The sequence below is a fragment of the Rhodococcus sp. GA1 genome (genome assembly GCF_024321955.1).
GTDB classification, from domain to species: Bacteria; Actinomycetota; Actinomycetes; order Mycobacteriales; family Mycobacteriaceae; genus Rhodococcus; species Rhodococcus pyridinivorans.
In genome coordinates, this window is record NZ_CP097186.1 from 1,323,503 (window position 1) to 1,381,173 (window position 57,671).

General features: G+C 68.5%; 52 protein-coding genes, 2 tRNA genes, 2 pseudogenes and 1 riboswitch (2 of these 57 running past the window's edge). Of the genes and pseudogenes, 21 read left to right on the forward strand and 35 right to left on the reverse strand.

The genetic code is table 11. The annotated features are described in order from the left end of the window. Together glyA and M3330_RS06060 are read right to left on the reverse strand one after the other, a co-directional pair. A protein-coding gene (gene glyA / locus M3330_RS06055) for a serine hydroxymethyltransferase (RefSeq protein WP_071934514.1) crosses the window boundary here: on the reverse strand, positions 1-661 show its 5' portion. 635 nt of this gene lie to the left of the window's left edge; 661 of the gene's 1,296 nt are visible here — the first part of the coding sequence; the start codon lies at positions 659-661; the stop codon falls past the left edge of the window. Positions 662-756: 95 nt separating this feature from the next. Beyond that, entirely contained in the window at positions 757-1,947 is a 1,191-nt protein-coding gene (locus M3330_RS06060; protein WP_016691281.1) for a hypothetical protein, read from the reverse strand. 151 nt (positions 1,948-2,098) lie between these two features. On the opposite strand from M3330_RS06060, the gene coaA reads away from it, so the two are divergent. Next, positions 2,099-3,031 (forward strand): type I pantothenate kinase, encoded by a 933-nt coding sequence (gene coaA / locus M3330_RS06065; protein WP_016691280.1) that lies wholly within the window; start codon positions 2,099-2,101, stop codon positions 3,029-3,031. Between the two features lie 74 nt (positions 3,032-3,105). Here the strand turns inward: coaA and M3330_RS06070 are convergent, their stop codons facing one another. Continuing rightward, a complete protein-coding gene (locus M3330_RS06070; RefSeq protein WP_006553884.1) occupies positions 3,106-3,873 on the reverse strand; it encodes an isoprenyl transferase in 768 nt (255 codons plus the stop codon). A gap of 157 nt (positions 3,874-4,030) precedes the next feature. On the opposite strand from M3330_RS06070, the gene M3330_RS06075 reads away from it, so the two are divergent. Both M3330_RS06075 and M3330_RS06080 read left to right on the forward strand, forming a co-directional pair. Further along, positions 4,031-4,699: a hemolysin III family protein gene (locus M3330_RS06075; RefSeq protein ID WP_024103272.1), complete on the forward strand. Its 669-nt coding sequence runs from the start codon at positions 4,031-4,033 to the stop codon at positions 4,697-4,699. A gap of 74 nt (positions 4,700-4,773) precedes the next feature. Beyond that, positions 4,774-5,691 (forward strand): mechanosensitive ion channel family protein, encoded by a 918-nt coding sequence (locus tag M3330_RS06080; protein ID WP_033097237.1) that lies wholly within the window; start codon positions 4,774-4,776, stop codon positions 5,689-5,691. A gap of 64 nt (positions 5,692-5,755) precedes the next feature. Here the strand turns inward: M3330_RS06080 and M3330_RS06085 are convergent, their stop codons facing one another. The 3 genes from M3330_RS06085 to mca are packed head-to-tail and all read right to left on the reverse strand — an operon-like array spanning position 5,756 to position 8,989. Then, positions 5,756-7,750 (reverse strand): thioredoxin domain-containing protein, encoded by a 1,995-nt coding sequence (locus tag M3330_RS06085; RefSeq protein WP_071934513.1) that lies wholly within the window; start codon positions 7,748-7,750, stop codon positions 5,756-5,758. Between the two features lie 43 nt (positions 7,751-7,793). Next, on the reverse strand, positions 7,794-8,114 hold the full coding sequence (locus M3330_RS06090; RefSeq protein WP_006553881.1) for a hypothetical protein: 321 nt from the start codon (positions 8,112-8,114) through the stop codon (positions 7,794-7,796). Further along, positions 8,111-8,989, reverse strand: a complete 879-nt coding sequence (mca, locus tag M3330_RS06095; RefSeq protein WP_006553880.1) for a mycothiol conjugate amidase Mca — start codon at positions 8,987-8,989, stop codon at positions 8,111-8,113. The genes M3330_RS06090 and mca overlap by 4 nt, the downstream gene beginning before the upstream one ends. A 162-nt stretch (positions 8,990-9,151) precedes the next feature. Between mca and M3330_RS06100 the strand changes: the two genes are divergently transcribed. Continuing rightward, complete coding sequence (locus M3330_RS06100) at positions 9,152-9,580, forward strand: DUF4307 domain-containing protein (RefSeq protein WP_039584586.1); 429 nt, start codon at positions 9,152-9,154, stop codon at positions 9,578-9,580. 247 nt (positions 9,581-9,827) lie between these two features. Next, complete coding sequence (gene greA, locus M3330_RS06105) at positions 9,828-10,322, forward strand: transcription elongation factor GreA (protein ID WP_033097234.1); 495 nt, start codon at positions 9,828-9,830, stop codon at positions 10,320-10,322. A gap of 92 nt (positions 10,323-10,414) precedes the next feature. Here greA and M3330_RS06110 read toward each other — a convergent pair whose 3' ends face one another. The 7 genes from M3330_RS06110 to M3330_RS06140 form a co-directional block, all read right to left on the reverse strand. After that, the gene (locus M3330_RS06110; RefSeq protein ID WP_006553877.1) at positions 10,415-11,776 is read right to left on the reverse strand and encodes a bifunctional lytic transglycosylase/C40 family peptidase; all 1,362 of its coding nucleotides are present in this window, start codon (positions 11,774-11,776) and stop codon (positions 10,415-10,417) included. Positions 11,777-11,925: 149 nt separating this feature from the next. Continuing rightward, the gene (locus M3330_RS06115) at positions 11,926-13,836 is read right to left on the reverse strand and encodes an SEC-C domain-containing protein (RefSeq protein ID WP_255027636.1); all 1,911 of its coding nucleotides are present in this window, start codon (positions 13,834-13,836) and stop codon (positions 11,926-11,928) included. Between the two features lie 141 nt (positions 13,837-13,977). Continuing rightward, entirely contained in the window at positions 13,978-15,129 is a 1,152-nt protein-coding gene (locus M3330_RS06120; protein ID WP_255027638.1) for a cystathionine gamma-synthase, read from the reverse strand. Between the two features lie 13 nt (positions 15,130-15,142). After that, complete coding sequence (locus tag M3330_RS06125; protein WP_006553874.1) at positions 15,143-16,528, reverse strand: cystathionine beta-synthase; 1,386 nt, start codon at positions 16,526-16,528, stop codon at positions 15,143-15,145. Between the two features lie 119 nt (positions 16,529-16,647). Beyond that, complete coding sequence (locus M3330_RS06130; protein WP_071934511.1) at positions 16,648-17,490, reverse strand: Bax inhibitor-1/YccA family protein; 843 nt, start codon at positions 17,488-17,490, stop codon at positions 16,648-16,650. Positions 17,491-17,586: 96 nt separating this feature from the next. Continuing rightward, a complete protein-coding gene (locus M3330_RS06135) occupies positions 17,587-18,729 on the reverse strand; it encodes a class I SAM-dependent methyltransferase (RefSeq protein ID WP_071934510.1) in 1,143 nt (380 codons plus the stop codon). 7 nt (positions 18,730-18,736) lie between these two features. After that, positions 18,737-19,093 (reverse strand): hypothetical protein, encoded by a 357-nt coding sequence (locus tag M3330_RS06140; protein ID WP_006553871.1) that lies wholly within the window; start codon positions 19,091-19,093, stop codon positions 18,737-18,739. 159 nt (positions 19,094-19,252) lie between these two features. Here M3330_RS06140 and M3330_RS06145 point away from each other — a divergent pair, with 159 nt between their 5' ends. Further along, on the forward strand, positions 19,253-22,753 hold the full coding sequence (locus M3330_RS06145; RefSeq protein ID WP_255027646.1) for a serine/threonine-protein kinase: 3,501 nt from the start codon (positions 19,253-19,255) through the stop codon (positions 22,751-22,753). Between the two features lie 57 nt (positions 22,754-22,810). Beyond that, the gene (locus M3330_RS06150) at positions 22,811-23,830 is read left to right on the forward strand and encodes a magnesium transporter CorA family protein (RefSeq protein WP_037216292.1); all 1,020 of its coding nucleotides are present in this window, start codon (positions 22,811-22,813) and stop codon (positions 23,828-23,830) included. 29 nt (positions 23,831-23,859) lie between these two features. On the opposite strand, the gene M3330_RS06155 is transcribed toward M3330_RS06150, so the two are convergent. Further along, a complete protein-coding gene (locus M3330_RS06155) occupies positions 23,860-24,036 on the reverse strand; it encodes a hypothetical protein (RefSeq protein ID WP_162836410.1) in 177 nt (58 codons plus the stop codon). A gap of 119 nt (positions 24,037-24,155) precedes the next feature. On the opposite strand from M3330_RS06155, the gene M3330_RS06160 reads away from it, so the two are divergent. After that, a complete protein-coding gene (locus M3330_RS06160; RefSeq protein WP_019288742.1) occupies positions 24,156-24,353 on the forward strand; it encodes a CsbD family protein in 198 nt (65 codons plus the stop codon). Positions 24,354-24,491: 138 nt separating this feature from the next. Here the strand turns inward: M3330_RS06160 and M3330_RS06165 are convergent, their stop codons facing one another. Then, positions 24,492-24,689, reverse strand: a complete 198-nt coding sequence (locus M3330_RS06165) for a hypothetical protein (protein ID WP_006553868.1) — start codon at positions 24,687-24,689, stop codon at positions 24,492-24,494. Positions 24,690-24,909: 220 nt separating this feature from the next. Here M3330_RS06165 and M3330_RS06170 point away from each other — a divergent pair, with 220 nt between their 5' ends. Further along, complete coding sequence (locus M3330_RS06170) at positions 24,910-25,056, forward strand: hypothetical protein (RefSeq protein WP_162836409.1); 147 nt, start codon at positions 24,910-24,912, stop codon at positions 25,054-25,056. 6 nt (positions 25,057-25,062) lie between these two features. Here the strand turns inward: M3330_RS06170 and M3330_RS06175 are convergent, their stop codons facing one another. After that, positions 25,063-26,775, reverse strand: coding sequence for a hypothetical protein (locus M3330_RS06175; protein ID WP_255027659.1), 1,713 nt, complete (start codon positions 26,773-26,775; stop codon positions 25,063-25,065). A gap of 318 nt (positions 26,776-27,093) precedes the next feature. Beyond that, positions 27,094-27,190: riboswitch (TPP riboswitch) on the forward strand. A 36-nt stretch (positions 27,191-27,226) separates the two neighbouring features. Between M3330_RS06175 and M3330_RS06180 the strand changes: the two genes are divergently transcribed. From M3330_RS06180 to M3330_RS06190, 3 genes are read left to right on the forward strand one after another with little or no spacing between them, the layout of a single operon-like run. Next, complete coding sequence (locus tag M3330_RS06180; protein WP_255028846.1) at positions 27,227-28,240, forward strand: ABC transporter substrate-binding protein; 1,014 nt, start codon at positions 27,227-27,229, stop codon at positions 28,238-28,240. Then, positions 28,218-29,003 (forward strand): ABC transporter permease, encoded by a 786-nt coding sequence (locus M3330_RS06185; protein ID WP_019288745.1) that lies wholly within the window; start codon positions 28,218-28,220, stop codon positions 29,001-29,003. Before M3330_RS06180 ends, M3330_RS06185 begins: the two co-directional genes overlap by 23 nt. Then, positions 29,000-29,770: an ABC transporter ATP-binding protein gene (locus M3330_RS06190; protein ID WP_006553864.1), complete on the forward strand. Its 771-nt coding sequence runs from the start codon at positions 29,000-29,002 to the stop codon at positions 29,768-29,770. Before M3330_RS06185 ends, M3330_RS06190 begins: the two co-directional genes overlap by 4 nt. 120 nt (positions 29,771-29,890) lie before the next feature. On the opposite strand, the gene M3330_RS06195 is transcribed toward M3330_RS06190, so the two are convergent. Then, positions 29,891-29,964 (reverse strand) — tRNA-Leu (locus tag M3330_RS06195). A 347-nt stretch (positions 29,965-30,311) separates the two neighbouring features. Between M3330_RS06195 and M3330_RS06200 the strand changes: the two genes are divergently transcribed. After that, positions 30,312-31,565, forward strand: coding sequence for a lipase family protein (locus M3330_RS06200; protein ID WP_255027660.1), 1,254 nt, complete (start codon positions 30,312-30,314; stop codon positions 31,563-31,565). A gap of 14 nt (positions 31,566-31,579) precedes the next feature. Then, positions 31,580-32,044: a hypothetical protein gene (locus M3330_RS06205; protein WP_039584604.1), complete on the forward strand. Its 465-nt coding sequence runs from the start codon at positions 31,580-31,582 to the stop codon at positions 32,042-32,044. Between the two features lie 122 nt (positions 32,045-32,166). Here the strand turns inward: M3330_RS06205 and M3330_RS06210 are convergent. The 7 genes and pseudogenes from M3330_RS06210 to M3330_RS06240 all read right to left on the reverse strand — a co-directional run. Next, positions 32,167-32,283 (reverse strand): annotated as a pseudogene (locus M3330_RS06210) (cold shock domain-containing protein); the annotation flags it as partial. Positions 32,284-32,295: 12 nt separating this feature from the next. Further along, on the reverse strand, positions 32,296-33,240 hold the full coding sequence (locus M3330_RS06215; RefSeq protein WP_006553861.1) for a Ppx/GppA phosphatase family protein: 945 nt from the start codon (positions 33,238-33,240) through the stop codon (positions 32,296-32,298). Further along, the gene (locus M3330_RS06220) at positions 33,237-33,764 is read right to left on the reverse strand and encodes a DUF501 domain-containing protein (protein ID WP_006553860.1); all 528 of its coding nucleotides are present in this window, start codon (positions 33,762-33,764) and stop codon (positions 33,237-33,239) included. The genes M3330_RS06215 and M3330_RS06220 overlap by 4 nt, the downstream gene beginning before the upstream one ends. Further along, the gene (locus tag M3330_RS06225; protein WP_071934506.1) at positions 33,761-34,468 is read right to left on the reverse strand and encodes a septum formation initiator family protein; all 708 of its coding nucleotides are present in this window, start codon (positions 34,466-34,468) and stop codon (positions 33,761-33,763) included. Before M3330_RS06225 ends, M3330_RS06220 begins: the two co-directional genes overlap by 4 nt. Before the next feature lie 8 nt (positions 34,469-34,476). Beyond that, complete coding sequence (gene eno, locus M3330_RS06230; RefSeq protein WP_006553858.1) at positions 34,477-35,763, reverse strand: phosphopyruvate hydratase; 1,287 nt, start codon at positions 35,761-35,763, stop codon at positions 34,477-34,479. A gap of 116 nt (positions 35,764-35,879) precedes the next feature. Then, positions 35,880-36,602: a lytic transglycosylase domain-containing protein gene (locus tag M3330_RS06235; RefSeq protein WP_369683119.1), complete on the reverse strand. Its 723-nt coding sequence runs from the start codon at positions 36,600-36,602 to the stop codon at positions 35,880-35,882. Positions 36,603-36,860: 258 nt separating this feature from the next. Next, positions 36,861-37,349, reverse strand: a pseudogene (locus M3330_RS06240) (sugar transferase); the annotation flags it as partial. Positions 37,350-38,131: 782 nt separating this feature from the next. On the opposite strand from M3330_RS06240, the gene M3330_RS06245 reads away from it, so the two are divergent. Then, the gene (locus M3330_RS06245; RefSeq protein ID WP_232238153.1) at positions 38,132-38,497 is read left to right on the forward strand and encodes a hypothetical protein; all 366 of its coding nucleotides are present in this window, start codon (positions 38,132-38,134) and stop codon (positions 38,495-38,497) included. Between the two features lie 7 nt (positions 38,498-38,504). Here the strand turns inward: M3330_RS06245 and M3330_RS06250 are convergent, their stop codons facing one another. The 6 genes from M3330_RS06250 to M3330_RS06275 form a co-directional block, all read right to left on the reverse strand. Next, positions 38,505-39,227: a MazG family protein gene (locus M3330_RS06250; protein ID WP_006553854.1), complete on the reverse strand. Its 723-nt coding sequence runs from the start codon at positions 39,225-39,227 to the stop codon at positions 38,505-38,507. Then, a complete protein-coding gene (gene mfd / locus M3330_RS06255) occupies positions 39,224-42,877 on the reverse strand; it encodes a transcription-repair coupling factor (RefSeq protein WP_039584578.1) in 3,654 nt (1,217 codons plus the stop codon). The genes M3330_RS06250 and mfd overlap by 4 nt, the downstream gene beginning before the upstream one ends. Positions 42,878-43,067: 190 nt before the next feature. Then, positions 43,068-43,646, reverse strand: coding sequence for a PIN domain-containing protein (locus tag M3330_RS06260; protein ID WP_039584602.1), 579 nt, complete (start codon positions 43,644-43,646; stop codon positions 43,068-43,070). Positions 43,647-43,712: 66 nt separating this feature from the next. Continuing rightward, positions 43,713-44,042 (reverse strand): helix-turn-helix domain-containing protein, encoded by a 330-nt coding sequence (locus tag M3330_RS06265; RefSeq protein WP_255027661.1) that lies wholly within the window; start codon positions 44,040-44,042, stop codon positions 43,713-43,715. Continuing rightward, positions 44,039-44,656, reverse strand: a complete 618-nt coding sequence (locus M3330_RS06270) for a ScbR family autoregulator-binding transcription factor (protein WP_006553850.1) — start codon at positions 44,654-44,656, stop codon at positions 44,039-44,041. The genes M3330_RS06265 and M3330_RS06270 overlap by 4 nt, the downstream gene beginning before the upstream one ends. A 108-nt stretch (positions 44,657-44,764) precedes the next feature. Further along, entirely contained in the window at positions 44,765-45,370 is a 606-nt protein-coding gene (locus M3330_RS06275) for a TetR/AcrR family transcriptional regulator (protein ID WP_024103232.1), read from the reverse strand. Positions 45,371-45,562: 192 nt separating this feature from the next. On the opposite strand from M3330_RS06275, the gene M3330_RS06280 reads away from it, so the two are divergent. From M3330_RS06280 to M3330_RS06305, 6 genes are all read left to right on the forward strand, one after another. After that, a tRNA-Gln gene (locus M3330_RS06280) sits at positions 45,563-45,634 on the forward strand. Positions 45,635-45,713: 79 nt separating this feature from the next. After that, on the forward strand, positions 45,714-47,189 hold the full coding sequence (gene glmU / locus M3330_RS06285; RefSeq protein ID WP_033098261.1) for a bifunctional UDP-N-acetylglucosamine diphosphorylase/glucosamine-1-phosphate N-acetyltransferase GlmU: 1,476 nt from the start codon (positions 45,714-45,716) through the stop codon (positions 47,187-47,189). A 29-nt stretch (positions 47,190-47,218) separates the two neighbouring features. Beyond that, a complete protein-coding gene (locus tag M3330_RS06290) occupies positions 47,219-48,163 on the forward strand; it encodes a ribose-phosphate diphosphokinase (RefSeq protein WP_050993446.1) in 945 nt (314 codons plus the stop codon). Positions 48,164-48,196: 33 nt separating this feature from the next. After that, positions 48,197-48,826, forward strand: coding sequence for a DUF2461 domain-containing protein (locus M3330_RS06295; protein WP_255027662.1), 630 nt, complete (start codon positions 48,197-48,199; stop codon positions 48,824-48,826). Positions 48,827-48,983: 157 nt separating this feature from the next. After that, positions 48,984-49,661 carry a hypothetical protein gene (locus tag M3330_RS06300; protein WP_006553845.1) on the forward strand — a complete coding sequence of 226 codons (678 nt, stop codon included), beginning with the start codon at positions 48,984-48,986 and terminating at the stop codon, positions 49,659-49,661. Positions 49,662-49,881: 220 nt separating this feature from the next. Then, entirely contained in the window at positions 49,882-52,470 is a 2,589-nt protein-coding gene (locus M3330_RS06305; protein WP_255027663.1) for a LuxR C-terminal-related transcriptional regulator, read from the forward strand. On the opposite strand, the gene M3330_RS06310 is transcribed toward M3330_RS06305, so the two are convergent. The 5 genes from M3330_RS06310 to egtA all read right to left on the reverse strand — a co-directional run. Then, positions 52,439-53,665 carry an MFS transporter gene (locus M3330_RS06310; protein WP_033098257.1) on the reverse strand — a complete coding sequence of 409 codons (1,227 nt, stop codon included), beginning with the start codon at positions 53,663-53,665 and terminating at the stop codon, positions 52,439-52,441. The genes M3330_RS06305 and M3330_RS06310 overlap by 32 nt on opposite strands. A gap of 64 nt (positions 53,666-53,729) precedes the next feature. After that, entirely contained in the window at positions 53,730-54,686 is a 957-nt protein-coding gene (gene egtD, locus M3330_RS06315) for an L-histidine N(alpha)-methyltransferase (RefSeq protein ID WP_033098256.1), read from the reverse strand. Then, the gene (gene egtC / locus M3330_RS06320; protein ID WP_006553841.1) at positions 54,683-55,432 is read right to left on the reverse strand and encodes an ergothioneine biosynthesis protein EgtC; all 750 of its coding nucleotides are present in this window, start codon (positions 55,430-55,432) and stop codon (positions 54,683-54,685) included. The genes egtD and egtC overlap by 4 nt, the downstream gene beginning before the upstream one ends. Next, a complete protein-coding gene (gene egtB, locus M3330_RS06325; RefSeq protein ID WP_039584572.1) occupies positions 55,425-56,717 on the reverse strand; it encodes an ergothioneine biosynthesis protein EgtB in 1,293 nt (430 codons plus the stop codon). Before egtB ends, egtC begins: the two co-directional genes overlap by 8 nt. Further along, a protein-coding gene (gene egtA / locus M3330_RS06330; protein ID WP_183079160.1) for an ergothioneine biosynthesis glutamate--cysteine ligase EgtA crosses the window boundary here: on the reverse strand, positions 56,714-57,671 show its 3' portion. It continues 272 nt past the right edge of the window; 958 of the gene's 1,230 nt are visible here — the last part of the coding sequence; its start codon lies beyond the right edge, outside the window — the gene reads right to left on this strand; the stop codon is at positions 56,714-56,716. Before egtA ends, egtB begins: the two co-directional genes overlap by 4 nt.

Consider the following 57,671-nt stretch of genomic DNA (forward strand, 5'->3'; position numbering starts at 1 on the left):
GGTGCAGACCCGCGGCGACCAGACCGGCGAAGTGCGCCATGTCGACCCACAGGTAGGCACCGACCTCGTCGGCGATGGAGCGGAAGGCGGCGAAGTCCTCGTGACGCGGGTAGGCGGACCAGCCGGCGACGATGACCTTCGGCTTCTCGCGCAGGGCGATGTCGCGGACCTCGTCCATGTCGATGCGGTGGTCGTCCTTGCTGACCCCGTAGGACGCGACGTCGTACAGCTTGCCGGAGAAGTTGAGCTTCATGCCGTGCGTGAGGTGGCCGCCGTGCGCGAGGTCGAGACCGAGCAGCTTCTCGCCGGGCGTCATCAGCGCCATGAGCACCGCCGCGTTCGCCTGCGCACCCGAGTGCGGCTGGACGTTCGCGAAATCGGCGCCGAAGAGCTCCTTGGCGCGGTTACGGGCGAGGTCCTCGACGACGTCGACGTTCTCGCAGCCGCCGTAGTAGCGACGGCCGGGGTAACCCTCGGCGTACTTGTTGGTCAGGACGCTGCCCTGGGCCTGGAGGACGGCGCGCGGCACGAAGTTCTCCGACGCGATCATCTCGAGCGTGTCGCGCTGACGCGACAGCTCGCCGGCCATGGCCTCGGCGACCTCGGGATCGAGGTCGTTCAGTGCGGCAGTGTTCACGTCGGCGCCGGGCGCAGCGGTCATCGAGGTTTCTCCAAGCAGAGGGCGTCAGGGATACGACCTCCAGTCTACGAAGGCCGTCCACCGCTGCGGAAGCCGGTCCCCGAGCAACCTGCGGTTCACCGCAGGCTGCTGGGCACCAGGGGTTCGTCGAGCAGGCGCCGGAAACGGTCGGCGCGCTCGGCTCCGGCCGGAACCTGCTCGAGCCAGCCGCCGAGGAGCCGGTAGCCCTCGACGTAGGTGCTGATGTAGGCACGCCACAACGGCGACGACAGAAAGCGCAGCGACTGCCGGGCACGTTCGGGGCTCGACAGCGACCAGCGCTGCAGGAATTCGACGACCTCGTCGTGGCTGCGCCCGCGGTCGTGGAGCAGCAGCGCGGCGTCCTGCCGCACCGACAGCAACTGCTCGGACGCCTCGGACAGTTGTTCGGCGAGTTCGCCGTCGAACCGGAGCCCGAGATCGGCGTAGATCTCCTGCGCCCACGTCCCCCAGCCCGGGCCGACGATCGCGTCGAGTGCGAGATCGGCGAGCCCTTCGGCCATGAGGCACTGCGGGGTGTTGACGAGGAACAGCGTCTGCTCGGCCTGACCGCCGGCGACGAGACCGGCCTCCTTGCGGCAGTGCTCGGTGTGGTGACCGGGATACGCCTCGTGCGCGATCAGCCGGGGCAGGTGCGCCATCGTCTGTTCGAGATCGGAGTTGATCGCGACCCGCGACCGGTAGTCGCCGAGGTAGTAGTTGAAGCCCGACCACGGCTTGTCGCCGACGACCTCGTACTCGACACGCTCGGTGTCGGGCAGCGGGTGGACCGCCCGCACCTTCTCCCGCAGAGCGCTCGAGAACGCCTCGACGCATTCGGCGAGACGATCGGCGGGGATCACCTCGGACTTGCGGTGGGCCTGCATCCGTTCGGTGAGCGATCCGGTGCCGGGCAGCAAAGCGTCGAGGCGACGGTGCGCGTCGCGGTAGGCGTCCTCGTCGCCGGGCTCGATGCGGACGTCGAAGTACGCCTCGACCTCGTCGACGAAACCGATCTCCTCCCCCGCGAACTTGCGGGCCGAGCAGTCGAGGGCGCGCAGATGCACGTCGAGGAAACGGGTGCGCTCGTCGGACAGTCCCGCACCGGGCAGTTCGTCCCGCAGCCGTCGCGCGGTGTGTGATAGATCACGGGGATCGGGAGTCGGGGCGTTCTCGACCTTCCGCCGCAGCGCGGGATCGCCCGTGTAGGCGTCGACGAACCCTTCCTCGAGCCGGTCGAAAGCCAGGCCCAGCAGCAGATATTCGTTCACGAAGTCGTCGGCTCCCATACCGGCCGAGCCTAGTCGCTCGTCGGCGAGCCGACACAGGAGAACCCGCCGGAGTGGGGACCCCGGGGAGGCATCCGCCTGTGTCAGCGAGCACAATCCGTTACATGGACATGCAACGCCGCATCCGCCGCGCCACCGGGAAGCCGTGCCGATGGCTCGTCTGAACGAACCGAGCCCGTATGTCGAGTTCGACCGCAAGCAGTGGCGGACGCTGCGGAAGTCGACTCCCCTCGTCCTCACCGAGGACGAACTCATCGGGCTTCGGGGCCTGGGCGAGCAGATCGACCTCGCGGAGGTCGCGGAGGTGTACCTCCCCCTCGCCCGGTTGATCCACCTGCAGGTCGCAGCGAAGCAGCGGTTGTTCGCCGCGACCGCGACCTTCCTCGGGGAGAAGCATCCCGACCAGCAGGTGCCGTTCGTGATCGGTGTGGCCGGTTCGGTGGCGGTCGGCAAGTCCACCACGGCACGTGTGCTGCAGGCGTTGCTGGCACGCTGGGATCACCACCCGCGGGTGGATCTCGTGACCACCGACGGGTTCCTCTACTCCACCAAGGAACTGGTGCGGCGCAACATCATGCACCGCAAGGGTTTTCCCGAGAGCTACGACCGGCGCAAACTGCTGCGGTTCGTCACCGAGGTCAAGTCGGGAGCGAAAGAGGTTGCGGCGCCGATCTACTCCCACATCTCGTACGACATCATCCCGGGTCAGTACCACATCGTGCGGCAGCCGGACATCCTCATCATCGAGGGCCTGAACGTGCTGCAGACCGGTCCGCGGTTGATGGTCTCCGACCTGTTCGACTTCTCGATCTACGTCGACGCGCGTATCGAGGACATCGAGAAGTGGTACGTGGAACGCTTTCTCGCGCTGCGTAAGACGTCCTTCGCGGATCCCGAGGCGCACTTCCACCACTACGCGAACCTGTCGGACCGGGACGCGATGAGTGCCGCGAAGGAGATCTGGCACTCGATCAACCTGCCGAACCTGGTGGAGAACATCCTGCCCACGCGACCGCGCGCGACCCTGGTCCTGCGCAAGGACTCGGATCACGCCATCAACCGGCTCCGGTTGCGCAAGCTCTGACGCGCCCCGCCGCTCGGCCCTGTTCCAGGCGCCGAACCGGCGGGCGCCGTCAGGCGCCGAACCGGCGGGTGCCGTCAGGCGCCGAACCGGCGGTGCCGGGCGGCGTAGTCGCGCAGCGCGCGCAGGAAGTCGACCCGGCGGAACTCGGGCCAGTACGCCTCGGTGAACCAGATCTCCGAGTAGGCGGACTGCCAGAGCAGGAATCCGGACAGTCGCTGCTCGCCGGAGGTACGGATCACGAGGTCCGGATCGGGTTGACCGGACGTGTAGAGGTGGCTGTCGACACCGTCGACCGTCACGGACTCGACGAGCTCTTCGCCACGCAACCCCTGCGCGTAGCGCACCCGCAGGAGCGACTGCACCGCGTCGACGATCTCCTGGCGACCGCCGTACCCGACGGCGACGTTGACGTGCGTGCCCGTCCGGCCCGCGGTGCCGGCCGCGGCCTCGTGCAGCCGCTTGGCGTGGTCGGCCGGGAGCAGGTCGGTGGTGCCGACGATCTTCACGCCCCAGTTCTGGCCGGGCGCGGAGATCTCCTCCACCACGTCGGAGATGATCTCGAGCAGAGCATCGAGCTCCTCCGGGTCGCGCCGGAGGTTCTCGGTGGACAGCAGGTAGATCGTCGCCGTCTCGATACCGGCCGCGTCGCACCAGCTCAGCAGCTCGGCGATCTTCTTGGCACCTTCGCGGTGGCCGTGACTGACGTCGGTGAAGCCGTTCTCGCGCGCCCAACGCCGATTGCCGTCGCACATGACCGCGACGTGTCGCGGATGCCGTGCTCCGTCGAGTTCCTTCAGCAGCCTGCGCTCGTAGAGCCGGTACAGCAGTCCGCGGACGCTCACCCCGTCATCACCACGCGAGTCACATTACGCCCAGGCGTACGGACGGTCGCGTCGGTGGTCACAGAGTCTCCCGGAGCGCCCTCACGGGCTGTAACGTGACGACGGAACAAACCTACGGTTGCGTAGGTTACTGATCGGTACCGAGAGGAGCGCACGCATGACGGCATTCGGCCTCGAGGAACTACCCGTCAAACCGCGGATGCGCGGATGGATCCACGCCTGGGCCTTCGGTGTGGCCGTCATCGCCGGCGTCGCCCTCGTCTCGGCCGCCGCCTTCCTCGCCGACCGCCCGGACGCCGTACTCCCCGCGACCATCTACAGCCTCACCGTGTGCGGTGTGTTCGGCGTCAGCGCGCTCTACCACCGCCTGAACTGGGGGCCCCGGTCCCGCGTGTGGATGAAGCGCGCCGACCATTCGATGATCTTCGTGTTCATCGCCGGCAGCTACACCCCGTTCGCGACACTCGCCCTGCCCCCGGAGTCCGGGCGACCGCTGCTGATCGTCGTGTGGGCGGGCGCGCTGGCGGGCGTGGCCCTGAAGATGCTGTGGCCTACGGCGCCGCGCTGGGTCGGTGTGCCGCTGTATCTGCTGCTCGGATGGGCCATCGTGCCCGTTGCCGGACAGCTGGTCGCCGAGGTCGGTCTCGCTCCCATGCTGCTCCTGCTGGTCGGAGGGCTGTTCTACAGCGGAGGAGCGATCCTCTACGCGACCCGCTGGCCCGATCCGTGGCCCGCGACGTTCGGGCACCACGAGTTCTTTCACGCGGCCACGGTCATCGCGGCACTGTGTCACGCGATAGCGGTGTGGCTCGTGATTCTCGGTTGAAACCTCACCGACCGCTTCGTGCAACTTCTCACACCACCTGAAGCCTCCGGCACCCGTTTGTAAACTCGCGGGGGATGTCTATTCCGTTGCTCGCCTTCGAACTGACCGAGACCAACAGGGACTGGCTGATCCACCGGCCGCTCGCGATCGTGAGTTACATCGTCGTCGCGATCGTGCTCCGCTTCGTCCTCCACCGACTGATCGACCGCATGACGAAGCCGCGTGAGAAATCCGGCAAGCCCCGCCGATCGTTCCTCGCACCGCTGCAGGAACGCGCCGAACGCGCCATCGGTGATCCCTACGCGCGCGAACGCCGGATCCAGCGTGCCCAGACGATCGGCTCGGTATTCAAGTCCGGTGTGTCGGTCGTCGTGCTCGTCTGGGTGGTGCTGCAGACGCTCGACACGCTCGGCTTCAACGTCGCGCCGTTCATCGCCTCGGCCGGTATCGCCGGTGTTGCTCTTGGTTTCGGTGCGCAGAACCTCGTGCGGGACTTCATCTCGGGCATGTTCATGCTGCTCGAGGACCAGTACGGTGTGGGCGACGTGGTGGACCTCGGCGACGCGGTGGGCACCGTCGAGTCGGTCGGCCTGCGCGTGACGACCGTCCGCGACATCGACGGCACCCTGTGGTTCTGCCGCAACGGCGAGATCCTGCGCGTCGGCAACATGAGCCAGGGCCACGCGGTCTCCGTGATCGACGTACCCATCGCACCGACCTCCAATGTCGACCGCGCCTGCCAGATCGCCCTGCGGGCCGTACTCGACGGCGTCGAACGCGAGGACATCGCACCCGACGTCCTGGAGAAGCCCGAACTGCTCGGGGTCAACTCCGTGACGGCGGGTGCGGTGACGCTGCGGCTGACCGTGCGCGTGCGCGCCGGCAAGCAGTGGGCGATCCGCCGCAGTCTCACCCGCGCGGTGCTCGAGGCGTTCGATCAGAACGGCATCGAGTCGCCGAACGTCGCGGTCGCAGCCGCCGTGAGCAGCTAGACCCTCGAAGTAGAGGACCGAGCGCACCGATTCACCGCCCCTGGCACCGCCTGGCCCCGACGAGTCAGAGCGCGGCGAGCACCTCGCGCAGATCCGTCTCCGTCGTCACCGGCCGATCGCACACGAAGCCCCGGCACACGTAGGCCGCGGATGCTCCGTCGACGAGCGGCCGACCATCGAGCAGCGGCGACGAGTCGGGTTCGCCGCCCACCACGATCGCTCCCCCCGGTGCGAGCCGGCGCGCGAGGTCGAGGAGTGCGCCGCCACCCGCGACGGCGACCTGCAGCGGACCGCGCACCGACGCCTCGGCCACGGTCAGCCAGTGCCCTCCGGCACGCGGCGCTTTCTCGAGCAGGATCGAGGCCGCCGACAGCGACAGCGCGGCGGCATCGGCGTAGCGGGGGTCGTCGTGCACCAGCGCGGACAGACCGAGCAACGCCTCGGCGATCAGCGACGCCCCCGACGGCGTCGCCCCGTCGACCGGATCGCGCGGCCGGGCGACCAGCGATTCGGCGTCGTGCGCGGTGTCGAACCAGCTCCCGGGACGTTCCGGATCCGCGAACTGCGTGAGCGCGACGTCGGCGAGTTCTCGCGCGCGCTCGACCCAGCTCCGATCCCCGGTCCCCTGATGGACGGCGAGCAGCGCGGTGACGAGTGCTCCGTAGTCCTCGAGCACGCCCACCGGAGATCCGACGACACCTCCGAGCGACGCGCGGCGCAGTCGTCCATCGACGAGGTGCCGGTCGAGCAGGAACCGCGCGCACCTCGCCGCCGCGTCGATCCAGGCGGGTTCGCCCAGTGCGATGCCGGCCTCTGCCAGTGCGGTGATCGCGAAGCCGTTCCACGCGGTGACGACCTTGTCGTCGCGTCCGGGTTGCGCGCGATCCTGCCGGGCCGCGAACAGGCGTGCCCGCACGTCGGCGAGACGGGCCGGATCGTCGGGCTCGTCGAGCAGCTGCAACACCGAGGTGCCGTGTTCGAAGGTGCCGCCGGGAGTGACGGTGAAGGCCTCCGCGGCCCACCGGCCGTCGTCCGCGCCGAGCACATCGACGAGCTGATCGGGGGTCCACACGTAGGTCAGGCCCTCGACCCCGTCCGTGTCGGCGTCGAGCGCCGAGGCGAATCCGCCGTCGGTGGTGAGCAGGTCGCGCAGCAGGAATTCGGCGGTCTCCCGGGTGACCCGCGTCGGCAGTTCCGCGCCGGTCACCCGCGCGAGGTGCGCGTACAGCCGTAGGAGCAGCGCGTTGTCGTAGAGCATCTTCTCGAAGTGCGGCACCGTCCAGGCGGAGTCGACGCTGTAGCGGGCGAAACCGCCACCGAGCTGGTCGTAGATCCCACCTCGCGCCATCGCGTCGGTCGTGCGCTCGACGAGACCGAGCGTGTCGGCGGAGCGCGTGCGCTCGTATCCGCGCAGCAGGCCCTCGAGCAGGTTGGACGGCGGGAACTTGGGTGCGCCCCCGAAGCCGCCGTGTTCGCGATCCTCGTCGGTGGCGATCGCAGCGGCCGCCGCGTCGAGCAGGACCGCCTCGACAGCGGCCTCCCCGACGGGCAGTCCCCCGCTGCTGCGACGGAGTTCGGTGGCCACGGCGTCGGCGGCCTGCGAGACCTCATCGCGCCGGTTGTGCCAGGTCTGGGTGATGGCCTCGAGAAGTTGGACGAAGGACGGCATGCCGCCGCGCGGCGTGTTCGGGTAATACGTGCCGCAGTAGAAAGGCGAGCCGTCGGGGGTGAGGAAGCAGGTCATCGGCCATCCGCCCTGACCGGCCATGGCGACGGTCGCGTTCATGTAGACCGCGTCGATGTCCGGCCGTTCCTCACGGTCGACCTTGATGCACACGAAGTTCTCGTTCATGACAGCGGCCGTGGCCTCGTCCTCGAACGACTCGTGTGCCATGACGTGACACCAGTGGCAGGCCGCGTACCCGATCGACAGCAGGATCGGCACGTCGCGCTCGCGCGCCTCCGCGAGCGCGTCGTCGCCCCATTCCTGCCAGTGGACCGGATTGTCGGCGTGCTGCCTCAGATAAGGGCTCAGGGCGTCGGCCAGTCGGTTCGCCATGCCCCCACGCTACGGAAGGAGCACCGCCGGTGACGGCCGGTCGTCAGCTTCCCTTGGTGGGTTCCGGACGTTCCGGACCGGTGGCCTTCGTGCCGCCGGCCTTCTCCTCGGCTCCGCCGGGCATCGCACCCGGCAGCGTGCCGTCGTCCACGGCCTGGTCGGGTTCGGGATGCTCCGGCTGGAAGTTCTCGGGCAGCTTCTTCAGCCGCTTGTTCATGTTCCAGATCAGCAGAGCGGTCGCGACCAGCAGGACCACCACGATGGCCAGTCCGAGCGGAGACGCCTTGCCGAACTCGGGGCCGGTCGGCTCCTGGGCCAGAATCTCGACGGCCAGAACATCGACCGCGAGCGTGCCTATCGTCATTTGCCCTGTCCGTCCTCGATGCCCGCGAACAGATCCGTCTCGGGAAGTACCGTGCTCACGCGGGTCTTGGCCAACTCGAACTCCTCGGTCGGCCACACCTTCTGCTGGATGTCCAACGGCACCGCGAAGAAGGATCCGTTGGGGTCGATCTGGGTGGCGTGGGCCCGCAGCGCGTCGTCGCGCTTCGGGAAGTAGTCGCCACAGGTGATCTGGGTGGTCACGCGCCCCATGATGTCGCCCTGCTCGGTGCGCCACTTGTTGAGCCACTGCTCCATCGGGAACGGCTCCCCGCGACGCTCGTACTCCTCGCGGAACAGCTCGAGCCGCTTACGGATGAAACCGTGCGAGTAGTAGAGCTTGCTCACCGCCCAGGGCTCGCCCAGCTCGGGATGGAAATCCGGATCCGCGGCCGCTTCGTAGGCCGCGACCGACACCTCGTGGCACCGGATATGGTCGGGATGCGGGTAGCCACCGTTCTCGTCGTAGGTGGTCATGACGTGGGGGCGGAACTCGCGCACCGACTGCACGAGCCGGCGGACCGGTTCGTCGAGCGGGATCGCAGCGAAGCAGCCCTCCGGCAGCGGAGGCTTGGGGTCGCCCTCGGGCAGTCCGGAGTCGACGAAGCCGAGCCACTGGTGCCGCACCCCGAGGATGCGGGCGGCCTCGGCCATCTCCTCCTGACGCACCTCGCTCATGCGTTCGCGAATGCCGGGCACATCCATGGCGGGGTTCAGGATGTCGCCGCGCTCTCCGCCCGTGAGCGTGACCACCAGGACCTCGTGTCCCTCGGCCGAGTACCGGGCCATCGTGGCCGCGCCCTTGCTCGACTCGTCGTCGGGATGGGCGTGCACGGCCATGAGCCGTAGTCCGCTCACGTGTATTCCTCCACCTCACGTCGTCTGCTTCGCCGGAACCGACCCTGCGCCCGCGTCGCGGTCGCTACGGATCCGTCCTCTATAGTTCCACCTGATAATTCCGACGTCAGCCGTGACCCTGCGGCGACGCCCGATCCATCGTTCCGCTGTGAAAGCAAAGTGATGAGTAACACCCTGCCCACCGACCGGTACCCCTCCTCCCGGTACCCCGGGCCCCGCGTGTCGACACGCGGCAAGCGCTGGGGTTTCACCATCGCCGGTCTGCTCGCCGGGCTCGTCGTGGCGTTCGTGCTGTTCCAGAACAACTCGGCTCCGATCGAGTCGGAGGTCCTCGCCTTCGAGATCATCGACGACAGCACCATCGACATCCAGCTCAAGGTCACGCGGGACGATCCGTCCGAGGATGCTGTCTGCATCATCCGGGCGCGGTCGAAGGACGGCAGCGAGACCGGACGGCGCGAGGTCCTCATCCCGGCGTCCGATTCGCAGACGGTCGTGCTGACATCCACGGTCAAGACGTCACAACGCCCCGGAATGGGCGATACCTACGGCTGCAGCACCGAGGCTCCCGACTACCTCCGCGCACCCTAGGAATCTACCGCGACCAGCGGCTTCCTGCGCTTTTCCGGAGCAGCGACGATAGTGATGCTAAAATAGCCGGATACACGGTTCCACCCTTTGGGGCCGTGTATTGCTGCATAAGAGCATCAACAGACAGTACGACTTCCGTTCAGCCTGACAACCAGGGGGGACGACGGGGGTCGTGCTGTCGCGGTCGTTGCATGTGCACGACTTGTCCACGGAGCCGGGGGCTCCAACCCGAAGGAAGTGATCGAGGATGACCGAGACCCAGGTGACCTGGCTGACGCAGGAGTCGTACGACCGACTCAAGGCCGAGCTGGACCAGCTCATCGCGAATCGTCCTGTCATCGCCGCCGAGATCAACGAGCGTCGCGAGGAAGGCGACCTCAAGGAGAACGGCGGCTACCACGCGGCCCGCGAGGAGCAGGGCCAGCAGGAAGCCCGTATCCGTCAGCTCCAGGAGCTGCTGGGCACCGCCAAGGTCGGCGTTGCTCCGACCGAGTCGGGCGTGGCCCTCCCCGGTTCCGTCGTCACCGTCTACTACGCCGGCGACGAGTCCGACACGGAGACGTTCTTGATCGCGACCCGCGAAGAAGGTGCCCGCAACAGCGAGCTCGAGACCTACTCCCCCAGCTCGCCCCTCGGTGGCGCCCTGATCGACGCGAAGGTCGGCGAGACCCGCGAGTACACGCTGCCCAACGGCAACACCATGAAGGTGACACTGGTGAGCGCGGAACCTTACCGCGGCTGATCGCCGAGTGCCGCACCGCGGCAGTCCCCTCTGCAGCCGAAAGGCCCGACCGGATTCTCTCGGTCGGGCCTTTCGCGTGTTCACGGCAGGTGTCAGAAGATGCGCCGCGCCTTCATGTCGGGGAAGACCGGCCCCACCCGCACGACGTCGCCGGTGGTGGGTGCGTGCACCATCTGCCCGCCACCGATGTAGATGGCGACGTGACCGGGTCCGCCGGCCTGCCAGTTGCCGAACAGCAGGTCGCCGGGGCGCGCCGCGTACAGCGGCACCTCGGTGCCGATGTGCCACTGTGTCTCGGACGTGCGCGGCAGCGTGATGCCCGTCGCGGCGAAGACCGCGTACGACGTCAGGCCGGAGCAGTCGAAACCGCCGCCGGACGGCCCGTTGATATTGCCGCCACCCCATACGTACGGCAGGCCGAGGTACTTGAAGGCAAGGTCGACAATGCGATTACCGACGTCGCCGGCTCCGCCTCCGATGCCCAGACCCAGGAACGGCGAGAGCATGCGGGCGAAGACGTGCTCGGTCGCGCGGATCTTCGCGACGTAGGGCTTCGTCTGGTTCTCGTAGTCGGGATGACCGGACGGCATGCCACCCGAGCGCTTCACCGCGCCGACGCCGGCGTTGTAGGCCGCGAGGGTCAGATCGAGGGTGTCGCCCTCGACCAGTCCGCGCTTCTTCCAGTCGTCGATGAGCTTGTAGTTGTCGCACAGGAGGTTGCCCGACGCCATGACCGGGTCGGCGATGCCGAGGACGTCGGCCTTGCCGTCACCGTCGGCGTCCTTGCCGTACTGGTCCCAGGTGCCGGGCATGAACTGTCCCGGGCCGCGGGCGCCGACCGGCGAGACCGGCGCGGTCGGGCCGTACCGGAAACCGTTCTCGGCGGAGTAGAGGGCCGCGAGGACCGGCGCGGAGACCCCTTCGCACAGTTCGCCGGCCTTCTTCAGCCACGGCGCGAACACTGCGATCGCACCGATGGGTGCGAGTCGCGTTCCGGGAAGGATCGCCGGGATCGACGGCAACGTGATCCCGGTGCCCGGGATCGTGGGACCCGGTTGCGGGTTCCCGACCACACCGGTCGCCGGGGGTTGGACCGGTATTCCGAAGGGCCCGGGACGCGCGGCCGGCGGTTCGGGCGCCAGAGCGGGCGGAGCTGCTTGCGGATCGGCGGGGTGCAGGGCCGCGGCCGCATCCTCGGGCAGATGCGGCTCGATCGCTCCCGCGACCGCCGTCGTCGCATCCGCGACCGCCTGTTGTGCTCCCTGCTGCATCGGTTCCGGCAAGGACGCGACGAGATTCGCCGCATCCGTGTCGGCGTTCTCGGCAGTTGCCTCGAACGACTCGATCGCCCCGTTGATCTGATCCTTGATCTCTGCTGGTAGGTCCACGCCCTGAACGAGCGCACTTGCTGCCGTAGCCACTGCCACGATGACCGCAGACGGGTCCACCGACATCCGCTACCCCCACATCCATCGATCAACCGCTCTCACCGTAACTGTGAGGTCGATCACCAGTGCGGCTTCCGGATGTTCTTATCACATATATTCAGGAACACGTTCTAGTACTGGGACCAGTGGGACCGGTGCTTCCTAAGGGTCCGGAGTTACGGTTCCGGATAGAAGTCTGCGGCGTCCGGCTGGGTCAGGACGTCCATGATGTCCACCGGATCGACCGCGTCCTCGTCCAGCAGCGTGACGAGCGTGTCCCGCTGATCCTTCGTCACCGGTTCGCAGCCGCCGGGCATCACCCACCGGTCCTCCCCCACCGGCATCACACGGGCGCACAGCAACGTCCCGGCGGGCACCTCACCCGCGAGCCAGGGCGCGGACACCTCCACCACCCGATCGCTACGGACGTCGCGCAGCGTGAGCGACTCCTCCGGCGCACTCGCCTCGACCTCGAAGACCGAACGCTCGACCGCCAGCCACGAGCGGGCGAGCTCGGCCTCGTCCTCGGGCAGCAACTCACCGCGACGCTCGACGAAATCCGCGAAGGCGCCGGCATCGAAGAGCAGGACGTCCTCGACGAGAGGATCGGCGACGGCCTCGGCCACCGCGTCGTCGTCCCCGTAGCCGGAACGCGCCTCCGCCAGCGCGACCCGCTGTTCGGCCCATCCGGGTTCGAGGGCGTGCATGGCCGCCTTCATGTACAGCCAGTCGGAGCGTTCCTCGAGCGAGTGCTCGGCGCGCCCGAGATGGCACGCCTTGTACTTGCGGCCCGACCCGCACCAGCAGCGGTCGTTGCGGCCGAGCCCCGGGACCTCCTTCGGCCGGTACCGTTCGAGCACTTCGTGGAGGGGATGTTCGTCGCCGCCCGGCACCCGGGCGAGCAGAGACAGCCCCCGTATCGCGTCCCCGCGATCGGAAGCGAAGCGCGCGAGGTCGAACAACGGGAGGTCGAAGGCGGAGTCGAGGTCGGCCGAGCGCTCGTAGTGCCGTTCGGCTTCCGTGAGGCGTCCGGTCGATTCGCCCGCGCGACCGGCGATCCAGTGCGCTGCCCCCGCCGCACGTCGCGGCGCATGGTCGAGCAGCCACAGCGCGGCCTGTTCGATCGCCTCGGGCGCGAGCTTCTCCCCCACCAGTTCGTCGTAGACGGTCTCGGCGATCTCGGGATCGGACAGCACCGAGTACAGACCGGATTTTCCCACGGCGAAACGCTCGTCGAGTTCGGCGTCGTCGCCGCGTTCGAGGGCTTCGACCAGCGACGCGAACAGGGCCACGCCGGGCACGGCGTCGACGGGGATCCCGAGCTGTTCGGCATAGATCTCGAACATCGCCCGGTCGGAGTATCCGTCGAAGTCGAAACCGTTCGGTGCCACCAGGTCTCCGCTGCGGGCCAGACCGGCTCCGGCGAGCAAGTCCCCGAGCGGCAGGGACGGCGCGGAGAACGCGTCCGGTACATCGGCGAGCACGTCGAGGAAGGCGCCCCCGAGGCTCGCCACCTGCTGGCGGGCGATGGTCTGTTCGAGCGCGTGCACGAATTCGGCCTCACTACTTCGGACTTCGTCGTCGACCGGAGCGAACGACAAGCGACCGTCCCGCACGGTGAGTGCGAGCAGGTCTCCCGCCTCGTGACCCGACAGGGCTCCTTCGGGAAAGACGATCGTCTCCTTGCGGACGATCTCATCCGAATCCGGATCGTTTTGCGTGGCAGCAGCTTCGAATCCACCGGGCTGCACGAGATCGAACTCGTCGTCCTCGGAGACGAGCAGCAGGAGCGGTTCGATGTCGTCGACCGGGATCGCGTGCCGGTCGAGTTCGTCCGCGGTGAGGCGGTGTGTGAGCATCCTGCCCTCGAACAGCGCATCCGTCGCCGCGACACGGTCGTCGGACAACCACATCAACAGCGGATGCGGTTCCGACTGTTCGAGATCGATCATCACTTGCTCGGCCGAGCCGAATCCGTGCTCCTCGAGATGATCGGCCACCTCGTCGATCGTCATGGGTCCATGGCGCCGTACCGTGTCGAGCACGGTGTCCCACAGGGCGGATTCGGGATGTTCACTGTCCGTCACCACGTGATCGTACGGCGCCCGGCAATGCTTCCGGGGGCTATGCGGTTCCTTCCGCACGTCGCCGTCGATGTTTTCCCGATCGACAGGAGAAGAAGGCGTCCTTCGGGACGCCTTCTTCTCCTGTCTTCTACGACCGGTGTGTCAGCCGAGCGCCTGTTCGACGTCGGCGAGCAGGTCGGCGGCATCCTCGATACCCACCGACAGCCGGACGAGATCCTCGGGGACCTCGAGCAGCGACCCGGCGGTGGAGGCGTGGGTCATCGCACCCGGATGCTCGATGAGCGACTCCACACCACCGAGCGACTCGGCGAGGGTGAAGATCTCGGTGCGCTTGCAGAAGTCCAGCGCGGCCTGGCGGCCACCGGCGAGGCGCACGGAAATCATGCCACCGAAGCGACGCATCTGCTTGGCCGCGTACTCGTGGCCCGGATGCGATTCGAGACCCGGGTACAGCACCTTGGTCACGGCGGAATGTCCCGACAGGAAGTCGACGAGCTTCTCGGCGTTGTCGGAGTGCTTCTCCATCCGCACCGCGAGCGTCTTGATGCCGCGCAGCGTGAGGAAGGCGTCGAACGGGCCCGGCACGGCGCCCGCACCGTTCTGCAGGAACGCGAAGGCGGCGTCGAGCTCCTCGTCGTTCGTCACCAGCGCGCCACCGACGACGTCGGAGTGACCACCGATGTACTTGGTGGTCGAATGCAGCACGACGTCGGCACCGAAGGTGAGCGGCTGCTGCAGGTACGGCGACGCGAAGGTGTTGTCGACGACGAGCTTGGCACCACCCTCGTGCGCGATGTCGGCGAGCGCCGAGATGTCGCCGATGTTGAGCAGCGGGTTGGTGGGCGTCTCCACCCACACGAGCTTGGTGTTCGGGCGCACGGCCGCGTGCACCTCGTCGGCGTCGTTGATCGCGGCCGGGGTGTACTCGATCCCCCACTGCGTGAACACCTTGTCGATGAGACGGAAGGTGCCGCCGTACGCGTCGTTGGGGATGACGAGGTGGTCGCCCGGACGCAGCACCGAACGGAGCAGGCAGTCGGTAGCGGCCATGCCCGAGCCGAACGCCCGGCCGTAGGTGCCGTTCTCGAGCGCGGCGAGGTTCGCCTCGAGGGGACGACGGGTGGGGTTGCCGGTGCGGGCGTACTCGAAGCCGTTGCGCATCTCGCCGACGCCGTCCTGGGCGAAGGTCGACGACGCGTAGATCGGCACGTTGACGGCACCGGTCTGGGGGTCGGGCTCGTACCCGGCGTGGATGGCGCGGGTCGCGAAACCGTGCTGGTTCTGGTCTGTCATGAAGATCTGTGTCCTATCGGCCTTGAGAGATGAATCCGAGCAGGTCGTGGCGGGTGATGACACCGACGGGCTTGCCGTCGTCGATCACCATGAGCGCGTCGGTGTCGCCGAACGCCTTCGTGGCGGAGTCGATCGACTCGCCCACGCCGATGTTCGGCAGCGGCGGGCTCATGTGCTTCTCGACCGGATCGGCGAGATTTGCGCGACCTTCGAAGACGGCGCTGAGCAGTTCGCGCTCGCTGACCGAACCAGCCACTTCACCTGCGGTGACGGGCGGTTCGGCACCCACGACCGGCATCTGCGAGACGCCGTACTCCCGAAGGATCTCGATGGCGTCGCGCACCGTCTCGGACGGGTGGGTGTGCACGAGGTCGGGCAGGTCGCCGCTCTTGCCGCGCAGCACGTCGCCGACGGTGGAGTCGTCGGGCTTGCCGTCGAGCGGCGCGCGGAGGAAGCCGTAGCTGGCCATCCACTTGTCGTTGAAGATCTTCGACATGTAGCCGCGACCACCGTCGGGCAGCAGCACGACAACGACCGCGTCGGGGCCCTCGCGCTCGGCAACCTGCAGTGCGGCGACGACGGCCATGCCGCAGGAGCCACCGACGAGCAGGCCTTCCTCGCGGGCGAGGCGACGGGTCATCTCGAACGAGTCGGCGTCGGAGACGGCGATGATCTCGTCGGGGATCGACGGGTCGTAGGCCGAGGGCCAGAAGTCCTCACCGACACCTTCGACGAGGTACGGCCGGCCGGTGCCGCCCGAGTACACCGAGCCCTCGGGGTCGACGCCGACGACCTTCACCGCACCGTTGGAGACCTCCTTGAGGTACCGGCCGGTACCCGAGATGGTGCCGCCGGTGCCGACGCCAGCGACGAAGTGCGTGATCTTGCCGTCGGTGTCGTTCCAGATCTCCGGGCCGGTGGTCTCGTAGTGGCTCGCCGGGCCCCCCGGGTTGGAGTACTGGTTGGGCTTCCAGCCACCGGGGAGCTCACGGGCGAGACGGTCGGAGACGCTGTAGTAGCTGTCGGGGTGCTCCGGCGGGACCGCGGTCGGGCACACGACCACCTCGGCACCGTAGGCCCGCAGCACGTTGCGCTTGTCCTCGCCGACCTTGTCGGGGCACACGAACACGCACTTGTAGCCGCGCTGCTGCGCGACCAGGGCCAGGCCGATGCCGGTGTTGCCGGAGGTGGGCTCGACGATCGTCCCGCCCGGCTTCAGTTCGCCCGACGCTTCGGCCGCATCGATCATCTTCACCGCGATACGGTCCTTGGAGCTGCCGCCGGGATTGAGGTATTCGATCTTCGCCGCTACGAGCCCCGATCCGGGTTTCACCACCGTGTTGAGCTTGACGAGGGGGGTGTTTCCGATGAGGTCGATGACGGAATCCGCAATGCGCATGACTCCATGTTCCCACGTCGTGGCTTTCCGACAGGGTGAAGGTGTACACCCCTGGGAAAACACCCCCTGGGAAACGACGAAGACCCCGGACCGTGGTCCGGGGTCTTCATGGCGTACTGCTAGTCGTTCTGGAAGTAGCTGAGCAGTCGCAGGATCTCTACGTACAGCCACACCAGGGTAACGGTCAGGCCGAGGGCGACGCCCCAAGCAGCCTTCTCGGGGGCCTGTGCGCGGATCAGCTGATCGGCGGAGTCGAAGTCCAGCAGGAAGCTGAACGCCGCGATGCCGATGCACACGAGGCTGAAGATGATGGCGATCGGGCCGCCGTCGCGCAGGCCCAGGCCACCGTCGATGAAGAAGCCGGCGATGAGGTTGCCCAGCGCCAGGACCAGGACACCGACGAGGGCGCCGACGATCATGCGGGTCAGGCGCGGCGTGACGCGGATGGCGCCGGTGCGGTACACGACGAGCATGCCGAAGAACACGCCGAAGGTGCCGAGGACGGCCTGCGCGATCAGGGTCGCGCCGCCGGCGCCACCGAACGTGATGTCGGTGAACATGAACGACAGCGCGCCGAGGAAGAAGCCTTCCGCCACCGCGTAGGCGAGGACGATCGCCGGGTTGTCCATCTTGCGGCCGAACGTCGCGACCAGCACCAGGACGAGGCCGATCAGACCGCCGCCGATGACGAACGGAGCTGCCAGGCCGACGTTGGAGTTGACCAGGACATAGGAGATGAGTGCCGAGACGGCGAGCACGCCGAGCGTGATGCCGGTCTTGGTGACGACATCGTCGATCGTCATGGTCCGCTGGTCGGTGGGACGTGCCCACGGATCCGTCTGCGGCTGACCGAATTGCTGGGTGGCCTGCGCGGCGCCCGCCGTCGCAGAGCCGAACGTGGCGTATCCGCCGCCCTCTTGCTTGGGCAGGTTGCGGAACACCGGGTTACTGGTGGTGCGCACCGTGCACTTCCCTTCTCGTGGTCGCTTCTGTCCGTTCAACGAGGCAGTGACCTCACGAGTTCCCGTTTCGTCGAGAAAGCTCGGACTAATCGGACTCTACCGGCTCCGTACCGACCTGGTCACCGTGAACTTGCGGTTGCGGCCCTCGACGCGGGTCGGCCCGACGATGCCCGACAGCGCGGGGCGGTAGTCGAGGTGACGGTTGTAGACCGTCCACATCTGTCCTCCCGAGCGGAGGATCCGGGCTGCGGCGTCGAACATCTTGTGGGCCGCGCCGGTGTGCACGGCGGCGCCGATGTGGAAGGGCGGATTACACACCACGAGGTCGACCGACCCGGCGGCGATCGAACTCGCGGCGTCGTCGCGGAGCGTGTCGATCCGGTCGGCGAGCCCGTTCGCGGCGGCCGTCTCCGCGGCGGAGGCGACGGCGGCGGCGGAGTGATCGGTCGCGATCACGCGAACGTCGGGCAGTTGCCGGGCGAGCATCGCGGCGAGGATGCCGGTGCCGCAGCCGAGGTCCACCGCGATCTGCTCGTCCGTGTCGTTACGGGGGAAGTCGAGACGGGGGAAGAAGTCGAGGAGGAAACGGGTACCGATGTCGAGGCGCGGGCCGGCGAAGGCGGCCCCGTGCGCGACCACGGTGAGGCCGAGTTCGTCGAGCCTCTCACGGACGGGATACGAGGCCGGTCCGGGCGTTGCTCGGCGCGCGGTGAGCACACGCGACTTCTGCCGTCCCCGCGACGCGCGGACCTCTGCGAAGGACGCAGCGAGGACGTCGTTCATCGCAAGGCTGATGTGCTTGTCGCGGCCACCGGCGAACACGACGACCTCGGGGTCGGCGTGGCGGGCCACGATCTCGGCGATCTCGGTGAGCGCCGACAGCGAACGGGGAAGACGCAGCAGTACCACTCGGGCACCGGCGAGCAGGTCCGCGTCGAGTCCGCAGGAACGGTAGCGGTCGGTGAGATCCTCACGCTCGGCGTTCGCAGCCAAGGCGCGTTCGGCCACCACCGAGTCCTGATGCACCCGGATCCGCTCCGCGCCGAACCGGACGGCCGCACCCAGGGTCAGGGCGCCGTACTGGTCGTCGACGACCACGATCGTGCCCGGCGCTGCGGATTCCAGTGCGGGCGCGGCTTCGTCGAGGAGCAGGCGATCGGCCCCGTCGACGGCGAACAGGTTGGGCGCTTCCACATCCGGGAAGCGCCTCAACCTGTCGTACAACTCGTCGATCACCACTCGACCGTCAGCACTCGCCCTTTCCGGCGTTCTCGATGGCACGCAGGGTGTCGGCCTGCTCCTCTTCGCTGAGATCCTGCCAGGCCGGGAGCTGCTGCTGGGCGTCGGCGACGGCCTGGGCCGCTGCCACGCGGTCCTGGCCCCACTCCTCGAGCTCGTCGAGGTAGGGCAGCAGAGCCTCGCAGTTCTCCTCGTAGCTCTTACCGAGTTCGACGCTGGTGCCCGAGGTGCCGGCCTCCGCCGAAGCCGAGGTGCTCGTGGTGGTGGTGGTCTCCTCGGCCGAGTCGGATCCGTCCGAGGATCCACACGCCGCCGCAAGCAGGACCACACCTGCACCGAACAGCGCCGCGAGAGTCTTCTTCATCTATGTCCCACTTCTGGTCGCAGTGTCGTTTCGTCCGTTCCCGGTGAGGCACCGTGGTCCGGCCGGACCACGTTAGAACAGGGGCGACGCACGATCTGCGGCGGGCGTGCACATTTCGAGACTATCCTGGGGAAACGGCTTCCCGAGGTGATTGCGCCGATGACCGAGAACGATCCGGCCGCCACTGAGCGCGCGCCGATTGTCGACGTCGCAGAGACGGACATCGTGCGCGCGCTGCACGATGCCGGTTTCACCGACGCCGTGGAGATCGGCCGCGGCGGCTTCGGTGTGGTCTACCGCTGCCGGCAGGCCGAACTCGACCGCGACGTCGCGGTGAAAGTGCTGCGCCGCTCCCCCGAACCCGCCGATCTCGAACGCTTCCTACGCGAGCAACGCGCGATGGGGCGGCTCTCCGGCCACCCCAACATCGTCACCGTGCTGCAGGCCGGCGCGACGGACACGGGCCTGCCCTATCTGGTGATGCACTATCACCCGCACGACTCTCTCGACACCCGCATCCGGCGGCACGGACCGATCGCCTGGCCGGAGGCGGTCCGGATCGGAGTGAAGGTCGCCGGTGCACTCGAGACGGCGCATCGTTCCGACGTCCTGCACCGCGACATCAAGCCCGGCAACATCCTGCTCACCGAGTACGGCGAACCGCAGCTGACGGATTTCGGTATCGCCCGCGTCGGCGGCGGCTTCCGCACCACTGCCGGTGAGATCACCGGTTCCCCCGCGTTCACGGCACCGGAGGTGCTGCGCGGTCATGCCCCGACTCCGGCCGCCGACGTCTACGGCCTCTCCGCGACCCTGTTCGCGGCGATCACCGGTCACGCCGCCTTCGAGCGGAAGGAGGGCGAGAAGATCGTCGCGCAGTTCGTGCGCATCACCTCCGAGCCCGTCCCCGACCTGCGCGGCGAGGGCATCCCCGACGACGTGTGCGAGGCCCTCGAGCGCGGCATGGCGACCGATGCCGAGGACCGGCCGCAGACGGCCGCCGAGTTCGGCGATCTGCTCCGCGACGTCCAGCGCGCCCACAACCTGCCCATCGACGAGATGGCGCTGCCCGGGTCACCGCCGTCCGGCCCGCTCCCGCCGCGTTCGGCGCCACCGCTCACCGGACCGGCCTCGACGGTCTCCGGCCGGTCGTCCACGGTCTCGGGACGCACCGGTCCGTCCACCGCACCGTCGACCAGGTTCCGGCCGCCCTCGACCTCACGTCCTCTGATCGAACGCAGCCGTCTGATCTCGTTCCTGCGGGCAGGCGGACGACGCCGTCTCGTCGCCATCCACGCCCCCACCGGCTTCGGTAAGTCCACCCTCGCGACGCAGTGGCGCAACGTACTCGCCGCCGAGGGAGTGCCGGTCGCGTGGTTGACGGTGGACAGCGACGACAACAACGTCCTGTGGTTCCTCGCGCACCTCGTCGAGGCCATGAAGCAGATCCGGCCGGTCCTCGCGCGCGAACTGGGCCAGATCCTCGACGCGCACGGCGACGAGGCCGAACGGTACGTACTGTGCACGCTCATCGACGAGTTGCACCGCACCGACACCGCGGCGACGCTGGTGATCGACGACTGGCACCGCGTCACGTCGACGGAGACCGTCGCTGCCCTCGAGTTCCTGCTCGACCGCGGATGCCATCACCTGCAGCTCGTGGTGACGAGCCGCAACCGATCCGGACTTCCGCTCAGCCGCATGCGTGTTCGCGACGAGCTGGTCGAGATCGATTCGACGGCATTGCGGTTCGGGGTGGACGAATCGAACGCCTTCTTGCGCGACATCGGCGGGATAGACCTCGGCCCCGAGGACGTGGAGGATCTCACCCGCACCACGGAGGGCTGGGCCGCAGCCCTGCAGCTCGCGTCGTTGTCGTTGCGCGACAGCGACAATCCGTCGTGGCTCATCGAGAACATCACCGGTCGGCACCACGCGATCGGTGAGTTCCTCGCCGACAACGTGCTGGCCGGTCTCGAACCCCGGATGTACGAATTCCTCCTCGCGACGAGCATCACCGAATCGATCAGCGGCAGCCTCGCCGCGGCGCTCACGGGCGATCCGCGCAGCCAGGCGATGCTCGAGGAGGCGGAGGAACGCGACCTGTTCCTGCGGCACGTCGACGACGAACGCGTGTGGTTCCGCTATCACCACCTGTTCCTCGACTTCCTGCGTCGACGTCTCGAACGCGACCATCCCGAGAAGGTCGCGGACCTGAATCGCACCGCCGCCGACTGGTTCGCCCGCAACCGCATGCTGCAGGAGGCCGTCGACCACGCCCTCGCCGCCAACGACACCGACTTCGCCGTCGACCTGCTCGCCGACGACGGCATGTACCTGATGGAGCACGGGCACATCGCCACGCTGCTCGCCCTGATCGACAAACTGCCGCCGCGGGCCGTCGCAAACGATCCGCGCCTGCTGCTCACGCAGGCCTGGGCGAACAGTGCGCTGCTGCGGTTGGACCGATGCCGCAGAACCCTCGCGGCAGTACGGGAACTGCTCGACCGTGGGGTGACGGACAGCTACGACGTCGAAGCACTCCACATCGAGGCGGATGCCGTCGAGGCGTCGATCCTGATGAACTCCGACCGCATCGACGGCATCTACGAACTCATCGCGCCGTGCCTGGAGAATCCGACCTCCGTGCACCCGTGGGTGGTGGCGGCCGCAGCCGACTTCGCCTCGTACGCCGACATCTTCCGCTTCGACTTCACCTCAGCGATCCGGCGGCAGGAATGGGCGGAGCCCTACCACCGCGAGACCCGCGGACCGTTCGCGTCGATCTACGGTCAGTGCCTGTGCGGCATCGCCGCGAACGAACGACTCGACGTCGCCTCGGCCGAGAAGTACTTCCGCACAGCGCTGCGCCGAGCGCGACGAAACGGCGGAATCCACACCCACGGAGGGCGTCTCGCCGCTGCCATGCTCGGAGAGCTGCTCTACGAACAGGGACGGACCGCCGAGGCCGAAGCACTGCTCGACGAGAGCAACCTGCTCGGAATAGAAGGCGGTGGAACGGATTTCCTCATCGCTCGCTTCGGTACCGCTGCGCGCCTGAAGATGTTGCAGGGCAACCGGGAGGAAGCCGTCGCCCTGCTCACCGAAGGACTGCGGGTCGCGGCGCTGCACGACCTGCCGCGCCTGCGGGCACGCATCGAGAACGAACGGGTCCGGCTCGGAATCGCCACTCCAGGCCCCTCGACACGCACGATGCCGGAGAACACCACACCCCACCCCGACGGAACCGTCGAGATCACCCTCCAGATCGAGGACTCCACCGCGATCCGGCTGCTCAGCGAGAACGGGGAGCCCGAGGCGTCGGAACAGGCCGTCGGATGGGCGCGGATGTGGGTACAGCGCACCACCTCGCGTCCCCGCGCCCACCTGCAGGCCCACCGTCTGCTCGCCTCCTGCCTGCACGCGGCCGGACGCATCGAGGAGGCCGAGGAGACCCTGGCCGTCGTGGTCGACGCGTGCGCGGCGCGCGGAATGGTGCGCTATCTGACCGACGGCGGGCCACACGTGATCGCCACGCTCACCTCGATGCGGGTACGGATCGAACAGGGTCTGCGGCCTGACGATCGGCCACGGATCGACCTCGGGTTCGTCGACGAGGTGCTGCGATTGGTGGACACCGAGCATCGTCCTGTCGTGTGAGCCCGGTCGTGACGGGAACGTGGTGTGAAGCCCGCCGATTTCGGGGACACTGCCGAGGTGACGGACCGATACGACAACTCCATCCGGACCCGGCGGTGGGCCCACGGGAAACTCGTCGACGAAGGTTTCCCGCTCTCAGCCGTCTCGGAGCATCTCGCCGATCCCGAGGCCCTCGTCTGGGTGGATCTGTGGAATCCCGAGCACACGGCTCTGCTCGAACTCGCCGAGGAATGGAACCTCGACCCGCACGCCGTCGAGGATTCGCTCGCACACGGCGAGCGCACGAAGGCCACCCGCTACGCCACCCATACCTTCCTCACGGTCTACGCGACACACCTGTTTCCGGATTCCGAGGACGAGAATCAAGCGCACGAGTCCCGGCTCCGCACCACCCGGATCTCCGCCTTCGTCCTGCCCCGCGGCGTCGTCACCGTTCGCCGCGGCACTCCGTTCGACATCGACGAGGCGGTGCGCAGGTGGGACGAGAACACCGACCTGCTGCAGTACGGACCGGGTGCGCTGATCCACGGCCTGCTCGACACGGTCGTCGACGGGCAGTTCGAGACCATCCAGGAACTCGACGACGCCGCCGAGGACCTCGAGGACTGCCTCTTCGAGGACGGCGCCTCCACCCGGCAGATCCAGCGACGCGTCTACCGGCTCCGCAAGGAACTCGTGCAGCTCCGGCGGGTTGTGCTGCCGATGCGCGAGGTCGTCAATGCCGTCCTGCGGACCCGCGCCGAGAGCAACCACCACCCCGAACTCGACAGTTCCTACAACGACCTCTACGACCACGTGATGCGTGCTGCGGAGTGGACCGATTCACTGCGCGAGATGGTGAACACCGTCTTCGAGACGAACCTGTCGCTGCAGGACGCGCGCCTGAACATCGTCATGAAGAAACTGACGGGATGGGCCGCGATCATCGCCGTCCCCACGGCCGTCACCGGTTGGTACGGCATGAACGTGCCCTATCCCGGGGTAGGCGAGGCCTGGGGACTGATGAGTGGGGTCGGGATCATGGTCGTGTCGGCGATCGTGCTCTACGTGCTCTTCAAGCGCCGCGACTGGTTGTGAACCCCGCGTTGCTCGGTGAACGGCTCTGTTCAGAGGAAAACTACGAGCAGCACGACGATCACGACGACCACCGCGACGGCTGCGATCACCGCACCCGCCGAACGCCGGCGCTGCACCGGCCCGTCGCGGACGAGTTCGGGATCGGCGTCGGGCGCGTCCCCGATCGGGTCGTTGTTCTCGGGACCGGAGTTGGTGGGATGCGACATCGGTCTCCTCCTGGCTGTCTGTGTCGAAGTCTGACACGGACGAGCCGGTCGTGTTCGGTTTCAGGCTGTTCGGGTGGGGTACTCCGTCAGAGCAACGTTCGATGACACAGGAGGACCCCATGGCCGACTTCGTCGATAAGGCAAAGCACAAGGCAGAAGAAGCGGGCGGCAAGATCAAGGAGAACACCGGTCAGGCGACCGGCGATCGTGATCTCGAAGCCGAGGGTCGCGGTGACCAGGCCTCCAGCGGTCTGAAGCAGGCAGGCGACAAGGTCTCGGATGCCGTCGAGAACGTCAAGGACGCTTTCAAGAAGTAGCCCTTGAACTGCGCGGTGCCGGTAGTTACGACTACCGGCACCGCGCTGTTGAGGTGCTCGGCACCGCGCTGTTGAGGTGCTCGGCACCGCGCTGTGTCGGTGCGTGCAGCACCCCGCTCTCACGGGGTGCTGCCGGGACTACTTCGAGGAGGTGCCTTCGGTGTCGTCGAAGAAGTGCCAGGTACCGTCCTGCTCGTTCTGCGCCTCCATACGCCAGCCGAGTTCGCTGTTGTCGGCGCGCTGGTCGACGAACCAGGCGTGCGCGTCGTCCGCGCTCTCGATTTCCTTGGTATCCACGACGTTCCCGGTCGGGTCGATCACTCTGTAGGTAGCCATGCCGAGTGTCTTCCCACGCGACTCGCCGGTCAAACGTCGCGCGACCCTTCTGGTGTAGGGTGGAGACATCGTTCGGCTCGCACATGATGAGCAACCTCGCACCACAGTGCCCGAAGGTTCCGAACCGGACGTGAGAGTTCCCCGCCGCGTGTACCGCGGCCCCTCTTCTTCGCACTGCCCCACGGCCGGGGACTACCCGGCCGCACCCGAAAGGACGGCCATGAGCCAGAACAAAGAATTCGACGGACCCCTCTTCCTCGCGCCCACCACTCCGGAGACCGACGCCGAGACCGAACCCGTCACCGCTGTCGCCGAAGTGGGCGGTCCCCACGACTACACCTCGATCTTCTCCGCGCGCGGCGCCTGATCCGCATCACCCGACTGTGAAGCTACCGACTCGGTCGGCTGCGAAGTCGGCGAGCGTCTGCGATACCTGCTCGGGCCGCCCGTCGTTCTGATCGGCGGCCGCAGTGAGTACATCGATGTGCTTGTATCCGGGCAGCACCCACCTGCGTTCGTTCGGATGATCCTTCTCCGGCAACGGGATCCCGCCGCTCGCCACCAGCGTCACCACAGGATTGCGCGCGACACCGTCGCGGTGGAGATGCCCTTCGAAGCGGGTCGCCGATACGAGGTCGAACGGAAGCCTCGACGGGAAGTACCACTCGGTGAAATCCAGTGGTGGCTCCGACAGATTCCGCGCCAGCTCCGCGATCGACGTCACCTCGCTCCCCCGATCGGTGTACCGCGCCTCGTCGGGTGACGACGCCCCAGTGCCCACCTCGTCGTAGTCGAGCCACCGGTAGACGACTCCCGGATCCGCGAACACCGCCGGCGACGCCTTGAGCGCATCGCCGAAGAATCCCGACCCGAGCACCTCCGGCGTGGCGGGAACAGGAAACAGCTTGTCGCGCACGGGCGCCCCGGTAATGAATCCGACGCTCACCTGCAGGAACCCCAGCGGTTGCGAATTGTCGTCGAGGATCGCGCCGAGCACCGCCTCGTTGGTCGCGTTCAACGTCCGCACATCCGGGTCGCCCGTCGCGAACATCGCGTAGTCCCCCGACAACAGAGTGCGCAACGTCCAGTCGATGTTCGGGTTGTCGGGCATGCGCGGGACAATGCCGTCGGTGCTGTCCGGGTCCAGTCGCGCGGCGAGTCCGGTGAGTGCGAGCAGATTCGTCGTCTCGGGATTGATGACCGTGGGAAGTGCCAGCACCGGCGATGCCGTCGAGATGGAGCCGAAGAACGCATCGACTGGCGCCCAGACCGCTTCGGGCAGATCCGGGAGGGCACTCTGCCCGGGGGAGGGCGCTCCCGCCTCGATCACCGTATCGAGCGCAAAGTACCCGCCGCACTGGTTGTAACCGGCGTCGCCCGTGGTGGCGGGATCTCCGTCGAAGTCCCATTCCGCGAAGTAGCCGGTGATGAAACCACCGAGAGAATGTCCGCCGCACAACACTTTCCGTTTCCGCAGTTCCGGGTCGGAGAGTTCGTGACGCAGCAGGTCGTACTGGTCGCGCAGCGTCTGCTCGATGCCGACATGCGAGAGCCACGCGACGTCGGCGCCGCTCGCGTGGCCGGCGAATCGTCGCCCGTCCACTTCGGCACCGCGGAAGTAGTAGTCGGTCGCGGTGTCGAGCGAACCCGTCCGCAGTGCCGCCCGGGTACCGGTGTGGTCCTCGAGGCAGTTCGATCGCCGGTCGAGTGCCCAGAACTCGACGTGGGCACCACGGGCCGCGGCCGCGACGACGGTGTTGCGCGCGACGCTCTCGAACGCGCCCGCTCCCTCGAAGATCCCGGGCTGGGCGACGAGGATCCGGTCGGCGTCGGCCGAACTCTCCGGTCCGTCGGCCGACCGCCACCGCAGATACGACAACCGGTCGCACGCGGCGGGTCGCGGTCCCGCTTCCGCCGGCAGCGGCGCGGGTATCGACACTACGGACCCGAGCACCTCGCCGGCCAGCGGCGCCGACGAGTCATACGGCATTTCGGTGCGTCCGCTCGTCTCCGCCGACACCACCGATGCCGTCAGGACACTTCCCATCACCGCCGCAGCCATCGCGGCGCCCATCATTGCGCGCATCCCATCCCCCGATCGGTTCGTGCGTATTGAACACCGTTGCGGGAGTCGGGTCTACGGAAACAACAGAAGAACGGACCCGTCGGAGTTCACCGACGGCCCTTCATCGTCCGCGCAAGGGAGAGACATGCGCAGAGCGACGGTCCCTGCCGTTCGGGGGAAGTGGCAGGGACCATCACTCGAAGAGTCGGGATCTTCGATCCTTCCGTTGCGGGTGAAATGTGAGGGTGACATCCTGACCTGGGCATTTCCGTAACTTCGGGTCACATCTTCCGTTCTGCTCCCGTCCCGGCGGCCCCAGGAGGGCATGGTGCTAGGGTCGCCCGTGACACGGGGTGCTCCGCACGAGCGGGGCTGAGATCACACCCGTCGAACCTGACCAGGTAATGCTGACGAAGGGATGTCCCGACATGACCACGCCTGTACCCACATCGATCCGTCCCCTGCCCGCGCAGTGAAGGCGCGGCGGGCTCTCGCCGGACTGCTCACCCTCGTCGCCGCACTCTCCGCGGTCGTCGGGTGCTCGTCCGATTCCGGGAGCGACACCATCCGATTCGCGTTGGACTGGACGCCCAACACCAATCACACCGGCCTGTACGTGGCGCAGCAGGAAGGTCTGTTCGCCGATGCGGGTCTCGACGTCGAGATCCTGCCGTACAACAACGCGACCCCCGACACCCTCGTCGACGCGGGTAGCGCCGAGTTCGGAATCTCCACGCACGCCACATCGACCATCGCCAGAGCCGCCGGGTCCCGGACCGTCGCGGTCCTCGCACCGCTGCAGCACTGGGCGACGGGGATCGCCGTGCGGGCCGACAACGCCGAGATCACGCGGCCGGCGGATCTCGACGGCAAGACCTTCGCGGGCTTCGCCAACCCCGGTGAGGACGAGATGCTCGCCGAAGTGATCCGCAACGACGGTGGTCGCGGTGAGTTCGAGAACGTGACGCTCGGGACGTCGTCGTACGAGGCCGTCTACTCGTCGACCGCCGACTTCACCGTGTCGTACCTGGCATGGGAGGGTCTCGAGGCCGAGCACCGCGGCCTGCCCATGCGGTACTTCGGCTTCACCGACTACGGCTTCCCCGACGCGTACGCGATCGTCGTCGACGGCAACGAGGACTGGATGACGGAGAACCCGGAGCAGGCACGCGCTTTCGTGCAGGCGCTGCACCAGGGTTACCGGATCGCCGCCGACGACCCCGATCGTGGAGCCCGGGCTCTGCTCGAGGCGAACCCCGGGGCCTTCCCCGACGAGGAACTCGTCTACGAGAGCCAGCGCATGCTCGCCGCCGAGTACATGCGTGACGCCTCCGGCGCCGTCGGAGTCCTCGACGCCGGGAAATGGTCGGGCTATGCCCGGTTCCTGTACGAGAACGGCGTGCTGTCCGGACCCGACGGCAGCCCGTTGACGACCGAGCCGGACTGGTCGACCTATGTCACCGATGACTACCTCGAAGACCGATAGCATCGGCCGCGCACGTCGGCTCCTTCCCGCGCTGCTCATCGCCGGGGCTCTGGTCGCGATCTGGCAGTCGTACGTCGTGGTGAGCGGTGTCCGCCCGCAGGTGTTGCCCTCCCCCGCACGCGTTCTCACGCAGGGGTGGTCTCATCGCGTCGACATCGCCGGGCACGCCTGGTCCACTCTGCAGGTCACGATGGTCGGGTTCGCCGTGTCGCTGGCACTGGCGTGGGCCCTCGCGATCGTCGTAGACTTCTCGCCTTGGTTGCGGCGGGCCCTCGTGCCGTTGTTCGTGGTGTCGCAGACCCTGCCGATCATCGCGATCGCGCCGTTGATGATCATCTGGTTCGGTTTCGGACTGCTACCGAAGATCCTCGTCATCGCGCTGGTGACGTTCTTCCCCGTCGCGATCGGGCTGCTCGAAGGGTTCGCGGCGGCCGACCGGGAGGCGGGCGCGTTGCTACGCAGTATGGGCGCGTCGCGGTGGCAGCAGTTCCGTTACGTGCGCCTGCCATCCGCGCTCCCCCGCTTCTTCACCGCCCTGCGGATCGGCATCACCTACGCCGTCGTGGGTGCGGTGTTCGCCGAATACGTCGGCGCGACATCCGGTCTGGGCATCTACATGAGCACGCAGAAGAACTCGTTCCGCACCGATCTCGTGCTCGCTGCCGTAGTGGTGACCGCTGCTCTGTCACTCCTGCTGTACGCGCTGACGTTCGTCGTCGAACGGATGGTCGCGCCGTGGGCGCTCACGAGGGGTGAGAGATGAATGCGGTGACGGTGGCCTCGGTCCACAAGTCGTACGGCGACCGGGCGGTGATCGACGGCATCGACTGTGCTGTGGAGCCCGGCGAGTTCGTGTCCCTCATCGGGCCGAGTGGGTGCGGCAAGTCGACGCTGTTCTCGATCGTCGCGGGACTCGAGCAACCCGACACCGGAGAGGTTCTCGTCGGCGACTCCCCCGCGGCACCCGGGCAGGTCGCGCTGATGCCGCAGAAGGACCTGCTGTTCCCGTGGCGGACGGTGCTCGACAACTGCACACTCGGGCTCGAGGTGCAGGGTGTACAGCGATCCGACGCTCGTGCCCGCGCCCGCGAACTGCTGCCGACCTTCGGCCTGGCCGGCTTCGAGGACGCTGCCCCGCACCAACTGTCGGGCGGTATGCGTCAACGCGCGTCGCTCGCACGCACGGTGCTGCAGGGGCGCGACGTGCTCCTGCTCGACGAGCCGTTCGGCGCACTCGATTCGCTGACCCGCACCGAGATGCAACTGTGGTTGCAGCAGGTGTGGCAGCAGCATCGGTGGACGGTGCTGATGGTGACGCACGACGTCCGCGAGGCGGTGTTGCTGTCCGATCGGGTCGTCGTCCTCGGTCCGCGACCGACGCGGGTGCAGCACGAGGTGCGTGTGCACCTGCCCCGACCTCGAACCCTGGAGACGTGCGTGTCGAGCGAGTTCGTGGCGCTCGAACACGAGCTCATGGAGGTCCTGCACCGGTCACGACACGAGGAGCAGCAGAGGTTGCCCTCGGGATAGTCGCCGGCCGAACTGTTCGCCACCAGTGCATCCGCTACAAGATTCGCTATCCGCTACGGCAAATTGCTGTAGGGGATAGCGAGAGCGGTAGCGGATGCATCGGGGACGACCCCGGACCTGTGCCCCCAGTGGGACTCGAACCCACACTGTGCGGATTTTAAGTCCGCTGCCTCTGCCAATTGGGCTATAGGGGCGTGGGGATCACATTAGCGTTCACGACTGTCCACCACCGCGCCGGGGCGCGAGGTTCTTGAAGTACCGTGCGACGGGACGGCGTTCGTATCCTGTCCCCTCGTAGACGGAGGCCGGTACAGCCCGAGGACGGGAGGCCACGCCCGGAGGGAGAGATCGAGTACGTCACTTCGTCGTTCGGCCGTGCAAGGTTCGATCCTCATTGCTCCTCGACCTCCTCGGATCCGACTTCGAATGTGCTCCTCGCCCGGGCTGTAACGCACCTCGATTTCCGGCCGACATCCTGCGGGGAGACAAGTACACAGCGGACAGCCGGGTGGTGAACCGGGCACGAAGAGAAGGACCATGGATGCGCTTCACGACCGCACGCCCACTGACCGGGCGACTCGCCACCGCAGTAGCCGTCATGGCCCTGGCAGCGACGCCGAGCCTGGTGGCCGCACCCTCCGCACAGGCCGAAGGCATCGTCTACCCCGCGTCCGTGAACGACTCCTTCTACAGCACCCCCGACGACATCGCCGATCGGCAGCCCGGTGACGTCCTCGCCGCGCGCGTCCTTCCGCCGCCGCTCGGATTTCCCGGCACCGACGCCGTCCAGTTGAAGTTCCGGTCGACGAACTCCGCCGGCGAACCGCTCTCCGCAGTGACCACCGTGCTGTCCCCTCAGGGTGGGGCGCCGGGTCGTCCGCTCGTCTCGTACCAAGCCATCATCAACGCACTCGGGCTCGAATGCGCGCCGTCGACGGCGCTGTACGCACCGAACCCACTGCGAGGGATCCGGGAGTCTCCCGGCCTGCTCATCGCGATCCAGCGCGGCTGGTCGCTGGCCGTTCCCGATCATCTCGGACCGAACAGCGCCTACGGCGCCGCGAAGGTCGGCGGGCAGATCACCCTCGACGGCATCCGGGCCGCGCAACGCTACGCACCGCTCGAACTCGCCGACAGTCCGGTCGGCATCGCCGGCTACTCCGGCGGCGGGATGGCGACAGCGATGGCCGCAGCACTCGCCCCGACCTACGCGCCCGAGATCCCGATCGTCGGCTCCGCCTACGGTGGCGTCCCGATGGACATCGGCGAGATGGCCCGGGAACTCGGCGAATCCGCTCATCCCGCCTTCGGATTGGCGATGGCGGCCGCCCTCGGCCTCGAACGTGAGTACCCGGACCGCATGCCGGTCAGCGAGCAGCTCAACGGTGCGGGGCGGGAACTGCGCGACCGCATCGCCAACGCGTGCACCAACGAAATCCTGCTCGCCGGTGCCGGTCGCAGCATGGCCGACGTCGCCGACGCGGCGGCGGGCCTTGCCCTGCTCGACAGCCCGACCGTGCAGGAGGTGCTGATGGAGAACAGCGTCGAGAAGGTCGCGACGGTGCCGAATGCCCCGGTGTACGAGTGGCATTCACCGACCGACGTGCTGATTCCTCTCGATGCGATCTCCACGACGCTGCGCAGGTACTGCGACGCCGGGGTGGCGGTGCGGACCGAACTCGTGCCGAGCCCGGATCACATCACTGCCGCCGTGATCGGCTTGCCGGGTGCGCTGGACTTCCTCGACGGCCGATTCGCCGGCGTTGCGCCGTCGTCGGACTGCGGGACGGTATGAACACCGCTCGGAGCGTGACTGGACGACAATTCCGTCGGACGTTCGCGGTCGGCGGCATGTCGCTTGCCCTGCTCGCGGTTCTTCCGGGCACGGCGTCCGCGCACCACCAGGAGTTCGTTCCCCTGCCGACCACATACTCGTTGGGGCGGGACCACTCGGTACCGTGCAGCGGGCAGCTGACCGGCCACGTGTTCGCCCCGCACCATCGACCGGGAACGATCCTCATCGATCTGTCCTGGTCGACGTTCTTGGGCGGTTCGTGCACCATCACCGCATTCGTCAACCACTGGGGAAGCAAGAGGAACGGCGTACGCGCCCTCGAGCTGACGTCGGCTCCCGGCGAACCCGGACACGCTCCCAGCGGACAGATCAGTATCGACATCGGTTCCGGCGATGCGGGAATGACAGTGACCACGGACAGCCTCAACACGACCTATCTCGACCCCGCCCGGTTCACCACTCGTTTCACGGTGCCCTGACGGGATTTCCGGTCGTCACAATCGTTTCCGCTCGATCCGGCCAGGACATGCATCAGGCCCGCCTCGAATGACGAGGCGGGCCTGATGGTGTCTCGGATCCCCTGGGGGGACGGGAGATCGAATCAGATCACGGTGATACCGGTGGCCTGGGGACCCTCGGCACCCTGGCCGATCTCGAAGCGCACGCGCTGGTTCTCGTCGAGGCTGCGGTAGCCGCCCGACTGGATCTCCGAGTAGTGCGGATCAAAGAACTAGCGGGCGACGGACAGGGCGATGCCGTCGAGGATGTCGTGCTCGCTCACGACCAGCTCGGTGATGCCGGCTCGGCGGCCGAGTTCCTCGGCGAGGACCGTGGTGATGATCGAGCCGCCGCCGATGACGTCGACGCGGCCGGGATGCATCGGGCCGAGCGCCGCGCGCTTCTCGCGGGTCGCGGCGACGAGACCGTCGCACACCTCGCGCAGGCGGTCGAACGGCACCGACGACAAGTGGATCTTCTCGGAGTCGTACTCGTCGAGTTCGAGGGCGATCGCGGCGAGGGTGGTCATGGTGCCCGCGACACCCACCCAGGTGTGGGCCTGCTCGACCGGCACCCGCTCGAGCGCTTCGCGGATCTTGTCCGCCGCGACCTCCCGTGCCGCAGCGACCTGCGCGGCGGTCGGCGGGTCGTCGTGCAGGCACCGTTCGGTCAGCCGGACGCAGCCGATGTCGGTGGAGTAGGCGGCGTGCACACCGTCGGCGTCGCCGAGCACGACCTCGGTGGATCCGCCACCGAGATCGACGACGACGAAAGGCCCACGCGCGGAGTCGAGTTCGCCGACCGAACCAGCGAAGGACAGACGCGCCTCCTCGTCGCCGGTGATGACCTCTGCCTCGGCTCCGGGGATCACGGCACCGAGCACCTCGCGGGTCATCGCGAAGAAGTCCTCACGGTTGCTCGCGTCGCGCGTGGCCGAGGTGGCAACCATGCGAACGGCGGTGGCGCCGGTTTCGCGGATCAGGTCGGCGTACTCCACCAGCGCGACCCGCGTGCGTTCGATCGCCTCGGGTGCGAGACGACCGGTGGCGTCGACGCCCTGCCCGAGCCGCACGACCTTCATGAGGCGGGTGACGTCGGTGAGGGTGCCGTCCTTCGCGATGTCGGCGATCAGAAGGCGGATGGAGTTGGTGCCGCAGTCGATTCCCGCGACCCTCACTGTTCTTCTCCGCGCAGCTCGGCGTAGGTGGGCCAGTCGGCGGGGATCGCCGTGCCACGCAGACCGGCGTCGGCGGCGAGGGCTACGGATTCGTCGCCGAGCGGGTTGACGCCCGGTCCCTTCGCGAGCGAATGGGCGATCAGCACGTGCAGACACTTGACGCGTTCGGGCATGCCGCCGCCGGTGAAGTCGGTGCCGAGCGACTCGATCGCGTCGCGTTCGGCCAGGTACGACTCGTGGGCGCGCAGGTAGCCCGCAGCAAGTTCCTCGTCGGTGCCGAGGCGCTCGGTCATCTCCTTCATGACCCCGGCGGATTCCTGCCGGCTCGCTTCGGCTGTGAGGCGCGGGTCGGTGAGGTAGTACAGCGTCGGGAAGGGCGTGCCGTCGGGCAGCTTGGGCGCGGTCTTCACCACTCCGGGCGCACCGTCGGGGCAACGGTAGGCGATGGCCAGGACGCCGCGGGGTTCGCGCCCGAGCTGGGCGGCGACGGCGTCGAGGTCTTCTTGCGTGACGTGATCGGTCACCCGGGAACATCTCCTGGTTCTGGGGGTGCCACAGGCATCTGCTGGGGCACGGGTTCGGACTCGGGTTCGGGTGCCGGTTCGGACACCGACAACCACAGGTCGCTGTACCAGGCGCCGGTCGTCGGCCGCTCGGGTTCGCGTTGCTCGCGTTCGGGTGGGGCGTCGCCCGGCAGTTGTACCTGGTAGGGAATGTCGCCGGGGACGACGAACCGCAGTCGCTCGCGGGCCTGGGCGCGGACCCAGGCCGGATCCTCCATGCGGGCCTTCTGCTCTTCGAGGGCCGCGATCTCCTGTTCGAGCTGCACGCGTTCGGCGGCGAGCTGCTCGGCTTCGGAACGCTGGCTCACGTAGGTGCGCAGCGGCACCGCGAGGGTGAGCGCGAGACCGCACACGACGAGGGCGAGCACCACGGCGCGGCCGGTGGACAGGCCCAGGACGGTGCGTTCGGTGCGGGGGCGGCGGGAGTCGCGGGGGGCGCCGACCCGGGTGGGGCGGGCTCGCCCCGAACCACCGGGCCGGCCGCGGCCGGGCGACGAATGAACGGGGTCCTCGCGGCCGGCCGGCCGCGCACCCGCGTTCTCGGCCGAGTGTTCGGCCGGGGCGGTAGATCCCGTGGGCCGGACCCGGCCCGGACGCCGGACGCCCGACACACCCTCGGTGCGGGTGCGCCTCGCGCCGGGACGGGATCTACCGCGTTGACTCATGCCGGCGATCAGCCCTCGACGGAGAACCGCGGGAAGGCGAGCTCGCCGGCGTAACGAGCGACGTCACCGAGGGACTCCTCGATGCGCAGCAGCTGGTTGTACTTGGCGACACGCTCGGAGCGGGCGGGCGCGCCGGTCTTGATCTGTCCGCTGCCGACGGCGACGGCGAGATCGGCGATGGTGGTGTCCTCGGTCTCGCCGGACCGGTGGCTCATCATCGTCTTGTAGCCGTTGCGGTGTGCGAGGTCGACGGCGTCGAGGGTCTCGGTGAGGGTGCCGATCTGGTTGACCTTCACGAGCAGCGCGTTCGCGGCGCCCTTGACGATGCCGTCCTCGAGGCGCTCCGGGTTGGTGACGAACAGGTCGTCGCCGACGAGCTGGATCCTGTCGCCGATCTCCTCGGTGAGCGCGACCCAGCCCTCCCAGTCGTCCTCGCTGAGCGGATCCTCGATGGAGACCAGCGGGTACTGGCCGAGCAGCTCGGCGTAGAAGGCGCCCATCTCGGCGGCCGTGCGGTTCTGGCCCTCGAACTTGTAGCCGGTGCCCTCGGTGTAGAACTCGGTGGCCGCGACGTCCAGCGCGAGCGCGACATCGCTGCCCAGCTTCAGGCCGGTCTTGGAGATCGCCTCGCTGATCAGGTCGAGCGCGGCCTTGGTGCCCGCGACGTCGGGAGCGAAGCCGCCCTCGTCGCCGAGGCCGGTGGCCAGGCCCTTGCTCTTGAGCACGGACTTGAGGGAGTGGTAGACCTCGGCACCCCAGCGGAGGGATTCCTTGAAGGTCGGGGCGCCGATCGGGGCGACCATGAACTCCTGGACGTCGACGCCCGTGTCGGCGTGGGCGCCGCCGTTGAGGATGTTCATCATCGGAACGGGAAGGATGTGGGCGTTCGGGCCGCCGACGTAGCGGAACAGCTCGAGTCCGGACGACTCCGCGCCGGCCTTCGCGACGGCGAGCGACGCGCCGAGCAGGGCGTTCGCGCCGAGGCGGCCCTTGTCGGGGGTGCCGTCGGCGTCGAGGAGTGCCTGGTCGACGGTGCGCTGCTCGGTGGCGTCGAGGCCGATGATGGCCGGGCCGATCTCGGCGAGAACCGCCTCGACGGCCTTCTCGACACCCTTGCCGAGGTAACGCTCGCCGCCGTCACGCAGCTCGACGGCCTCGTGCTCGCCGGTGGAGGCGCCCGACGGCACTGCAGCGCGGGCGAAACTTCCGTCCTCGAGCAGCACCTCGACCTCGACCGTGGGGTTGCCACGGGAGTCGAGGATTTCGCGGGCTCCTACCTGCTCAATGATGGCCACTGGCTGATTCTCCTTCGATGGACTGTCACGCTGCGGTGTCTGCACGCTGGGGACAGCCTAACGGTCGCGACCTGCGTGTGAGGCACAGGCGCGCTCGAGGCCCGGCGCGGTGCCGTCTACGGCCGCACTCCCACGCCGTAGGCGGCGGCGCGGTCGCGGACGAGCATCAGGTATTCGGTGGAGCGGTTGTAAGCCATCAGGGCGTCCGTCCAACCCTCCGCGGTGGTCAGGTCGCCTCCGCGGTCGCACAGATAGCGGCCCGCGGTCAGGGCCGCGTCGTCGATGTTGTCGGGGTCGGCGATGCCGTCGCCGTTCGCGTCGACACCCCATCGTTCCCAGGTCTCGGGGATGAACTGCATCGGCCCGACCGCCCGGTCGAGCACCGGGTCGCCGTCGAGGCGGCCACCGTCGGTGTCGCGGATCTCGGCGTTGCCCCGGGTGCCGTCGAGCGGGACACCCCGGATGGGCGGTGAGACGCTGCCGTCGGATCCGAGGGAGGCGCCGCCGAACCGTCCGTGGCTGCTCTCCACGTTGCCGATGCCGGCGAGGGTCGTCCACGACAGGCCGCAGTCGGGGGTGCCGACGGCCAGGACGGCCGCCGCGTGCCCGTACGCCTCGAGTGCGGTGGTGGGGATGCCCAGTTCGCGGGACTGTGATTCGGCCCAGTCGGCGAGCTGCGCCGCTGTGCGGCCGGGACCGTTCACGTCGATGGGAGGAACGGGCAGACCGGGAGCCGGTGGAACGCCGTCGGGGATCTCGACGGACGGTCGCCGGGGTGAGTGCAGAGCGGACTCGACCGCCACGAAGACGACGGCGACGAGTGCACTGAGCAGGACCACCGGCCACAGCCAGCGTCGGGGTTCTCGATCGGACGGCACCCCTCCATATTCCATACGGGACGAAAACCCCATGTAGACGCACCGGCGCCGACGATCCCGCCTGATCGTCGGCGCCGGCCTCGGAGGGTGGAATCCGCGAGGGGTCGGACTCCACCGCTGTTTCGGCAGCGATGTCCCTCGATACGCGCCGTCCCCGCTGAGGACCGCCCGGATGGTGCGACGCAGGATCGACAGGTCGAGCATGAAGGTCCAGTTCTCGACGTACCGCAGATCGGCCCGTACCGACTCGTCCCAGGACAGATTGCTGCGTCCGTTGACCTGCCACAGTCCCGTCACACCCGGTTTGACGAACAACCGCCGCGCCGCGCCGTCCTCTCCGTACCGGGCGACCTCGCATTCGAGCGGTGGGCGCGGGCCGACTCCGGCACCGATGTCGTGATCGGCGATGTCGTCCTTGTGCTCGTCGGCGCCGACGACCATGCTGCGGAACTTGTACATCGTGAACGGGGTTCCGCCGCGTCCCACCCGTTGCTGACGGAAGAGGATCGGTCCTCTGCTGCCGACCTTGATCGCGACCGCGACGGCGAGCAGTGCCGGCGCGATCACCATCAGGATCAGCACCGCGAGGACCCGATCGAAGACGTTCTTCACGATCCAGGCCGGGCCACTGTAGCTGGGGGCGCTCATCTGCAACAGGGGCAGCCCCTCGAGCGGGGAGATGTGCAGGCGCGGGCCGACGACGTCCATAAGCACGGGGGCGATGAGGAGCTCGGCACCGATCTTCTCGAGGTCCCAGCCGAGTCTGCGTGTCCGCGCGTGCGGCCACCAACCGGAGGGCAGGAGTGCGACGGCCTCGAAGTTGTGCTGCTCGGCGACGGCCAGGACGATCTCGTCGGTGCCGAGGACGGGGATGTCGTCGATGGCCACCGGCAGGGAGTCGGCGCCGCGGTCGACGGCGAGGCAGATGCCGTCGACCCGCCATCCGGCGCGTCGGAGGCAGTCGGCCCGGGCGACCACCTCGTGCACCTACTCCACGTCTCCGGCCACGAGCACCGAGTGCAGATATCGACCCTCGGTGCGGGCCTTCGAGAGGTGACGGCGGAGCAGCGTCCGCCCCAACAGGGTGAGCACGAGAGCGATCAGCAGCGAACCGAACGTCCAGGACTGACCGGCCGAGGTGCCCCCATCCGTATCCGGCGACGGCCAGGGCGGCGACGGCGAAGACGTATCCGCGGGCGACCCTCCGGTACTCCTCTGTGCCGGTTCCGAGAATTCTTTCGTACCAGGCCTTCTGGATTCCGAGGGAGACGATCGCCGCAGTCGTCGAGGCGCCGATGAGAACGGGGGTACGCCACGAGTCGATCTGGTCGAAGCAGTGGTATCCGACCGTGACGACCACGTGGGCGATCACGAGCACCAACAGCTCGAAGCCGGTCACCACCGATCTGTAGAATGCGGGACTGAGTGCACGCCGGATCCTCGCCGCCGAACGGGCGACCGGCATCACGAGCGCTGCGACACTCCGCACCCTGCAACGGCGGGCCGACCGCCAGGTGGACGAACTGGTCTCCTGGCTGCGCAAGTCGGCCGCCGAACACCGACGGGTCTTCGCCTACGGCGCGGCTTCCCGGGCCGTGGCACTGTTCGCTCGTGCGGGTGTCGACCGCTCCGTCATGGAGGCCGTCGCCGACGGCTCACCGGCGAAGGCCGGACGGCGAATGCCGGGAACGGACGTCCCGATCGTCGACCTCACCGCTCTGCGCGATGCATCCCCCGATTGCATCCTGCTCACCATCCCCGATCTGCTCCCCGAAGTGCGGGCGCAGTTCCCGGAGTTCGAGGGCCGCTGGTGTATTCCACCCGACAGCCGGCACGGGGGCCGGTGGGTCGGGTGAGACACATTCAGGCGCGGTGCTCGTCTGCGGGTCCCCCGCGGTGCTCGTCTGCGGGTCCCCCGCGGTGCTCGCCGGCGGGTGCCCAGTAGCGACGCCACGCATCCTCGTCGAGCCCGCCGTGCGGAACTCCGTCGGTGTGCGCGGCCTTCTCCGCCGCCCGGATCGATCCGGCGAACGCGAGAATCGCCGATCGGAGCGTCGACTCCGTGTCGCCCGTGCCTGTGATCCGGACGACCCGCAACGTCTCGGGCACCAGGTCCTCCGGGAAACCCGCTCGCATCGCGCGTTCGATCACCTTGTCGGCCAGGGAGAGTGCGGGCTGCGCCATCGCGATCCCGTCGAGGCACGACGTGCGTGCCTTCTCCGTCTTCTTCGCGATCTCCCACGCCGCTTCCTGCTCCGCGACGTCGAGCGGACCGGTGTGCCCGTTGGTCAGGTGCGGGCTGCGCGCGGCCAGCTTGGCGACGAGCGTCGCCGCCACGTCGTCGACCGTGAACTGCCCGTTCGCCTCGGCGATCCGGGAGTGGAACAGCACCTGCAGCAGCAGGTCGCCGAGTTCTTCGCGGAGCTCGTCCGGATCACCCGACTCGACGGCGTCGAGAACCTCGTAGGTCTCCTCGATCAGATAGCGGCGCAGACTCTCGTGGGTCTGGGTGACCTCCCATCCCCCGAACGACCACAGTCTGTCCATCACGGCCGCCGCCTCGGCGAGAGCGGTGTAGTCGGTCATGCATTCACCGTCGCCGCGCTGTTCAGGTCCACCGAGCCCTGCGGCTTGCCGTCGAGGGCGAGCAGGAAGTCGGCGATGTACTGCAGCAGCGCCACGTCGCGCACCCGATCCGATCCGACCCCGCCGGTCCGCGGGATCGGCAGTTGCACGAGACCGCTCGTCGCGCGGTACTGCGCTCCCGGGTACAACCGCTTGAGCCGCATCTGCTTCGAGTCGGGCAGCTCCATCGGCGAGATCCGGATCTGGGTGCCGGTGACCGCGACCTCCTCGAGGCCGTACTCGCGGCACAGCAACCGCAACCGGCCGACGGACACGAGCCGCTGCACCTCATCGGGCAGCGGACCGTAACGGTCGACGAGTTCGTCGACGACCGTGGCGATCGCGGCGTCGTCGTTCGCGGCGGCGAGCTTGCGGTACGCCTCGAGGCGCAGCCGGTCGGATGCGACGTAGTCGGCCGGGATGTGCGCATCGACGGGAAGGTCGATCCGCACCTCCTTGGGCGCTTCGTCGGTGGTGACCGTGCGGCCGTCGGCCGCGGCCCGGTACGCCTCGACGGCCTCGCCGACGAGCCGCACGTACAGGTCGAAGCCCACCCCGGCGACGTGGCCGGACTGTTCGGCACCGAGAACGTTACCGGCGCCGCGGATCTCGAGGTCCTTCATGGCCACGGCCATACCCGCGCCGAGATCGGAATTCTGCGAGATCGTGGCGAGTCGGTCGTAGGCGGTCTCCGTCAGCGGCTTCTCCGCCGGGTACAGGAAGTACGCGTAGCCGCGCTCACGCGAACGCCCGACGCGGCCGCGCAACTGGTGCAGCTGCGACAGACCGAGCGAATCCGCACGTTCGACGATGAGCGTGTTGGCGTTCGAGATGTCGAGGCCGGTCTCGACGATCGTCGTGCACACCAGCACGTCGAACTCGCGCTGCCAGAAGCCCTGCACCGTCTTCTCGAGCGTCTCCTCGTTCATCTGCCCGTGCGCGACCGCGACCCGCGCCTCGGGGACGAGATCGCGGAGTCGCTTGGCGGCCTTGTCGATCGAGCTCACCCGGTTGTGGACGTAGAAGACCTGGCCGTCGCGCAGCAGCTCTCGGCGGATCGCCGCGGCGACCTGCTTGTCGTTGTAGGCACCCACATAGGTGAGGATCGGGTGCCGCTCCTCGGGCGGGGTGAGGATGGTCGACATCTCGCGGATCCCGGCCATGCTCATCTCGAGGGTTCGCGGGATCGGTGTGGCCGACATCGTGAGCACGTCGACGTGCGTGCGCAGCGCCTTGATGTGTTCCTTGTGCTCGACGCCGAAACGCTGCTCCTCGTCGACGATCACGAGACCGAGGTCCTTCCAGCGGATCCCGGTCTGGAGCAGGCGGTGGGTGCCGACGACGATGTCGACGGTGCCGTCGGCCATGCCCTCGGTGATCGCGCGCGAATCGGATGCGTCGGTGAACCGGCTCAGCCCCTTCACCGTCACGGGGAAAGCCGCCATCCGCTCGGTGAAGGTCTGCAGGTGCTGCTGCGCGAGCAGGGTCGTGGGGACGAGCACCGCGACCTGCTTGCCGTCCTGCACGGCCTTGAAGGCCGCACGCACCGCGATCTCGGTCTTGCCGTAGCCGACGTCGCCGATCACGACGCGGTCCATCGGCACCGCCTTCTCCATGTCGGCCTTGACCTCGGAGATCACCGTGAGCTGGTCCTGTGTCTCCGTGAAGGGGAAGGCGTCCTCCATCTCCTTCTGCCACGGCGAGTCGGGCGCGAAGGCATGGCCGGGCGAGGCCTGCCGCGCCGCGTACAGCCGCACGAGCTCGCCGGCGATCTCGCGAACCGCCTTGCGCGCCTTGCGCTTGGTGTTGGCCCAGTCGGATCCGCCGAGCTTGCTGACGGACGGCAGCTCACCGCCGACGTACCGAGAGAGCTGGTCGAGCTGCTCCATCGGCACGAACAGCTTGTCGCCGGGCTGGCCCCGCTTGCCGGGCGCGTACTCGATGACGAGATACTCGCGGCGGGCACCACCGACCGTGCGCTCGACCATCTCGACGAACTTGCCGATGCCGTGCTGGTCGTGGACGACGAAATCACCGGCGTTCAGGGCGAGCGGGTCGACCTGGTTGCGACGCTTGACTGGAGTCTTGCGGCCCTCGGTGACCACGCGGTTACCGGTGAGGTCGGCCTCGGTGACGACCACCAGCCCCGGCACCACGTTGTCGTCGTTGCCGGGGAGGACGACGCCCTCGTGCAGGCAACCGCGCATGACGCCGACCTGCCCGCGCACCGGTTCGGTGCCCGGTTCGAGCTTCGCGGCGGGGACCTCGTTCTCCTTCAGCCGCTCGAGGATGCGCTGTCCGGTGCCCGCACCGGCGACGACGATCACCGCGCGGCCCCCCGCGGTGACGTGGGCGCGCAGGTTCACGAACAGCATCGACAGCAGGTCCTCGGAGCCGCGGACCTCGGGGGCCGGCTGCACGTCGAGGACGAGTTCGGTGTCGGCACCGGAGGCGAGCGGGCTGAGCGTCCACCACGGTCTGCCCGCGGCCTGCGCGGCCTCGCGCACCTGACGCAGCGACCGGTAGGCCGACGCGCCGAGATCGAGCTTCCGGCCGTCCACCCCGTTGAGGTTCGAGGTGTCGAGCGGCGCCGCACCACCGATCGAGGCGGCCGTCCACGACGCCTCGAGGAACTCCTGCCCGGTGCGGGCGAGATCGCTCGCACGGGTGCGGACCTTCTCCGGGTCGCAGATCAGCACGTGCGCCCCGGCGGGCAGAACGTCGGTGAGCAACTGCAACTCGCCGGGCTGCAGCACCGGCAGCAACGCTTCCATGCCCTCGACGGGGATGCCGCCGGCCATCTTGTCGAGCATCTCGACGAGCGCCGCATCGGCCGGGTTGTCCTCGGCGAGCTGCGCGGCGCGGGCCTTGACCTCGTCGGTGAGCAGCAGTTCGCGGCACGGCGGCGCGACGAGCACCGGCACGTCGACCTCGGAGATCGAACGCTGGTCGGCGACGGAGAAGCAGCGAAGTTCGGTGACCTCGTCGCCCCAGAACTCGACGCGGACCGGATGGTCGGCGGTGGGCGGGAAGACGTCGAGGATGCCGCCGCGCACCGCGAACTCACCGCGCTTGCCGACCATGTCGACGCGGGTGTACGCCAGTTCGACGAGCCGCTCGACGAGTTCCTCGAAGTCGTGTTCGGTGCCGACCCGCAGCGTGACGGGGTCGATCTCGCCGAGTCCGGGAGCCATCGGCTGCACCAGCGACCGCACGGTGGCGACGACGACCCGCAGTGCGGGCCCGAGATCGCGATCGTCGGGACGCGCGAGGCGACGCAGGACGTGCAGGCGACGGCCGACCGTGTCGGCGCTCGGCGACAGGCGCTCGTGCGGCAAGGTCTCCCACGAGGGGAACTGCGTGACGCCCTCGCCGAACATCTCGGTGAGTTCGGCGGTGAGATCGTCGGCCTCACGTCCGGTGGCGGTGACCACGAGCAGAGGTGTCTTCTCGGCCAGCGCCGCCGCGACGAACGGCCGCGCGGCGGGTGGGGCGACGATCTCCTGTTCGGCGGAACCGGCGAGCTCGCCGATCCTGCGCAGTCTGTCGTCGGCCAGCGCGATCCGCGCCAATCCGGACAGTGGGACAGCGGCCGGGGGCACAGCAGACAAGGAAGGCGCTCCTGAGTGTGGGACGAGAACCTTGTCGAGTCTATTCCGCTGTTCCCCGCGCGTCACCGCGCCGGGGGCGTGAAACGCGCTACCGCGCCGGGGGCGTGAAACGCGCTACCGCGCCGGGGGCGTGAAACGCGCTACCGCGCCGGGGCGTGAAACGCGCTACCGCGCCGGGGCGTGAAACGCGCTACCGCGCCGGGGGCGCGAGGAGGTCGGCGCTGTTTGCACCGAGGTCGCGCGCGGCCCACTCGGCCAGCCGTGCGAACAGTTCGTCGTCGTCCGCCTCGCGCCGGGTGTCATCGTCGGCGAGCCAGCGACGGCGCACCATTCTCAGCAGTGCCGCGCGGGTGCGGACGGGATCGGCGTCGAGCGCGAAGGTGACGAAAGCGTCGGGTGTCCACGCTTCGATACCCGATCGTTCCAGTGCCCCGGTGAGCTCGGGGTCGGCGGTGACGACGGCGTCGGCGTGGCACAGCAGCGCCACCGAGGTCACGTGTGCCTCCCTCGGTCCCGTCACGTGCGGCACCTCGCGGAGCACGGTGGTGGGCCAGACCACCCGGGCGTCGGGGAAGGCGCGGTCGAGTTCGGCGAAGAGGAAGTCGCGGGCGGGACGCAGCAGTTCCTGCGGCAGTCGGCGGTCCACTTCCGCGATGATTCCGTCGCTCCAGAAGGGTTGGTAGAGGCCGTCTTCGGTAAGGGCGAGCGCCACATCGCGCAGGCGGGGGCGGGCGAGGACCGTCGCATCGAGCACCACTCGAACCGGCATCGTCACCCTTCGTCGAACCGTCGGAACGGACCGTACCGTGCTGCCGCGGCGGGCCGCGTCATGCTGTCAGAACGGGTCGTACAGTCCTTCGCGCCGCGTGAGATCGGCGAGTCCGTCGAGGACCGTCGCGACCACCTCCGCCTGCTGCTTCGCGAGGTCGAGGACGTCGGAGCGCAACACCCGCCGGTGCAGGCCGTGGAAGTCGGCGGAGAGTGCGCCCGTGTCGACCAGGCGCGCGACGTGCCGGCGGGAGCAGCCGAGGACGTCGGCGGCCTGGGCGATGGTGAGCAACGACGGCACGACACCGATCGTCACGGCGGTGTCGGACCCGAACCGGTCGAGCAGACCCGCCAGCGCCGCGGGGGCCTCCTCGGCGGAGAACGGCCCGAAGGTCACGACTGCAGCCGCAGACGGCGCTCCACGAACTGCCGGAAGTATTCGAGCTTGTTCGCCGGCACCAGCGCGGGCAGGATCATCTGCCACATCGCACCGGTCTGCTCTGCGAGCCGTTCGGTCGCCTTGAGAGCGTTCGCCATGATCCGGGCGCCCATCGCCTGTTCGAGCAGCAGCAGGGAGACCGCGTGGACGTCGACGTCCTCGACGAGGTCGCCCTCGTCGGCGGCCCGGGCCGCGAGCTCCTGCAGGTTGTTCTGCCAGATCTCGTAGGGCCGGTGCTCGGTGCCCTGGTAGTCGCCGATCTCGACCAGCAGCCGGAACATCGCCCGCACCACGGAATCGGTCTCGGACATGTCGACGTGCAGGACCGACAGGTCGATCAGTGTCTCGAGCGCCGGGGAACGGCGGTCCATCTTGGACTCGGCGGCGGCCTCGAAGCGGAGATAGCCGGAGTCGATCACCCCGCGCGCCAGTTCTTCCTTCGAACCGAAGTGGAAGTACAGCGCACCCTTGGTGACGCCGGCCTCCTCGATGATGTCGCCCAGGTTCGCGTCCGCGTACCCGTCGCGCACGAAGATCGTCGCTGCGCCCTGCAGCACCGATTCGCGTGTCACCTCTGCGCGTACTTGTCGTCCCACCACAGCCTGCCTTCTCACGGGTATCCCAACGATAACGCCACTTACCTGAAAGTCAGAGAGCAGACGGTCCCGGAAACGAGAGGACTATTCGGAAACCGGGGGTTCCCCGAGCTTCGGGTCCGCTTCCAGACCGATGAGGCCGTTCCAGCACAGGTTCACGAGGTGGGCCGCGACGTCCTCCTTCGACGGAGTGCGGCGGTCGAGCCACCACGTCGCAGTGGTGGCGACCATGCCGACGAGAGCCTGGGCGTAGAGCGGAGCGAACTCCGGGTTGAGCCCCCGCCGGGAGAAGTCGCCGGTCAACAGCTTCCCCACCTGACGCATCGCCTCGTTGAGCAGACTCGAATAGGTGCCTTCCTCGGCGGACATCGGCGAGTCGCGCACGAGGATGCGGAAGCCGTCGGTGCGCTCCTCTATGTAGGTGAGCAGAGCGAGCGCGGCCCGCTCGACGCGGATCCTCGACCGGTTGCGGGTGAGGCTCTCGGTGACCATCGACATCAGCACGGTCATCTCGCGGTCCACGACCACCGCGTAGAGACCTTCCTTACCGCCGAAGTGCTCGTAGACGACCGGCTTGGAGACCTGCGCCCGCTGGGCTATCTCCTCGATGGAGGTGCCCTCGTAGCCGCGCTCGGCGAACAGGGCGCGACCGATTTCGATGAGCTGTTCCCGACGCTGCGTGCCCGTCATCCGGATCCGCGGAGTGCGCTCGGTTCGCTTCTGCGACGCCTGCGACACAGGTCCTCCTTCGGCGGCGGGACGTACTCGAACGTTCGACAGCCTATCCATTCCCGATCGCGCCACCCCAGGTTCGACGTCGACGCCGTCTCGTGCGAGGATCAGGGGCGCACGCCCGCCGGTTCCGCCGCGGGGGTGTGGCAATCCGCCGTGGTGTAATCGGCAGCACCTCTGATTTTGGTTCAGATAGTTCAGGTTCGAGTCCTGGCGGCGGAGCGGGAACCGTCCCGGGGAGCCTCAGCGCTTCCCCGGTGTACGCACGGACCGGCGTACAGAAACGTGTCGAGGGAGCTACATGCAGGTGCAGACCGCGATCGTCGTGCTGGCAGCCGGAGCAGGAACAAGGATGCGGTCGAAGACACCGAAGGTGTTGCACACCCTCGGTGGACGCACGATGCTCGCTCACTCCCTGTACGCCGCCGCCGCACTCGGACCCGACCATCTCGTCACCGTCGTCGGGCACCGCCGCGAGGAGGTCTCCGCCGAGGTGAGCGCCGTCGCCGCGGATCTCGACCGCGAGATCCGGGTGACCGTCCAGGAGGAACAGCTCGGCACCGGCCACGCCGTGGAGTGCGGCCTCGGTGCCCTCCCCGACGACTTCGACGGCACGGTCGTCGTCACCGCCGGCGACGTCCCGCTGCTCCGCTCCGACACCCTGCAGGAACTGCTCGACGCGCACCTCGACACCGAACCTGCCGCCGTCACCGTCCTCACCACGACGGTGTCCGAGCCGACCGGCTACGGACGCATCGTGCGCACCACCGACGGCGACGTCGCCGGGATCGTCGAGGAGAAGGACGCCTCGCCGACGCAGCGCGCGATCCAGGAGATCAACACGGGCGTGTACGCCTTCGACGCGGCCGCGCTGCGATCCGCGCTCGGCAAGCTGAGCGCCGACAACTCGCAGGGCGAGCTGTACCTGACCGACGTCGTGAAGATCGCCCGCAACGAGGGCCACACCGTCCGCGGACTCCACACCGACGACGCGGTGCAGGTCTCCGGCGTCAACGACCGCGTCCAGCTCGCCGCACTGACCACCGAACTCAACCGGCGCCTGCTCGAGCACTGGATGCGCGAGGGTGTCACGGTGATCGACCCGGCTTCGACGTGGATCGACGTCGACGTCGTGCTCGGCGCCGACGTCACCATCCACCCGGGTGTGCAGTTGCGCGGCCGCACGGTGATCGCCGACGACGCGGAGGTCGGCCCCGACACGACGCTGACCGACGTGCAGGTCGGCGCCGGCGCCACCGTGGTGCGCACCCACGGCTCCGACGCCGTGATCGGCGCGGAGGCCACCGTCGGCCCGTTCACCTACCTGCGCCCCGGCACCGAACTCGGCGCGTGCGGCAAGCTCGGTGCCTTCGTCGAGACGAAGAACGCGCAGATCGGAGCGCATTCGAAGGTCCCCCACCTCACTTATGTCGGCGACGCGGAGATCGGCGAGCACTCCAACATCGGGGCATCGAGCGTGTTCGTCAACTACGACGGGGTGAAGAAGTACCGCACGGTCGTCGGATCGCATGTCCGGACCGGGTCGGACACTATGTTCGTCGCTCCCCTCACGGTGGGCGACGGCGCCTACACGGGCGCCGGAACAGTACTCCGTCGCGACGTTCCTCCGGGGGCGCTGGCGGTGTCGGGTACGCCACAGCGCAATATTGACGGGTGGGTCCAGCGAAATCGCGCCGGTACCCCCGCTGCCGAGGCAGCATCGAGAGCACAGCAGCCGCACGACCACGATCGCCAGAAGGACGGCCAGAACCAGTGACCAATTGGATCGACAACCAGAAGAACTTGATGCTCTTCTCCGGCCGGGCCCATCCCGAGCTGGCAGAGCAGGTCGCGAAGGAACTGGGCGTCCCCCTCACCCCGCAGACGGCACGGGACTTCGCGAACGGTGAGACGTTCGTGCGTTTCGAGGAGTCGGTGCGCGGTTCGGATGCCTTCGTGCTGCAGAGCCATCCGTTCCCGCTGAACCAGTGGGTCATGGAGCAGCTCATCATGATCGACGCGCTCAAGCGTGGTTCGGCCAAGCGCATCACCGCGATCCTGCCGTTCTACCCCTACGCCCGTCAGGACAAGAAGCACCGCGGCCGCGAGCCCATCTCCGCCCGCCTGATCGCCGATCTGCTCAAGACCGCCGGCGCCGACCGCATCATCACGGTCGACCTGCACACCGATCAGATCCAGGGCTTCTTCGACGGTCCGGTCGACCACATGCACGCACAGGGCCAGCTCGCCGAGTACATCCGCGGCAAGTACGGCGTCGAGAACATCGCCGTGGTCTCCCCCGACTCCGGTCGCGTGCGGGTGGCCGAGAAGTGGGCCGACACCCTCGGTGGCGCGCCGCTGGCGTTCATCCACAAGACCCGCGACCCGCTGGTGCCCAACCAGGTCAAGTCGAACCGCGTGGTCGGTGAGGTCGACGGCCGCACCTGCATCCTGATCGACGACATGATCGACACCGGTGGCACCATCGCCGGCGCCGTGAAGATCCTCAAGGAGGCCGGCGCGGGCGACGTCATCATCGCCGCCACCCACGGTGTGCTCTCCGACCCGGCCGCCGAGCGCCTCGCTTCGTGCGGCGCCAAGGAGGTCATCGTCACCAACACGTTGCCGATCCCGCCGGAGAAGCAGTTCGACTGCCTCACCGTGCTGTCGATCGCTCCGCTGCTCGCGCAGACGATCCGCGAGGTCTTCGAGAACGGCTCGGTCACCTCGCTGTTCAACGGGGTCGCCTGACCTTCCGCTCGACGACGGGGCAGACTTGTCCGCGTGTTCACCGGATTTCCCGTCGCGGCCCTCGACTTCTACGACGATCTCGAGGCCGACAACAGCAAAGCATTCTGGGCCGCGCACAAGGCCGTCTACGACGACTGCGTGCGCGGCCCGATGCTTGCCCTACTTGCGGAACTCGAGGAGGAGTTCGGGGAGGGCAAGGCCTTCCGCCCGTACCGCGACGTGCGGTTCAGCAAGGACAAGCTGCCGTACAAGACCCACCAGGGCGGATTCGCCTCCGTCGCGCAGAGCGTCGGCTACTACGTCGAGATCAACGCCGCCGGGTTGCGGGTCGCCGCCGGCCTGTTCCACGGCTCGTCCGATCAGATCGCCGGTTACCGGACCGGGGTCGATCACGACCGTCGCGGCCCCGAGCTCGGGAGGATCGTGCGCAAGCTCGAACGCGCGGGATACGAGATCGGCGGCGACAGGTTGAAGTCCCGGCCGCGCGGCGTGGACGTCGATCATCCCCGCATCGAACTCATGCGTCACCGGTCGCTGTGGGCCGGTTGCACCGAGATCTCCCCGCCGTGGATCGACAGTCCGCGCACCCTCGAGGAGGTGCGTTCGGCGTGGCGTGAGTTCCGGCCGCTGGTGCGCTGGCTCACCGCTGCTACCACAACGTGATCCGGCAGACCGGGTGGTATGGAAATGCTGTGTGGCGCAATGGTTTGAAGGACGCGCCGGGACGGGGATGATCTTCGTCACGCCGCGTGAAATCGTCGCAGGTCGTGCGAGACCCCCCTCCCCTGCGTAACTCGGCTTTCACCTAAAGTGGCACCTCGTGACCGACGCGCAAACTCTCGAAGCCCCTACGGAAAACGCGACAATCCGAACGGTCCGACGATGGTCGCCGGGTGCGTGCGTCTGGTGCGGCGACACCGACTCTGTCGAGGTCTTCCGCAACGAACCTCGCTGTGCCACATGCCGTAAGCACGAAGCCGTCATCGACGAGGCCCGCAAGTTCATGGGCATGTACGGCCTGCGCCCCATCGGCGGCACCCTGCAGTCCGACGACGAGGAGGAATACGAGCACCGCCTCGCCGCCCGCGAGGCCCGCCGCGCCCTCAACGACATCCGTCTCGCCGAGCAGCCCGACCCGGCGCTCGTGCGCAAGGCCTTGCGTCCCCGCGCCGCCGCGATCACGGAGGGCCACACCGGTTCCTCCGCGCAGACGTCGACGCGTCCGGCCTCCGCGACCCGCAGCTCGTCCGCTTCGGCCAAGCCGGCGAAGTCCGCGGCTCCGGTCCGGACGGGCGCCGTGGACGTCGAGGAGATCCAGACCCGGGCCCTCGCGCTGCTCGATCAGCTCTCCGCGATCGACGCGCAGCTCGCGCTCGTCGCCGAGCAGAACGGCCTCGCCGCCCGCGCCCGCCGCAGCGATCTGGAGAAGCAGAAGGCGACGATCCTGCGCACCCTCGCCGCACTCGAGAAGGCACGTCTGAGCGCATCCGGCAGCTAGTCGCCGGCTCACACCACCGCAGCCCCGTCCCGCTCCGTCGAGTCCGCTCGACGGTCCGGTGCCGGGGCTGCCGTCGTTACCGCACGTCACGACGGTTGTCGTTACCGCACCTCACGACTACGGACCAGGTAGTCTGTGATCGACCAAGAGCCTGTCGGGGGCACTGCTCGGGCCTTCCCGCCTGTGCAGATCCGGGCTGAAGCCTTCCGAAGGAGTGCGCGTGAGTGTTTCCGACTCCCCTCGCGTCGGTGCACCCGCGTGGCGTTCCTTGTCCTCGGCTCTGGCGCGACCCCGATTGTTCGCGTGTCTCGACCGGTGCTCCACGCTGACGGTGATCGACGCTCCCTCGGGTTTCGGCAAGCGGACGCTCGCCGCGGGATGGCTCCATCGGGGCGGCGCACCCGACCACACGATCGTCTGGGTTCCCGAACTCACGGCGTCCGGCGACGGCGACCTGCCCGAGCATGTGCTCGCGGTCCTCGCCGATCACCCGGCCGTCGAGGTCGCCGGCGACGGTCCCGACGATTCCCCGTTCGAGCGCGTGGTCCGTACCTTCCGCGATCTGGGGTCGCCCTGCCTGCTCGTGCTCGCCTGTGTGTCGCCGCAGAACTCGGCCGAGGTGCTCGAAGCAACCCTTCGGCTGCTCGACCGGTGCCCCCTGCTCGATGCGATCGTCTGCCTGCCGGGAAACAGCACCGACATGACCGAGGTCGTCCTCCGCGGGATCGACTCCACGTACGTCCCGGCGGCCGATCTCGCGTTCACCATCGAGGAGACGACGACGCTGTTGCGCGACGCCGGACCGGAGCGCTCCGACAGCGAGTGCGAGGTCGTGTGTCGCGTGCTCGGTGGTGTGCCCACCCTGGTCTCGGCGGCCGCGGCCGTCGCCCGGAGCCGGCCCCAGCGCCTGATCGACTCCCGTGGACTGCCGACCCCGGCCTTGGCCCGCCTCGTGCGGACGTATGTGGAGAGCCTGCTCGACGAACTCGACGACGCGCACCGCGAGTTCGCGTTCTCGGTCGCCGCTGCCCACAGCGTCACCGCCGAGCGGGCGGCCGAACTGACGGGCGCGGCGGACCCCGAGGCCGCACTCGCGACGCTCGCCGCGGCCGGCCTCCTGATGGATTCGCCCTTCGACGATCCCCGGACGTGGCGGTGGCCCGACGCCGTCCGCTCGTGCGTGCTCGACATCTCCCGTCGAGAGCAACCCGGACGTGTCGACGCCCTGCTCGTCGAACTCGCCCGGGCCCATCGCGACGCCGGCAGGCCCGCCGAGGCGTCGATCTATGCCGTCGAGGCCGGCGACTGGGAGACCGCCGTGGCGATCGTCGAGGAATCCTGGGCGCGCATGGTCGACAGTTCTTTCGACGTTCTCGTCAAGGTGCTTCGGCAGATCCCCGACCAGGAGCTCGGCGACCATCCGTCGGTCCAGGCAGGTCGCGCGCTGTTCACACAGATGCTCGACGAACATTCGATCCTGCACGCCTCCCTGCCCGCGGATCCCGACGAACTCACCGAGCTCGGGAAGACACCCGGCGCCGCGCAGGCCCTCTACGTCGCGACGGTGCAGACCCTGACCCTGCGGGTCTCGGGCGAATTCGGTGAGGCCGCGCGGTTGACGCTGCTGTTGCGTCCGCTCGTCGATTCGATCCTCGAACACCGGCCCGACGATCTCGGTCCGCAACTGCCGCTGCTGCGCGTGCAGTGGGCGATCACGCTCCAGCTCGCCGGATATCTGACCGAGTCCACCACCGTCTTCCGCCGCGCCTACCGCGGTGCGTACGCCGTGAACATCGCCTTCGTCATCCAGAACGCCGCGGGCAGCTCGGCGCTGAACTGGGCGGTGACGGGCGACAATCCGCGCGCCCGGGAATGGCTGCGCATCGAGAGCAACGCCGAGCCCACCGAGGGTCGCTGGGGCGAGATGGTCAAGGTGGGTGGTCGCGTGGCGTCCGCGCTCGTCCACCTCGACTCGCTCGAGCTCGACCGTGCCGTCGGATATCTCGACGAGCTCGGTGTCCCGCGGGTTTCGGAGGAACTCTGGGGATTCGTCGCCTACGGCCGGGCCTACTACAACCTGGCGGCGGGCAACGCCTACGACGGACTCACCGAACTGCACCGGCTCATCGCTTCACACCACGATCTGTTCGACCGCGGCGCGTTCTCGCGCATCCTGCTCGGGGCCGCCGAGATCGACCTGCAGCTGGCGCTCGGCAACGGCAACCTCGCGCGCGCCCTCGCCGAGGAGTCGCCGCAGACCCATCCGATGCTCGTGGTGACGAACGCGCGTGTCGAACTGTTCACCGGTCATCCGGAGATCGCGCTCAAGAAGCTCAAGCGTGTTCCGTGGACGGAGTGCGGCTTCCCGCGCGCACATGTCGAGGCGTTGCTCATCGAGGCGAGCGCCCACCTCGATCTCGACAAGAAGGACGCCGCGGTCCGCAGCTGGCAGCGGGCCTGCACGCTCGCCGAGGCCCTCGGCAACCGCCGCGCCTTCACCACTCTGGCCGAGGGTGTCGCCGGGCGTCTCGCGGAGCCCGGCGGTCTCACCGTCCCGGACGAGGCGATCGGGTCCGTCTTCACCGAACCGGTCACCCATGTCGAACTGTCCCGGCGGGAGACAGACGTGCTGGAGTTGCTGGCGCTGGGATCGACGCACGCCGACATCGCGAAGAAGTTGTTCGTCTCGCACAACACGATCAAGACCCAGTTGCGCAGCATCTACCGCAAGCTCGGCGTGCACACGCGGGTGGAAGCCATCGGCCGGGCGCGCGATCTCAGGCTGCTGCCGGTCCGCCGGTCGCTGTAGCCGAACGCGCACGCATCCGGGCGGTGAGCCGAAGATCGAGCGCCCACACGACACCCGCGAGCGCCGCCAGTCCGACACCGAGCACACACACCGCGGTCCACCCGCCGGCGCTCCACGCCATCGTGCCGAGCGCCGAACCGGACGCCGCACCGATGAAGTAGCCCGTCATGTAGACGGAATTGACGCGCGAGCGGGCGTCGGGGTCGAGGGCGTACACGATGTTCTGGTTGGTGATGTGCACGAGGTTGAGCGCGAGGTCGACGACGAGCATCCCGACGACGAACCACACCAGCGAGCTCGCACCCGCCGCGAGCGCCGCCCACGACGCGATCAGCGTGAACACTCCCACCGCCGTCGTCGGCGGTCCGTAACCGCGGTCGACGAGCCGGCCCGCCGCGGTCGCGGCGAACGCACCGGCCACCCCGGCCAGCCCGACGAGCCCGATCTGCAGGTCGTCGAGGCCGAAGGGCGGGTCGGACAGCAGGAACGCCATCGTCGAGAACAACGCGCCCACCGAGGCGAAACCCAGCCCGCCGAGCAGGGTCCGGGTGCGCAGGCGAGGATGCGTGGCGATCAACGTCCGGAGTGATCGCAGCGTGCTTCCGTAACCCTGACGGACCACCGGTGGCGTCGCCGGCAGCACCCGCCACAACGCGAGCGCCACGATCACCATCGCGACCGCGCTCACCCGGTAGACCGTCGTCCAACTGTCGCCGAGTTCGGCGAGGATGCCCGCGACGCTCCGGGCCACGAGGATCCCGACGAGCAGCCCGCTCATCACGGTGCCGACCGCGCGACCCCGCGATTCCGGCGTCGCGAGGGTCGCGGCGAACGGCACCAGCACCTGCGCGGCCACCGAGAACAGACCGGCGACAGCGGTGCCCACCACGAGCACCCCGATGTTCGGCGCGAATCCGCTCAGCCCCTGCCCCGCCGCCGCGGCCAGCATGAGCATCACCGCCAGCCGCCGCTGCGGGAACATGTCGCCGAGCGGCACGAGGAACAGCAGGCCGAGAGCATAGGCGACCTGCGCGACCGTCACGGTGGAGGCGGCGGCCGATCGGGAGGTGTCCAGTGCTTCGGCGATCGAGTCGAGCAGCGGTTGGTTGAAGTAGTTGCCACCCACGCACAGACCCGTCGCCACGGCCATGAGCAACAGGACCGGGGTCGTCAGGACGGGACGGGAGGACGCCATGTCCTCCAGCGTCCCGTGTGGGCGCGGCGGAAGTCGAATCGGCTCGTCGGCCGCCTTTCGAGGACTACTCCCGGGATGCGGCGAGCAGGACGAACCGTCCGTCCGGATCCACCCATTCGTGCCGGACCACGAATCCCGCGTCGGCGAGTTCCTGCGAGATTCCGACGAGGCGGAACTTCGCGGAGATCTCGGTCCGGATCTGCTCACCCTCGACGAAGGAGATCTGCAGGTCGAGACCCGGGATCGTCACGTCCATCGCCTCGGTCGCCTCGAGGCGCATCTCGATCCACTCGTTCTCCGGGTCCCAGACGGCACGGTGCACGAACCGGGCGGGATCGAAGTCGGCGCCGAGCCGGTCGTTGAGCACCCGCAGGACGTTCCGGTCGAACTCCGCCGTCACGCCGGCCGCGTCGTCGTAGGCGGCGATCAGGGTGTCGCGGTCGATGACGAGACCGGCGCCGAGGAGCAGCCACTCGCCGGGATGGAGGATCGCGGCCGTCCCGGCGAGGAACTGTGCGCGTTCGCTCGGGACGAGATTGCCGATCGTGCCGCCGAGGAACGCGATCGCGCGTTTCCCGCCGGCCGGCAGATGCGTGAGCGAATCGGTGAAGTCGCCGACAACCCCGTGCACCGTCAGGTTGGGATACTCCGCCGCCAGCCGGGTGACGGCCGACCGCAACGCCGGTTCGGAGACGTCCTGCGGCACGTAGGTGTGGAGATACGGTTCGAGGGCGTCGAGCAGCACGTGCGTCTTCTCGGACGACCCGGAGCCGAGTTCGACGAGCATCTCGGGGCGGGCGGCATCGGCGAAGTCGGCGGCGTGCTGTCGCAGCAGTGCGAATTCGGTGCGTGTCGGATAGTACTCGGGCAGTCGCGTGATCTCGTCGAACAGTTCGCTGCCCCGCGCGTCGTACAGCCAGGTCGGCGACAGGTACTTGGGATCGGACGTGAGTCCGCGCCGTGCGTCCTCGCGCAGTTTGGCGTCGAGGTCCTCGGGGCGCAGATGCACGTCGACGATCACGGTGAACCGACCTCCAGTGGTGAGACGATGAGTTTGCCCGGCATCGCGGCGACGAGATGCCGGTCGGGTACGGGTTTCCAGCGGCTGTCGTCGTCGAACGGTTCGGACGCCACGATCGCGACCTGCTCGTCGACGAACGTCCACAGCGAGTGGTACCAGGCGGTGGCCCAGATCCCGGATTCGTTGCACAGCAACATGTTCAACCGTGATTCCGGTGCGAGTTCCAGCACGTCGTGGACGAGTGAGATCAGCGCCGGCTCGGGATCGGCCGAGCGCAGGCGCGACTGGAGCAGGAGCCACAGCGTGGCAGCATCGGTCGGTGATTCGAGCTGCAGCAGTTCGGCGACGGGAAGCGCGCCGGCGAGGGTGACGAGCGATCCCGGCCAGCCCCGGACGACACCGTTGAGACTGAACGCCCACCGGTCGTCGGAGAAGGGCGCGGCCGCCGACCGTTCGACGGGCATCCCCTCGGTGGCCGAGCGGGTCGCGGCGACGACGGTGCGCGACCGTATCGACGTCAGGCCTTCACCGACGAAGGGATCGGACCAGATCGGCAACGCCGACCGGTAGCGCCCGAAGGTGCCCTCGGCACTCCACCATCCGACACCGAATCCGTCGGCGTTGATCGTGCCTCCCCCACGCATGTCGGTGGGCGCCCACGACTGGCGGAGCAGCGAGTTGGTTCCGGTGGACAGCAGTGCCGCGACGTTCGTCTCCGGCCCGATGTACGCCAGATGTCTACACATCGCCCGTCCCGTACGCGACGCGGAGCCCGGAGAAGATCTGACGGCGGATCGGCAGATCCCAGTTGCGGAAGGTTCCGCGGCACGCGACCTCGTCGGTTCCGAACGAGCCTCCGCGCAGAACCCGGTGTCCGTCGCCGAAGAAGACCTCCGAGTACTCGCGGTACGGGAACGCGCGGAAGCCCGGATAACCGGTGAACGGTGTGGACGTCCACTCCCAGACGTCGCCGATCAGCTGGTGCACCCCGAGCGGTGACGCTCCCTGCGGATACGCGCCGACGACGGCGGGACCGAGATGACGCTGACCGAGATTCGCGTGGTCGGGACCGGGATCCTCGTCGCCCCACGGGAATCGGCGGCTGAGCCCGGTGGCCGGATCCCAGCGTGCCGCCTTCTCCCATTCGGCCTCGGTCGGAAGACGTCCACCGGCCCAGCGGGCGAACGCCTCCGCCTCGTGGAAGCACACGTGCACGACCGGCTCGTCCGGGTGCAGCGGCATCGTGCGGCCGAAGGCCGTTCGGCTCCATCCGGTTTCGTCGCGACTCCAGAACTGCGGGGCCTCGAGACGGGCGTCGAGGCGGTGCTGCCAACCTGCCTCGCTCCACAGTTCGGGCCGCTCGTACCCGCCGTCCTCGACGAACCCGAGGTAACGGCGGTTGGTGACGGGCACCGCGTCGAGTTCGAACTCCGGCACCTCGACGACGTGTGCCGGGCGCTCGTTGTCGAGGGCCCACGGATCGGTGGACGTGCCCATCTCGAATGCGCCGGCGGGGATCCGGACACGTTCGGTGTCGCGGACGGTTCCGGTGCGCGGCGCTTCCGGCGCGTCGAGCAAGGGCGGACCCTGCCGTAACTGGTGCGTCGCGAGCATCGTCTCGCCGTGCTGCTGTTCGTGCTGCGCGACCATCGCGAAGACGAAACCCTCGCGGGTCAGATCGTCGTCGAATGCACTGTCTTCGAGCACATCCCAGGTGAGCTCGCGGACGGCACGCGCGTAACGGCGGGCGGCGTCGGGGTCGAGCAGTGGCAGCCCCGTGCGGGTCGCGCGGGGATGCCGGAAGGCGTCGTAGAGATCGTCGATGTCGCCGCGAACCGCAGGGCGCCTGCCCGCGACCCGCACGAGCCAGCGCTCCTCCTGGTTGGCGATGTGCGCGAGATCCCACACCAGCGGGCTCATCAACGGCGAATGTTGTGCGGTGAGATCCTGTTCCGGCACGGAGGCGAGTACCTCGGTGCGGGCACGCGCCCGCTCGAGGTGCCGCCTGAGCGCAACACGAGCAGGTGTCACCGCACCTCCTCACCCGGCGCCAGACCGCGCAGGCACCGTGCCGCGGCCGCGTCGAGCGCCGCGGTGAACCGCATGTCGCGGGAGGACTCCGCCGCGAGCGAGAGCAAACCCGCTGCGGCAGCACGCAATTCGAGCGAGGCGAGACCGACGCGGGCCGCCTCGGACCACTGGTCGCGCACCGGCGCGGCGATCGCGCACGCCTCCGCGGAGACCTCGGGCGCCGACAGCAACGCCTCGAGAGCCGCGACGGGCACCTGCCACGACTCGGCCGGCTGGGCGTCGAGATAACGCACCTCGAGATGCCCGCACGGACGAACAGGCGGGAACAGCGTCGTCATGTGGTAGTCGAGGTCGTCGATGGTGGGTCGACGGTGGATGTCGGCGTCGAGCTCGCCCGCGAGCCACGCCGCGAAGGTGGCGCCGGGCGGTGCGTACCATTCGGGCATTTCCGAACGCACGCAGGTCAGCGGTGCGTCGAGCACCCACGCGGGGTAGTCGGCGGGATGGTCGACGTGACCGAGGGCGGGATCGAGTTCGAGCCACGTGCGCATCCGCTGCGACGCCCAGTCGCCCTCCGGAGCACCTCGCAGCCGGGGCGAGCACGCGAAGGCCGCGATCATCGCCGGGCCGATGGCGTGGAGCAACTCCCAGCGCTGCACCACCTCTGTCTCGTCGCGTCCCGCGTCGACGGAAACCTGTATGGACGCAGTGCTGTTCATCATCAACCGGCCCATCGGGCCGATCCGGTCGTAGCGGAGTTCCATCGCTCCGTAGCGCGGGGTGCGCAGCAGACGGTGGGGAGGCCGCACCTCGTCGGCGGCGCGGTCGAGCATGGTCACCGACCGGCGGGCCAGCAACGCCCGGAGCATGCGGAGGTCGGCCGTGAGCCGATCGCACACCTGCCGTGCCGAAGTGCACGGCACGCTCGACAGCTCGATCTGACCACCCGGCTCG

What these genes read in the sequence shown, in the direction of transcription:
- M3330_RS06080 (WP_033097237.1), top strand. Translation starts at nt 4,774, where the DNA reads ATGTCTATTCCGTTGCTCGCCTTCGAACTGACCGAGACCAACAGGGAC.
- M3330_RS06260 (WP_039584602.1), bottom strand. Translation starts at nt 43,646, where the DNA reads ATGCCGGTTCGAGTGGTGCTCGATGCGACGGTCCTCGCCCGCCCCCGC.
- M3330_RS06175 (WP_255027659.1), bottom strand. Translation starts at nt 26,775, where the DNA reads ATGCGCGCAATGATGGGCGCCGCGATGGCTGCGGCGGTGATGGGAAGT.
- M3330_RS06170 (WP_162836409.1), top strand. Translation starts at nt 24,910, where the DNA reads ATGAGCCAGAACAAAGAATTCGACGGACCCCTCTTCCTCGCGCCCACC.
- M3330_RS06250 (WP_006553854.1), bottom strand. Translation starts at nt 39,227, where the DNA reads ATGACCGACTACACCGCTCTCGCCGAGGCGGCGGCCGTGATGGACAGA.
- coaA (WP_016691280.1), top strand. Translation starts at nt 2,099, where the DNA reads ATGGCTCGTCTGAACGAACCGAGCCCGTATGTCGAGTTCGACCGCAAG.
- M3330_RS06100 (WP_039584586.1), top strand. Translation starts at nt 9,152, where the DNA reads ATGAGTAACACCCTGCCCACCGACCGGTACCCCTCCTCCCGGTACCCC.
- egtC (WP_006553841.1), bottom strand. Translation starts at nt 55,432, where the DNA reads ATGTGTAGACATCTGGCGTACATCGGGCCGGAGACGAACGTCGCGGCA.
- M3330_RS06290 (WP_050993446.1), top strand. Translation starts at nt 47,219, where the DNA reads ATGCTCTTCTCCGGCCGGGCCCATCCCGAGCTGGCAGAGCAGGTCGCG.
- M3330_RS06160 (WP_019288742.1), top strand. Translation starts at nt 24,156, where the DNA reads ATGGCCGACTTCGTCGATAAGGCAAAGCACAAGGCAGAAGAAGCGGGC.
- M3330_RS06120 (WP_255027638.1), bottom strand. Translation starts at nt 15,129, where the DNA reads ATGACAGACCAGAACCAGCACGGTTTCGCGACCCGCGCCATCCACGCC.
- M3330_RS06075 (WP_024103272.1), top strand. Translation starts at nt 4,031, where the DNA reads ATGACGGCATTCGGCCTCGAGGAACTACCCGTCAAACCGCGGATGCGC.
- M3330_RS06190 (WP_006553864.1), top strand. Translation starts at nt 29,000, where the DNA reads ATGAATGCGGTGACGGTGGCCTCGGTCCACAAGTCGTACGGCGACCGG.
- M3330_RS06090 (WP_006553881.1), bottom strand. Translation starts at nt 8,114, where the DNA reads ATGACGATAGGCACGCTCGCGGTCGATGTTCTGGCCGTCGAGATTCTG.
- M3330_RS06275 (WP_024103232.1), bottom strand. Translation starts at nt 45,370, where the DNA reads ATGACGGGCACGCAGCGTCGGGAACAGCTCATCGAAATCGGTCGCGCC.
- greA (WP_033097234.1), top strand. Translation starts at nt 9,828, where the DNA reads ATGACCGAGACCCAGGTGACCTGGCTGACGCAGGAGTCGTACGACCGA.
- M3330_RS06125 (WP_006553874.1), bottom strand. Translation starts at nt 16,528, where the DNA reads ATGCGCATTGCGGATTCCGTCATCGACCTCATCGGAAACACCCCCCTC.
- M3330_RS06200 (WP_255027660.1), top strand. Translation starts at nt 30,312, where the DNA reads ATGCGCTTCACGACCGCACGCCCACTGACCGGGCGACTCGCCACCGCA.
- M3330_RS06310 (WP_033098257.1), bottom strand. Translation starts at nt 53,665, where the DNA reads ATGGCGTCCTCCCGTCCCGTCCTGACGACCCCGGTCCTGTTGCTCATG.
- M3330_RS06185 (WP_019288745.1), top strand. Translation starts at nt 28,218, where the DNA reads ATGACTACCTCGAAGACCGATAGCATCGGCCGCGCACGTCGGCTCCTT.
- M3330_RS06110 (WP_006553877.1), bottom strand. Translation starts at nt 11,776, where the DNA reads ATGTCGGTGGACCCGTCTGCGGTCATCGTGGCAGTGGCTACGGCAGCA.
- M3330_RS06155 (WP_162836410.1), bottom strand. Translation starts at nt 24,036, where the DNA reads ATGTCGCATCCCACCAACTCCGGTCCCGAGAACAACGACCCGATCGGG.
- M3330_RS06085 (WP_071934513.1), bottom strand. Translation starts at nt 7,750, where the DNA reads ATGGCGAACCGACTGGCCGACGCCCTGAGCCCTTATCTGAGGCAGCAC.
- M3330_RS06140 (WP_006553871.1), bottom strand. Translation starts at nt 19,093, where the DNA reads ATGAAGAAGACTCTCGCGGCGCTGTTCGGTGCAGGTGTGGTCCTGCTT.
- M3330_RS06145 (WP_255027646.1), top strand. Translation starts at nt 19,253, where the DNA reads ATGACCGAGAACGATCCGGCCGCCACTGAGCGCGCGCCGATTGTCGAC.
- M3330_RS06060 (WP_016691281.1), bottom strand. Translation starts at nt 1,947, where the DNA reads ATGGGAGCCGACGACTTCGTGAACGAATATCTGCTGCTGGGCCTGGCT.
- M3330_RS06225 (WP_071934506.1), bottom strand. Translation starts at nt 34,468, where the DNA reads ATGAGTCAACGCGGTAGATCCCGTCCCGGCGCGAGGCGCACCCGCACC.
- glmU (WP_033098261.1), top strand. Translation starts at nt 45,714, where the DNA reads ATGCAGGTGCAGACCGCGATCGTCGTGCTGGCAGCCGGAGCAGGAACA.
- M3330_RS06165 (WP_006553868.1), bottom strand. Translation starts at nt 24,689, where the DNA reads ATGGCTACCTACAGAGTGATCGACCCGACCGGGAACGTCGTGGATACC.